The organism is Flavobacterium enshiense DK69 (assembly GCF_000498495.1).
GTDB classification, from domain to species: Bacteria; Bacteroidota; Bacteroidia; order Flavobacteriales; family Flavobacteriaceae; genus Flavobacterium; species Flavobacterium enshiense.
The window spans coordinates 115,343-173,013 of the sequence record NZ_AVCS01000006.1; the positions used below are offsets into that span (position 1 = coordinate 115,343).

At 40.0% G+C, this 57,671-nt stretch carries 55 protein-coding genes (2 of these 55 running past the window's edge); 17 read left to right on the top strand and 38 right to left on the bottom strand.

All coding sequences use genetic code 11. The annotated features are described in order from the left end of the window. The 6 genes from FEDK69T_RS03285 to FEDK69T_RS03310 all read left to right on the top strand — a co-directional run. A protein-coding gene (locus FEDK69T_RS03285) for a penicillin-binding protein 1A (RefSeq protein ID WP_023572720.1) crosses the window boundary here: on the top strand, nucleotides 1-1,824 show its 3' portion. Its footprint begins 477 nt before the window's first position; only the last 1,824 of its 2,301 coding nucleotides appear in the window; the start codon falls outside the window, past its left edge; its stop codon occupies nucleotides 1,822-1,824. 73 nt (nucleotides 1,825-1,897) lie between these two features. Then, entirely contained in the window at nucleotides 1,898-2,596 is a 699-nt protein-coding gene (locus FEDK69T_RS03290; protein ID WP_023572721.1) for a CoA transferase subunit A, read from the top strand. A 5-nt stretch (nucleotides 2,597-2,601) separates the two neighbouring features. Beyond that, the gene (locus FEDK69T_RS03295; RefSeq protein ID WP_023572722.1) at nucleotides 2,602-3,261 is read left to right on the top strand and encodes a CoA transferase subunit B; all 660 of its coding nucleotides are present in this window, start codon (nucleotides 2,602-2,604) and stop codon (nucleotides 3,259-3,261) included. A gap of 23 nt (nucleotides 3,262-3,284) precedes the next feature. Next, complete coding sequence (locus FEDK69T_RS03300) at nucleotides 3,285-4,328, top strand: polysaccharide pyruvyl transferase family protein (protein ID WP_023572723.1); 1,044 nt, start codon at nucleotides 3,285-3,287, stop codon at nucleotides 4,326-4,328. A gap of 3 nt (nucleotides 4,329-4,331) precedes the next feature. After that, the gene (locus FEDK69T_RS03305) at nucleotides 4,332-5,498 is read left to right on the top strand and encodes a class I SAM-dependent rRNA methyltransferase (protein WP_023572724.1); all 1,167 of its coding nucleotides are present in this window, start codon (nucleotides 4,332-4,334) and stop codon (nucleotides 5,496-5,498) included. A gap of 327 nt (nucleotides 5,499-5,825) precedes the next feature. Beyond that, a complete protein-coding gene (locus FEDK69T_RS03310; protein ID WP_023572725.1) occupies nucleotides 5,826-8,552 on the top strand; it encodes a M4 family metallopeptidase in 2,727 nt (908 codons plus the stop codon). A 372-nt stretch (nucleotides 8,553-8,924) separates the two neighbouring features. Here FEDK69T_RS03310 and FEDK69T_RS03315 read toward each other — a convergent pair whose 3' ends face one another. The 16 genes from FEDK69T_RS03315 to hemA all read right to left on the bottom strand — a co-directional run bounded on the left by FEDK69T_RS03315 (nucleotide 8,925) and on the right by hemA (nucleotide 23,622). Then, complete coding sequence (locus tag FEDK69T_RS03315; protein ID WP_023572726.1) at nucleotides 8,925-9,638, bottom strand: hypothetical protein; 714 nt, start codon at nucleotides 9,636-9,638, stop codon at nucleotides 8,925-8,927. A 358-nt stretch (nucleotides 9,639-9,996) separates the two neighbouring features. Further along, the gene (locus tag FEDK69T_RS03320; protein WP_023572727.1) at nucleotides 9,997-11,598 is read right to left on the bottom strand and encodes a fumarate hydratase; all 1,602 of its coding nucleotides are present in this window, start codon (nucleotides 11,596-11,598) and stop codon (nucleotides 9,997-9,999) included. A 98-nt stretch (nucleotides 11,599-11,696) separates the two neighbouring features. Further along, the gene (locus FEDK69T_RS03325; protein WP_023572728.1) at nucleotides 11,697-13,136 is read right to left on the bottom strand and encodes a nucleoside recognition domain-containing protein; all 1,440 of its coding nucleotides are present in this window, start codon (nucleotides 13,134-13,136) and stop codon (nucleotides 11,697-11,699) included. A gap of 217 nt (nucleotides 13,137-13,353) precedes the next feature. Continuing rightward, nucleotides 13,354-14,067 (bottom strand): 3'-5' exonuclease, encoded by a 714-nt coding sequence (locus FEDK69T_RS03330; RefSeq protein WP_023572729.1) that lies wholly within the window; start codon nucleotides 14,065-14,067, stop codon nucleotides 13,354-13,356. A 60-nt stretch (nucleotides 14,068-14,127) separates the two neighbouring features. Beyond that, entirely contained in the window at nucleotides 14,128-15,285 is a 1,158-nt protein-coding gene (locus FEDK69T_RS03335; protein WP_023572731.1) for a serine hydrolase domain-containing protein, read from the bottom strand. Nucleotides 15,286-15,559: 274 nt separating this feature from the next. Next, entirely contained in the window at nucleotides 15,560-16,030 is a 471-nt protein-coding gene (locus FEDK69T_RS03340) for a methylated-DNA--[protein]-cysteine S-methyltransferase (protein ID WP_023572732.1), read from the bottom strand. A gap of 17 nt (nucleotides 16,031-16,047) precedes the next feature. Further along, nucleotides 16,048-16,248 carry a helix-turn-helix transcriptional regulator gene (locus tag FEDK69T_RS03345; protein ID WP_023572733.1) on the bottom strand — a complete coding sequence of 67 codons (201 nt, stop codon included), beginning with the start codon at nucleotides 16,246-16,248 and terminating at the stop codon, nucleotides 16,048-16,050. Beyond that, on the bottom strand, nucleotides 16,238-16,717 hold the full coding sequence (locus FEDK69T_RS03350) for a hypothetical protein (protein WP_035630644.1): 480 nt from the start codon (nucleotides 16,715-16,717) through the stop codon (nucleotides 16,238-16,240). Before FEDK69T_RS03350 ends, FEDK69T_RS03345 begins: the two co-directional genes overlap by 11 nt. A gap of 114 nt (nucleotides 16,718-16,831) precedes the next feature. Beyond that, a complete protein-coding gene (locus tag FEDK69T_RS03355) occupies nucleotides 16,832-17,251 on the bottom strand; it encodes a c-type cytochrome (protein WP_023572734.1) in 420 nt (139 codons plus the stop codon). A gap of 78 nt (nucleotides 17,252-17,329) precedes the next feature. Further along, nucleotides 17,330-18,325, bottom strand: a complete 996-nt coding sequence (hemB, locus tag FEDK69T_RS03360; protein WP_023572735.1) for a porphobilinogen synthase — start codon at nucleotides 18,323-18,325, stop codon at nucleotides 17,330-17,332. A 5-nt stretch (nucleotides 18,326-18,330) separates the two neighbouring features. After that, nucleotides 18,331-18,714, bottom strand: a complete 384-nt coding sequence (locus tag FEDK69T_RS03365; protein WP_023572736.1) for a four helix bundle protein — start codon at nucleotides 18,712-18,714, stop codon at nucleotides 18,331-18,333. A 41-nt stretch (nucleotides 18,715-18,755) separates the two neighbouring features. Next, entirely contained in the window at nucleotides 18,756-19,661 is a 906-nt protein-coding gene (gene hemF, locus FEDK69T_RS03370; protein ID WP_023572737.1) for an oxygen-dependent coproporphyrinogen oxidase, read from the bottom strand. Nucleotides 19,662-19,696: 35 nt separating this feature from the next. After that, nucleotides 19,697-20,722, bottom strand: a complete 1,026-nt coding sequence (gene hemE / locus FEDK69T_RS03375) for a uroporphyrinogen decarboxylase (RefSeq protein ID WP_023572738.1) — start codon at nucleotides 20,720-20,722, stop codon at nucleotides 19,697-19,699. 56 nt (nucleotides 20,723-20,778) lie between these two features. Next, nucleotides 20,779-21,447: a uroporphyrinogen-III synthase gene (locus tag FEDK69T_RS03380; protein ID WP_035630643.1), complete on the bottom strand. Its 669-nt coding sequence runs from the start codon at nucleotides 21,445-21,447 to the stop codon at nucleotides 20,779-20,781. Next, entirely contained in the window at nucleotides 21,447-22,370 is a 924-nt protein-coding gene (gene hemC / locus FEDK69T_RS03385; RefSeq protein WP_035630642.1) for a hydroxymethylbilane synthase, read from the bottom strand. The genes FEDK69T_RS03380 and hemC overlap by 1 nt, the downstream gene beginning before the upstream one ends. After that, complete coding sequence (gene hemA / locus FEDK69T_RS03390; RefSeq protein WP_023572741.1) at nucleotides 22,363-23,622, bottom strand: glutamyl-tRNA reductase; 1,260 nt, start codon at nucleotides 23,620-23,622, stop codon at nucleotides 22,363-22,365. Before hemA ends, hemC begins: the two co-directional genes overlap by 8 nt. Nucleotides 23,623-23,851: 229 nt before the next feature. Between hemA and FEDK69T_RS03395 the strand changes: the two genes are divergently transcribed. Continuing rightward, nucleotides 23,852-24,718: a helix-turn-helix transcriptional regulator gene (locus FEDK69T_RS03395; protein WP_023572742.1), complete on the top strand. Its 867-nt coding sequence runs from the start codon at nucleotides 23,852-23,854 to the stop codon at nucleotides 24,716-24,718. Nucleotides 24,719-24,752: 34 nt separating this feature from the next. Here FEDK69T_RS03395 and FEDK69T_RS03400 read toward each other — a convergent pair whose 3' ends face one another. From FEDK69T_RS03400 to FEDK69T_RS03410, 3 genes are read right to left on the bottom strand one after another with little or no spacing between them, the layout of a single operon-like run. Continuing rightward, on the bottom strand, nucleotides 24,753-25,571 hold the full coding sequence (locus tag FEDK69T_RS03400; protein ID WP_023572743.1) for a hypothetical protein: 819 nt from the start codon (nucleotides 25,569-25,571) through the stop codon (nucleotides 24,753-24,755). An 11-nt stretch (nucleotides 25,572-25,582) separates the two neighbouring features. Further along, nucleotides 25,583-26,350, bottom strand: coding sequence for a hypothetical protein (locus FEDK69T_RS03405; RefSeq protein ID WP_023572744.1), 768 nt, complete (start codon nucleotides 26,348-26,350; stop codon nucleotides 25,583-25,585). A 14-nt stretch (nucleotides 26,351-26,364) separates the two neighbouring features. Then, the gene (locus tag FEDK69T_RS03410) at nucleotides 26,365-27,120 is read right to left on the bottom strand and encodes a hypothetical protein (protein ID WP_023572745.1); all 756 of its coding nucleotides are present in this window, start codon (nucleotides 27,118-27,120) and stop codon (nucleotides 26,365-26,367) included. An 803-nt stretch (nucleotides 27,121-27,923) separates the two neighbouring features. On the opposite strand from FEDK69T_RS03410, the gene hemH reads away from it, so the two are divergent. From hemH to gdhA, 5 genes are all read left to right on the top strand, one after another. Further along, complete coding sequence (hemH, locus tag FEDK69T_RS03415; RefSeq protein WP_035630640.1) at nucleotides 27,924-28,946, top strand: ferrochelatase; 1,023 nt, start codon at nucleotides 27,924-27,926, stop codon at nucleotides 28,944-28,946. A 2-nt stretch (nucleotides 28,947-28,948) separates the two neighbouring features. Next, nucleotides 28,949-29,506, top strand: coding sequence for a CopD family protein (locus FEDK69T_RS03420; RefSeq protein WP_023572747.1), 558 nt, complete (start codon nucleotides 28,949-28,951; stop codon nucleotides 29,504-29,506). 60 nt (nucleotides 29,507-29,566) lie between these two features. Continuing rightward, nucleotides 29,567-30,982, top strand: a complete 1,416-nt coding sequence (locus FEDK69T_RS03425) for a sensor histidine kinase (RefSeq protein WP_023572748.1) — start codon at nucleotides 29,567-29,569, stop codon at nucleotides 30,980-30,982. Nucleotides 30,983-30,986: 4 nt separating this feature from the next. After that, nucleotides 30,987-31,769, top strand: coding sequence for an enoyl-CoA hydratase/isomerase family protein (locus tag FEDK69T_RS03430; RefSeq protein WP_023572749.1), 783 nt, complete (start codon nucleotides 30,987-30,989; stop codon nucleotides 31,767-31,769). Between the two features lie 70 nt (nucleotides 31,770-31,839). Beyond that, nucleotides 31,840-33,183, top strand: coding sequence for an NADP-specific glutamate dehydrogenase (gene gdhA / locus FEDK69T_RS03435; protein WP_023572750.1), 1,344 nt, complete (start codon nucleotides 31,840-31,842; stop codon nucleotides 33,181-33,183). A gap of 114 nt (nucleotides 33,184-33,297) precedes the next feature. Here the strand turns inward: gdhA and FEDK69T_RS03440 are convergent, their stop codons facing one another. The 6 genes from FEDK69T_RS03440 to FEDK69T_RS03465 all read right to left on the bottom strand — a co-directional run bounded on the left by FEDK69T_RS03440 (nucleotide 33,298) and on the right by FEDK69T_RS03465 (nucleotide 39,020). Beyond that, a complete protein-coding gene (locus tag FEDK69T_RS03440) occupies nucleotides 33,298-33,942 on the bottom strand; it encodes an HD domain-containing protein (protein WP_023572751.1) in 645 nt (214 codons plus the stop codon). Nucleotides 33,943-34,022: 80 nt separating this feature from the next. Beyond that, entirely contained in the window at nucleotides 34,023-35,021 is a 999-nt protein-coding gene (locus tag FEDK69T_RS03445; protein WP_023572752.1) for an acyl-ACP desaturase, read from the bottom strand. A gap of 4 nt (nucleotides 35,022-35,025) precedes the next feature. After that, on the bottom strand, nucleotides 35,026-35,760 hold the full coding sequence (locus FEDK69T_RS03450) for a lysophospholipid acyltransferase family protein (RefSeq protein ID WP_023572753.1): 735 nt from the start codon (nucleotides 35,758-35,760) through the stop codon (nucleotides 35,026-35,028). 84 nt (nucleotides 35,761-35,844) lie between these two features. Further along, complete coding sequence (locus FEDK69T_RS03455; protein ID WP_023572754.1) at nucleotides 35,845-36,255, bottom strand: BrxA/BrxB family bacilliredoxin; 411 nt, start codon at nucleotides 36,253-36,255, stop codon at nucleotides 35,845-35,847. A gap of 68 nt (nucleotides 36,256-36,323) precedes the next feature. Further along, nucleotides 36,324-36,797: a thioredoxin family protein gene (locus FEDK69T_RS03460; RefSeq protein WP_023572755.1), complete on the bottom strand. Its 474-nt coding sequence runs from the start codon at nucleotides 36,795-36,797 to the stop codon at nucleotides 36,324-36,326. Beyond that, on the bottom strand, nucleotides 36,798-39,020 hold the full coding sequence (locus FEDK69T_RS03465; RefSeq protein WP_023572756.1) for a TonB-dependent receptor: 2,223 nt from the start codon (nucleotides 39,018-39,020) through the stop codon (nucleotides 36,798-36,800). A gap of 100 nt (nucleotides 39,021-39,120) precedes the next feature. Here FEDK69T_RS03465 and FEDK69T_RS03470 point away from each other — a divergent pair, with 100 nt between their 5' ends. The 3 genes from FEDK69T_RS03470 to FEDK69T_RS03480 are packed head-to-tail and all read left to right on the top strand — an operon-like array spanning nucleotide 39,121 to nucleotide 42,073. Beyond that, entirely contained in the window at nucleotides 39,121-39,777 is a 657-nt protein-coding gene (locus tag FEDK69T_RS03470; protein ID WP_023572757.1) for a metal-dependent transcriptional regulator, read from the top strand. Nucleotides 39,778-39,782: 5 nt separating this feature from the next. Beyond that, on the top strand, nucleotides 39,783-41,666 hold the full coding sequence (locus FEDK69T_RS03475; protein WP_023572758.1) for an Nramp family divalent metal transporter: 1,884 nt from the start codon (nucleotides 39,783-39,785) through the stop codon (nucleotides 41,664-41,666). 11 nt (nucleotides 41,667-41,677) lie between these two features. Then, nucleotides 41,678-42,073 (top strand): hypothetical protein, encoded by a 396-nt coding sequence (locus FEDK69T_RS03480; protein WP_023572759.1) that lies wholly within the window; start codon nucleotides 41,678-41,680, stop codon nucleotides 42,071-42,073. 129 nt (nucleotides 42,074-42,202) lie between these two features. On the opposite strand, the gene feoB is transcribed toward FEDK69T_RS03480, so the two are convergent. From feoB to FEDK69T_RS03495, 3 genes are all read right to left on the bottom strand, one after another. Beyond that, a complete protein-coding gene (gene feoB / locus FEDK69T_RS03485; RefSeq protein WP_023572761.1) occupies nucleotides 42,203-44,305 on the bottom strand; it encodes a ferrous iron transport protein B in 2,103 nt (700 codons plus the stop codon). A 3-nt stretch (nucleotides 44,306-44,308) separates the two neighbouring features. Then, the gene (locus FEDK69T_RS03490) at nucleotides 44,309-44,545 is read right to left on the bottom strand and encodes a FeoA family protein (RefSeq protein ID WP_023572762.1); all 237 of its coding nucleotides are present in this window, start codon (nucleotides 44,543-44,545) and stop codon (nucleotides 44,309-44,311) included. A gap of 99 nt (nucleotides 44,546-44,644) precedes the next feature. Continuing rightward, nucleotides 44,645-45,319 (bottom strand): SCO family protein, encoded by a 675-nt coding sequence (locus tag FEDK69T_RS03495; protein WP_023572763.1) that lies wholly within the window; start codon nucleotides 45,317-45,319, stop codon nucleotides 44,645-44,647. Between the two features lie 225 nt (nucleotides 45,320-45,544). Between FEDK69T_RS03495 and FEDK69T_RS03500 the strand changes: the two genes are divergently transcribed. Continuing rightward, complete coding sequence (locus FEDK69T_RS03500) at nucleotides 45,545-47,602, top strand: M13 family metallopeptidase (RefSeq protein ID WP_023572764.1); 2,058 nt, start codon at nucleotides 45,545-45,547, stop codon at nucleotides 47,600-47,602. 61 nt (nucleotides 47,603-47,663) lie between these two features. Here the strand turns inward: FEDK69T_RS03500 and FEDK69T_RS03505 are convergent, their stop codons facing one another. The 6 genes from FEDK69T_RS03505 to FEDK69T_RS03530 form a co-directional block, all read right to left on the bottom strand. Next, nucleotides 47,664-49,607 carry a S9 family peptidase gene (locus tag FEDK69T_RS03505; RefSeq protein ID WP_023572765.1) on the bottom strand — a complete coding sequence of 648 codons (1,944 nt, stop codon included), beginning with the start codon at nucleotides 49,605-49,607 and terminating at the stop codon, nucleotides 47,664-47,666. A 110-nt stretch (nucleotides 49,608-49,717) separates the two neighbouring features. Further along, nucleotides 49,718-50,578, bottom strand: coding sequence for a DMT family transporter (locus tag FEDK69T_RS03510; RefSeq protein WP_051385069.1), 861 nt, complete (start codon nucleotides 50,576-50,578; stop codon nucleotides 49,718-49,720). 64 nt (nucleotides 50,579-50,642) lie between these two features. Next, nucleotides 50,643-51,470, bottom strand: coding sequence for a Rossmann-fold NAD(P)-binding domain-containing protein (locus FEDK69T_RS03515; protein WP_023572767.1), 828 nt, complete (start codon nucleotides 51,468-51,470; stop codon nucleotides 50,643-50,645). Then, nucleotides 51,457-52,086: an NUMOD4 domain-containing protein gene (locus FEDK69T_RS03520; protein ID WP_035630639.1), complete on the bottom strand. Its 630-nt coding sequence runs from the start codon at nucleotides 52,084-52,086 to the stop codon at nucleotides 51,457-51,459. The genes FEDK69T_RS03515 and FEDK69T_RS03520 overlap by 14 nt, the downstream gene beginning before the upstream one ends. Further along, nucleotides 52,064-52,444, bottom strand: a complete 381-nt coding sequence (locus FEDK69T_RS16075; protein WP_051385061.1) for a hypothetical protein — start codon at nucleotides 52,442-52,444, stop codon at nucleotides 52,064-52,066. Before FEDK69T_RS16075 ends, FEDK69T_RS03520 begins: the two co-directional genes overlap by 23 nt. A gap of 3 nt (nucleotides 52,445-52,447) precedes the next feature. Then, nucleotides 52,448-53,002, bottom strand: coding sequence for a YfiT family bacillithiol transferase (locus FEDK69T_RS03530; RefSeq protein ID WP_023572769.1), 555 nt, complete (start codon nucleotides 53,000-53,002; stop codon nucleotides 52,448-52,450). 395 nt (nucleotides 53,003-53,397) lie between these two features. On the opposite strand from FEDK69T_RS03530, the gene FEDK69T_RS03535 reads away from it, so the two are divergent. Further along, nucleotides 53,398-53,724: a single-stranded DNA-binding protein gene (locus tag FEDK69T_RS03535; RefSeq protein ID WP_023572771.1), complete on the top strand. Its 327-nt coding sequence runs from the start codon at nucleotides 53,398-53,400 to the stop codon at nucleotides 53,722-53,724. 452 nt (nucleotides 53,725-54,176) lie between these two features. On the opposite strand, the gene FEDK69T_RS03540 is transcribed toward FEDK69T_RS03535, so the two are convergent. The 4 genes in view from FEDK69T_RS03540 to metG are tightly spaced (at most 60 nt apart) and all read right to left on the bottom strand, a layout consistent with a single transcriptional unit that may run on beyond the window. Beyond that, nucleotides 54,177-55,076, bottom strand: a complete 900-nt coding sequence (locus FEDK69T_RS03540) for a histone deacetylase family protein (protein ID WP_023572772.1) — start codon at nucleotides 55,074-55,076, stop codon at nucleotides 54,177-54,179. Continuing rightward, nucleotides 55,077-55,706 carry a chloramphenicol acetyltransferase gene (locus tag FEDK69T_RS03545; RefSeq protein WP_035630638.1) on the bottom strand — a complete coding sequence of 210 codons (630 nt, stop codon included), beginning with the start codon at nucleotides 55,704-55,706 and terminating at the stop codon, nucleotides 55,077-55,079. Then, nucleotides 55,706-56,392, bottom strand: coding sequence for an HAD family hydrolase (locus tag FEDK69T_RS03550; protein ID WP_023572774.1), 687 nt, complete (start codon nucleotides 56,390-56,392; stop codon nucleotides 55,706-55,708). Before FEDK69T_RS03550 ends, FEDK69T_RS03545 begins: the two co-directional genes overlap by 1 nt. A 60-nt stretch (nucleotides 56,393-56,452) precedes the next feature. Continuing rightward, nucleotides 56,453-57,671 carry the 3' portion of a methionine--tRNA ligase gene (gene metG / locus FEDK69T_RS03555; RefSeq protein WP_023572775.1) on the bottom strand. 842 nt of this gene lie beyond the right edge of the window, so only the last 1,219 of its 2,061 coding nucleotides appear in the window; its start codon lies beyond the right edge, outside the window — the gene reads right to left on this strand; it ends in the stop codon at nucleotides 56,453-56,455.

Here is a 57,671-nt window from a genome sequence, read left to right on the forward strand (position 1 = left end):
ACCAAATTGGAAAGACAATATACCAAACAGGAAATTATTGCCCACTATTTAAATACAGTGGATTTCGTAAATACGGCAGTAGGAATCCGTTCGGCATCTAAAGTTTATTTTGGAAAAGAACCGAAAGACCTAACCGTAGATGAAGCGGCTATGTTTGTGGGGATGTTGAAAAACCCATCATTGTTCAATCCGGTACGTCGCCTTCAGAAAGTGACTGACAGACGTAATGTGGTATTGCACCAGATGGAGAAGAACAAATTCCTGACTAAAGAAAAAAAAGAATTTTACCAGTCGAAGCCAATCGTTTTAAAATTCACACCGGAAAGTCATATCGAAGGAAGTGCTACTTATTTCAGAGAGTATTTGCGTGATTTCATGAAAAAATGGGTGAAAGACAATCCGAAAAAAGACGGTGATGGCGAATATGATATTTACCGTGACGGATTGAAAATTTACACAACTATTGATTCCAGAATGCAGCAGTATGCCGAGGAAGCTGCTTCAGAGCACTTGGCAAATCTGCAACAGGAATTCAACAAAAGACAGAAGGACAATCCGAATGCTCCTTTTACGGGTATTACGCCGGATGAAACAAAAAAGATCATGGAGCGTTCCATGAAAAATTCAGAACGTTGGCGTATTATGAGCGAGAAAGGTTTCGATGAAAACAAAATTATGAAATCATTCGATGTTCCGACCAAAATGCAGGTGTTTACCTGGAAAGGAGAGAAAGACACTTTGCTGACGCCTCGTGATTCCATCTTATATTACAAACACTTCCTTCAGACAGGTATGATGGCGATGGAGCCTCAAACCGGCCATGTTAAGGCTTGGGTGGGAGGAATTAATTACAAACATTTTCAATACGATCACGTAGGGCAGGGAGCAAGACAGGTTGGATCTACTTTCAAACCGTTTTTGTACGCCACGGCTATAGAACAATTGAAAATGTCACCATGTGATTCCATACTTGATTCTCCTTTCACAATGCCAAAAGGACGTTACAATATCGATGCTGATTGGACACCTAAAAACTCAACAGGCAATTACCGAGGAATGGTGAATCTGAAATCCGCGTTGGCCAATTCCATCAACACGGTTTCTGCCAAACTGATTGACAAAGTGGGGCCGGAAGCGGTGGTAGACATGACCAAGAAATTAGGAGTTAGCTCTGAAATCCCTGTTCAGCCTTCCATTGCTTTAGGAGCTGTGGATATTACTGTAGAGGAGATGGTGGCTGCTTTCAGTACATTCGCTAATCAGGGTGTGTACATGAAGCCGCAGGTGATAGCGAAAATCGTAGATAAAAACGGCGTAGTTTTATACGAACCGGTTCCCGAATCCCGTGACGTAATGAGTAAAGACGTCGCTTATACCGTGATTAAACTGATGGAAGGGGTTACTGAATACGGGACAGGTTCACGATTACGTTGGGGAAGCGCACCGGAATCGGCGCGAGTTACAGGGGTTCCTTATAATTTAAGAAACCCGATAGCCGGTAAAACAGGGACATCGCAAAACAATTCCGACGGATGGTTCATCGGTATGGTGCCGAATCTGGCGGTGGGAGTATGGGTCGGAAATGAAGACCGATCCGCGCATTTCGAACAAACCAATATGGGGCAGGGAGCCACAATGGCTTTGCCTATTTGGGGGATATTCATGAAAAAATGCTACGAGGATTCGAGTCTGGATGTTTCGCAGAAACCGTTCGAAAAACCTGAAAACTTCGCCATCAAAGTAGATTGTTACACGCCTAGGAAAGTGGTTGTAGACAGTCTTGCCACCGAGGAAGATACGCAAACCGAAGAATTCGATTTCTAAATAGGAAACGCCTTTTTTAAAAGGCGTTTTTTTTATACTTTTAAGGCCAAAATAAAACAAACGCAATCGCCATATGATTAATAAGAAAGTAGGTAATGTTCAGGAGGCATTACAGGATATAAAAGACGGGCAAACCATCATGCTGGGTGGTTTCGGACTTTGCGGAATCCCCGAAAACAGTATTGCCGAACTTGTCCGAAAAGATGTAAAAGAATTGACTTGTATTTCCAATAATGCAGGAGTAGATGATTTCGGATTGGGATTGTTATTGCAAAAACGTCAAATTAAAAAAATGATTTCTTCCTATGTAGGGGAAAATGCTGAATTCGAACGTCAGATGTTAAGTGGCGAATTGGATGTGGAATTGACTCCGCAAGGAACTTTAGCCGAAAAATGCCGTGCGGCTCAGGCTGGAATCCCTGCATTTTTTACGCCTGCCGGTTATGGTACCGAAGTAGCCGAAGGGAAAGAGGTACGTGAGTTTAACGGAAAAATGCACATAATGGAATTGGCTTATAAAGCCGATTTCTCCATCGTAAAAGCATGGAAAGGCGACGAAGCCGGAAACCTTATTTTTAAAGGAACAGCCCGAAATTTCAATGCTTGTATGGCGGGTGCAGCCAAAGTTACTATTGCTGAGGTAGAAGAATTAGTGCCTGCGGGAACTTTGGATCCTAATCAGATTCACATTCCGGGAATTATGGTGCAGCGCATCTTCCAAGGTGAGAAATTTGAAAAACGAATTGAGCAACGTACAACCCGTAAAAGATAATAGTGATGGCTTTAGATAAAAATCAGATTGCAAAGCGTATAGCTAAAGAAGTAAAAGACCGTTACTTTGTAAACTTGGGAATTGGTATACCGACCTTGGTTGCGAATTATGTCCGTCATGATATTTCTGTGGAATTCCAGAGTGAAAACGGAGTGTTAGGAATGGGGCCGTTCCCTTTTGAAGGCGAAGAAGATGCCGACATCATCAATGCCGGAAAACAAACCATCACCACATTACCGGGAGCAAGTTTCTTTGATTCGGCTTTCAGTTTTGGGATGATCCGCGCGCAAAAAGTCGATTTAACCATTTTAGGAGCGATGGAAGTTTCTGAAAATGGAGATATTGCTAACTGGAAAATCCCGGGTAAAATGGTGAAAGGAATGGGAGGTGCTATGGATTTGGTGGCTTCTGCCGATAATATAATCGTTGCCATGATGCACGTAAATAAAGCGGGGGAATCGAAAATACTTAAAAAGTGTACACTACCGTTAACAGGTGTTGGCTGCGTGAAAAAAGTAGTAACCGAATTAGCTGTGATGGAAGTTACGCCAAAAGGGTTTAAACTTTTGGAAAGAGCTCCCGGCGTTTCTGTTGAAGAGATTATTAAGGCTACCGAAGCCGAATTAATCATTGATGGCGACATCCCCGAAATGATAATTGATTAAGAACCTGATAAAAAAGAAATAGAATGAAAGACGGATTAATGACGTATGAATTTGCTGCTGGGCACCTGAATATTGGAGATTATGTCCAGAGTATTGCTGCAAAACAATTTTTGAACGATAAAACTAATTTTACTTATGTAGATAGGGAACACCTGAACAGCTATGAAGGTGAAGATATTAAACTGATCATGAATGGTTGGTTTCTGATGACTCCGGAAAATTTCCCACCATCTCAGAAAATTAAACCTGTCATAGTATCGCATCATATTAATGTTACGGTTCAGGAAGTTTTTGCTAAAAACCAGGCAGTAATTGATTTCTATAAAGCCAATGAGCCGGTTGGATGCCGTGATTTTTTTACGATGGATTTCTTAAAGGGATTGGGTGTTGAAGCTTTCTATACAGGATGTCTGACCTTAACGATAGGGGATACCTTTTCATCAGAAGAAAAATCCAATAAAATCTATTTTGTAGACCCTAGGTACAAAAAACACCGAGGTAAAGTAAACAGGCTTAAAAATATTGGCCTTTTACTAACTAAATTTTCTGTTATCAATTCCATCCGAAAAAAATTCAAAAAGAACAGCGATTGGGAAAGTTGGTACAAAACTTTGGAATTTTATAAGTCATATTCCCAGATTTTCGATGACAATGTTCTTGTAAATGCGGAGTACGTGAAGCATTTCGTTCCGGCAGATCAGTTCAAGAACGAAGATGAGATTTTTGCTTTTGGTGAAGACCTGCTTAGACAATATGCTAAGGCAAATTTTGTGGTCACTTCAAGAATCCATTGTGCTTTGCCAAGTTTATCCATGGGTACGCCTACTTTATATGTTGATATTCCTGATGATGGCGAGGTAAGTTATTGTCGTTTGAACGGTATCAAGGAATATTTCCATGTGGTGGAAAATCACAAAGGAATTTTAAGCACTGATTTACTTAAGAAAGGCGAAAAATTCAAATGGGATTCAAAGTTCGAGAATAAAAAAGATTTCATACCGGTAAAGGAAAAAATATCCAAACTGGTAAAGGAAAAAATGAATCAGGTAAAAACAGAGCAAGCGTAAATCATGAGCTATCCGAAAGTAATATTAAAACCGGGTAAGGAAAAATCCGTGCAACGCCGTCACCCATGGGTATTCAGCGGTGCTGTTTATGGCGTTAGCCAGGAATTGAATGACGGGGAAATGGTGGATGTGGTGGATTCCAATAACAAACACCTGGCAACCGGTTATTTCAGCGATCGTGGCAGTATAGTTGTACGCATGCTGACTTTCGGAAAAGAGGTTTTTGATAAAAATTTCTGGGCAGATAAACTGAAGTCGGCTTGGGAATTACGTTTGAAATTATTGAAATTGGATGAAACTAATGCCTTTCGTCTGATTCATGGTGAAGGCGATGGTATTCCCGGATTGATAATTGATTATTACGATAAAAACTGGGTATTGCAAGCGCATTCGTCTGGGATTTATTTTCAGCTGGAGCAAATTGCCGAAGCCATAAAGACAAACTTCGCCGATTACTGTGAAACCATCTATTGCAAAAGCAGCGGTACTTTGCCTAATACGGGAAAAGATTTCTTCTTATACGGCGATAAACCTGAAACGGTTGCCAAGGAAAACAATATTTTATTTGCCGTTAACTGGGTGGAAGGACAGAAAACTGGTTTCTTTTTGGATCAGCGTGATAACAGAAAATTGTTGGCTCATTACGCACACGAGAAACGCGTTTTGAATACGTTTTGTTACACGGGAGGTTTTTCCATTTATGCGATGAGCGCCGGTGCGCAATTGGTTACTTCGGTTGATATTTCGGAAAAAGCCGTTGCGCTTGCCGAAAGAAATATGGAATTAAATTACGACGACTGCAATCACGAAGCGGTTGCTTCTGATGTGTTTGATTTCCTGAAAGAACACAACCAGCAATACGATTTGATTGTGCTTGACCCGCCTGCCTTCGCCAAGAGCATTAAGAGCAAACATACGGCCACACAGGCCTACAAACGTTTGAATATTGCAGGATTGAAAGCTTTGGCGCCAAAAGGGATTTTATTCACTTTCTCCTGTTCTCAGGTAATTGATGACGTGTTGTTTTACAATACTGTCGCAGCAGCAGCCATCGAAACAGGAAGAAATATCCGTGTATTGCACAAATTATCACAAGGACCAGATCATCCAACAAATATTTACCATCCTGAAGGGCATTACCTGAAAGGATTGGTATTGTATGTAGAGTAGACATTTTTCAGTTATAATTTCAAAGACCATCCATACCGATGGTCTTTTTTTTTTGATATAATTTGATCTTCTTTGTTTTAATGGTGAACAATAATCAATTTTTGGGATGTATAGTTTCGCTTTTAGATGTTTTTTACTAAAAATGATGCCTCAGTAAGTTTATTTAATTAACAAGAATGATGTCTATAAACCAAAATAAATGTAAGGATTGGTTAATTGTCTCAGATTGGCAGGTTAATATTTTTTTGAATGCGTAATAATCTAATATACAACATTTTAATTAGGGTCTAAGTTTTAATTTTGCAATCGGAATAAAATAAAAATTACATGAGTAAAAAACTACTTCAAGCGGTTACATTGACTGGTTTCCTGTTTTCGGTTATCTCTTCTTCAAATGCTCAGGAAGGAGATAAGTACGTAAAACAGCAAATCAGAGACGGAAAGGGAAATGTGTCTTTAATCACTTTTAATGAACGAGCTATCTACAAGACAAGCGATTTTAAACAAGTATTTAAAGATCAGTTGGGAGCAAAGGAAGATGCTCATTTTCAAAAAATGACTTCAGAGACAGACAAAGAAGGGTTTGTACACGAGAAATATCAACTTTTTCATAAAGGGGTAAAAGTAGAATTTGCAACTTATTCTCTGCATTCTAAACAGGAAAAATTGGTTTCATTAAGCGGAGAGTTTTATTCTTTGGAAAATATTGAAATGAATCCGGTTCTGACAGGCTCTCAGGCTTTTGATATAGCATTGCGCCAAATCGGAGCAACTGCATATCTTTGGGAAAATGATTTGGAAGCTGGGAAAATGGGTTATGCCAAACCTGAAGGAGAATTGGTTTTACTTCCTTCTGTCGATGATGAAAATGAGGGAGTCACTTCTTTCAAATTGGCATATAAATTTGATATTTATGCTACAAATCCGGTAAGTAGAGGGGATGTTTATATCGATGCGTTTACAGGAAATACGTTGTTCTACAATGCCACTATTAAACATATTGGAGAATTCACGCATGGAGCCAAAGGAAATGCCTTGTTCAAAAAAGGTACAATGGTGGATTCTGCGAATTCAGCTACCAGATATTCAGGAGATCAAAATATTGAGACTTCATTAAACGGTTCGAATTACGTTTTGGCCGATAATACCAGAGGATTGGGAGTTTTTACTTATAATATGCAAAAAGGGACCAATTATAGTGCTGCGGTAAATTTTACAGATGCTGATAACAATTGGACAGCCGCGGAATTCAATAACGCCAATAAAGACAATGGTGCTTTGGATGCTCACTGGGGTGCCGGTAAAACTTATGATTACTTGTTAAATGCTCACGGAAGAAACGGTTATAATAACGACGGTGCAGCAATTAAAAACTATGTTCACTATAGCAATGCTTACAATAATGCGTACTGGAACGGTAGTGTGATGACTTACGGGGATGGCAGTGGAGTCGGGGGATTCAATATGCTAACATCATTGGACGTTGCAGCTCACGAAATTGGACATGCATTATGCAGCAGTACTGCTAATTTGGCTTATCAAAAAGAATCTGGCGCACTAAATGAGGCTCTTTCTGATATTTGGGCAGCGTGTGTTGAATATTTCGCAGCGCCATCTAAGCAAATATGGTTAATAGGTGAAGATATTGAGATGAGAACCGGACACGTGTCACTACGTTCTATGAGTAATCCTAAAGCTGAAGGTCAACCGGATACTTATGGCGGTACAAATTGGAAAAGCCAAAAATGTGTTCCGACTTCCAATAACGATTACTGTGGTGTTCATACCAACAGCGGTGTCTTGAATCACTGGTTCTATATTTTGACAGAAGGTAAAACAGGGACTAATGATTTAGGAAATGCATATAGCGTTACCGGAATAGGAATAAACAAAGCGGCTAATATAGTTTACCGATTGGAGACTGTATACCTGACATCAAATGCAACTTATGCAAGTGCGAGAACTTACGGGATTCAGGCAGCTACCGATCTTTTTGGAGCAAACTCACCTGAAGTTATAGCTACAACAAATGCTTTTTATGCTGTGGGTGTAGGCGCTGCTTACGTTAGCAACATTGATACTACAGCTCCAAGTGCTCCTATAAATTTGATTGCTGCTGGAACTACACAAACAAGTACAAATTTGACTTGGTCAGCTTCTACAGACAATATCAGTGTTACGGGCTACAATGTTTATCAGGACGGATTGCTTATCGGGACTTCACCTACGGCTTCCTTCGCTGTTACAAGTCTTGCTCCTGCTACAAATTATTTGTTTACTGTAAAAGCGTATGATGCGGCAGGTAACCTTTCAAGTGTGAGCAATACGGCTACAGCAACGACTTTGGCCATCGGAACTTATTGTAATTCAAAAGGAAATGATGCTTCTAAGGATAATATCGCAAAAGTTGTTTTCAATGCGATTTCCAACAATTCGACATCAACAAATGGCTATGAGAATTTTACGGGCATTTCAACGGATGTTTTATCAGGTTCGAGCTATACAGTTACGATAACGCCAAACAGATCAAGTAAAGCGGCAAAAGAAGGTTATGCAGTATTTATTGATTTGAATGCTGATGGTGATTTTGTTGATTCTGGTGAGACTGTATGGTCATTGGCCGCTACAAATGCTTCGGTTGTTTCGGGTACGATTAGAATTCCTGGCAATGCAGTTTTGGGGAATACAAGAATGCGTGTATCAATGAAATTGAATGGTATACCAACTGCTTGCGAAACATTAGCGTCAGGTCAGGTTGAAGATTATACTGTGAATGTGATTTCCACAAATCCTGTAGCTACAAATTACGAGGTTTCTGCCGTAGATGACTTTGATGTAATAATTTATCCGAACCCGGTTGAAAACTATTTGCAAGTTATAATTTTAAACAATATAGAAACTTCTTATTCGATTGTTAACCAAATCGGACAGGAAGTGAAAAGTGGAAAAGTAAACGGAGGAAATATTGACGTTTCAGATTTGACTGTCGGAATTTATTTCCTTAGAATTAATGGCTTAAATTCATCTGTTTCTAAGAAATTCATCAAGAAATAGAAGCATTTGTTTTCTGAAAAAGCAACCACAATAAATGGGAGGCTGTCCAAATGTGTGGCCTCCTTTTTTATTGATACCAAAATAAATCCTGAGGCAAAATATCGTACAAGATTATAAGCCGATTTTACATATAGTCTATTTGTGTTGCGAGTATGGTTAATCAGGGTTCTCATAGTATAATTCGAAAAGGATTGGTATTATGCAGAGTAATAATAAGTTGGTGGTTTTCAGAAAGCAGTTGTTAATGGATTAGTAATAGAAAACCCGTCTCAAAATAAGAAGACGGGTTTTCTTTTTTTGTTGCTCTTTGTTCTATTTTCCCTAATAAAGCAAATATTTAAATTTTCAAGAATGGTGTTTCGGGAATAATCCTTAAGGGTTGTTGTTTTGTTCTGAGTTGGTTTCGTCTAGTTTGGCAACATTCTTTTTTGTCGGGAATTCTACTTTTAATCCTAACGATATCATATCCCATTCCTGGTAATTCTCGTAGAAATATTGGTCTCCTAAATTATAACTGAGTGTATATTGAAGTTGTAATTTAACTTTCTCAAGTCCACCTTGCAGGGTTATGGCCGGTTCTGCAACCCATTGCGAATTATTATCTTTTAAGTAATCTGCTTCGGTAATATAGGTATAAGTATTTTCTGCGCTATAGAAAGGATAATTTCCTGAAATGTTGTTGTAATTCACATTTGCAAGGCGGGTAGATAAAGAGGCATTAAAGTATTTACTGCTAAAACTTATGCTGGGTTGAGCTCCAAAACGGGTAAAGTGAGTCTTAACGTACGCATATTCGCCGGTTCCTTCAGATGTTTGTTCATATTGTGTTTTCCCAAAAGCAATCAGGCCATAAGTTTCAAAAACGAATGATTTGGAAATTTTTTTATAATAGCCTCCGCCGAATTCTATAATATTTCCTTTTCCGCTTGAGTTATATTCCATGTCGTCTGCAGAATTTACCCAATCGGCATTTAATTGCAAGGCAATTTTATCGGTTAATCCGTAGGCGCCCTGAAGTTCGAAACCGTTCGTGTATTCAGTGGCATTAATGCCAATTGAAAGGTTTGTTTGTCCTTTTTCTTTCATTACCGGTATGTTTTGAGTGTTTGGGGCATAGTAAAGAGGAAAACAGCCGGACAGAGAGAGGCAAACTAAAAGTATAGTTGTATTTTTCATAAGCACCAATTTTATATTAAATAAAATCTCTCCGAACTAAATTGATTGCCTGCCGCGATTTAGAAACAGACAATGAGCATAATCAAAAATTCATCGGTGTTGGAAAAATGTAAAGTGCTTAAAATCAATTTGATTACAGCCTGTATAAAGTTACAATTTTTCTGAATAAATGGTTTTGAAAAGTTTCAAAAAGATGAAGGTGTTTTTCTATACTAAAAAAGACCGCTGTTGAGGCGGTCTTTTTGTTTTATCTAAAAAACGGTCTTTCTTACAAATTTTCAAAAAAATCATTCCCTTTATCATCCGTAATGATGAACGCAGGGAAATCTTTAATAGTGATTTTACGAACCGCTTCCATGCCCAATTCTTCAAAATCAACCACTTCTACGGAAAGGATGTTTTCTTTGGCTAAAATCGCGGCAGGTCCGCCAATCGAGCCTAAATAAAATCCTCCGTATTTGTTGCATGCATTGGTGACATCTTTGGAACGGTTTCCTTTGGCCAGCATGATCATGCTTCCGCCATTTTTCTGGAATTCGTCCACATAAACGTCCATACGTCCGGCAGTAGTTGGTCCGAAACTTCCTGATGGCATTCCTTCCGGAGTTTTCGCCGGTCCGGCATAATAAATCGGATGGTTTTTGAAGTAGTCCGGCATAGGTTTTCCGGCGTCTAACAATTCTTTGATTTTCGCATGGGCGATATCACGGGCCACAATCAGGGTTCCATTTAGTTTCAAACGGGTTTTGATCGGGTATTTTGACAATTCTGCCAATACTTCCGACATCGGTCTGTTCAAGTCGATTTCTACTGGATCTTCCAAATGCGGAGCCGTTTCTGGTAAGAACTGTTTTGGATTTACTTCTAATTGCTCAACGAAGATACCTTCTTTGGTAATTTTTCCTTTGATATTTCTGTCGGCCGAACAGGAAACACCCATTCCAACCGGACAAGAAGCAGCGTGACGCGGTAAACGGATCACACGAACATCATGCGTTAGATATTTCCCCCCAAATTGTGCTCCAATGTGGCTTTCCTCACAAATTTTCTGCACGCGTTTTTCCCATTCCAAATCACGGAATGCCTGGCCTGCCATGTTCCCGCTGGTTGGTAAGTTGTCGAAATATCCGGCAGAGGCTTTTTTCACGGCAGCTAAATTCGCTTCCGCAGAGGTACCGCCAATAACGATAGCCAAGTGATACGGAGGACAAGCCGAAGTTCCTAGATCCATGATGCGTTCGCGAACGAACTCGTCTAAGGATTTTTCGTTTAGTAATGATTTTGTCTTTTGATACAAGAAGGTTTTGTTGGCCGAACCGCCTCCCTTGGCTAAGAACAGGAATTCATATGAGCTTCCTTTTTTAGCATAAATATCGATTTGCGCCGGAAGATTTGAACCGGAGTTCTTTTCTTCAAACATCGAAATCGGAACAATCTGTGAGTAACGCAGGTTTCTTTTTTCGTAGGTGTTGAAAATTCCTTTCGACAACCATTCGCCGTCATCGGCACCAGTATATACATTCTCACCTTTTTTAGCCATTACGATAGCCGTTCCGGTGTCTTGGCAGGAAGGCAATTGCCCGTCTACAGCCACTACGGCATTTTGTAATAGGTTATAGGCAACGAAACGATCGTTGTCGGTAGCTTCCGGATCGTCGATGATGTTTTTTAATTTTTGTAAATGCGAAGAACGAAGCATGAACGATACGTCTGTCATTGCTTCTTCAGCCAATAATTCCAATCCTTTCGGATCAACTGTTAAGATTTCACGGTCGCCCAATTGTTCTACTTTTACGTAGTCGGATGTAATTTTTCGGTATTGTGTATCGTCTTTTGTAATTGGATACGGGTCTTGGTATATAAAGTCCATTGTAACAGTAATTTTAGGAGCGTAAATTTACGCATTCTTCCACTAAATCAGAAGTCTAGTTTTTTTAAAAGATTGTTAAACCGACTAATTTAGAATTATTAAAAAAACCAACTAGCCACCATTATAGCTGTAATTACGCAGATTAGATCTACCAAAAGCATCATCCCTAAAGTATAGCGAGTATTTCGGATGTTAACAGAACCGAAGTAAACGGCAATAACATAAAAAGTCGTTTCGGCGCTACACTGGAAAATACAGCTTAGTCTTCCCGTGAAGGAATCCGGACCGAAGCTGCGCATCGCATCAATCATAAAGCCTCTTGAACCACCGGAGCTAAAAGGGCGCAACATGGCCACTGGTAAGGAATCCGTGATTTCTTTGGCGACTCCGATTTGAGAAAACGTAAATGAAATCCCGTTGCTGATGATTTCAAACAAACCGCTGTTTCGGAAGAATGAAATCGCCACCAGCATTCCCATTACATAAGGGAAAATTTTGACACCCGTGTTTAAGCCATTTTTAGCACCATCCACAAAGGTGTCAAAAATGGTAGTGTCTTTCTGGGTAAATTTCTTTTCGTTAACGAATGAGAAGACAAGTGTGAAGCCAATAATAGCCACCAACATCAAACCAGATAAATTCCCAGTGAAGAAATTTTTGCCGATTAAGTCCAACCCGTTGATATAGAAAAGCAATCCTGCAATCGCGGCTAAAATAGTGGTTAACGCTAAAATCAGCGAAGCGCTTTTGAAGTTGATTCGCTGTTTGATTCCCACTAATAAAAATGCAGCGATAGTACCCACAAAAGAAGTAATAATGCACGGTAACATTACATCGGCGGGGTTGGCGGCATTCTCTGCTGCACGGTATCCAATGATAGATGTTGGAATCAAAGTCAGGCCCGCCGCATGCAGGCACATGAACATAATCTGGGCATCACTGGCTTTTTCTTTTTCGGGATTGATTGTCTGCAGACTCTCCATGGCTTTTAATCCGAATGGCGTGGCGGCAGAATCCAGTCCTAAAAAGTTGGCCGCGAAATTCAGCGTCATATAGGAAATCGATTCGTGGTTTTTAGGGATAGTAGGGAACACTTTTGCAAAAACCGGACTCAATTTTGTAGCCAGTCGCTCGGCAGCTCCTGATATGATAAGCAATTCCATCAGTCCGCAGAAAAAAGCCAGATAAGCAATCAACGGAAGAATCAGGTCCAGTAAACTGTTTTTACAGGTAGGCAATAATCCGTCTGATTTTTGTATGCCACTGTAAATTTTAACCGTTTGATTTTTATACACGTACGTGGTATCCAAATCGGTTTCAATTTTATTGATGACAATGGTGTTGTCCGGAGCTTTTTCAATGCTGTCTTTGATAAAAGCAGGGACTTGTTTCAGGTATTTTTCTGAGATTAACAGCGGTTCGTCTTTTTTACCGTTCAGCACATAATCAATCGAATAACTGCTTCCGGAGAATAAACCGATAACCACAAAGGCGATGGAGGAGATAAAAATTGCTAGCCAGAATCTGCTTAATACCATATTTAATATTTTTCGTAAATGTACTTATTTACGGCAAAAGAACACAATCAATGACGAAAGTTTGCAAAGGGCCTAGCCCTGGATAGTAATGGCGCCCTTTTTTGTTTTAGCGGTAATTTAGCTGTACTGGATAAGCAAAAAAGATTCCTTCGTCAGATCGCTTTGCTCGTGTGAATAGATTGCGGGAAATCAAGGATTCAACGTAGTTAAAGCGCTCCTAAATATGAATGACCTCCTCGTCAATGAGCAAGTCTTCCCTTCTGAATTTCAGGAGGATCTGGGCCACGGCCACCACGTCTTTTTCGCAATAGGTTATAATGCGGTCGATGTCTTTTTCAACATAAAAGGTGTGTGCCACTTCGCTGCCGTCGATATCGTCTTTTGGTGACGGAATCCCCAAAACATTGGTGAGCAGTTTCAATGAAGTAAATGTTTTGTAGTCGCCGAATTTCCAGAGTTCCATAGTGTCCAGATGCGGTACTTCCCATGGTTTTTTACCGAACAGATTTAATTTCAGCGGAATTGCAATCTGATGGATGATCATTCGTCGAGCAATAAAAGGGAAATCGAATTCCTTAGCATTGTGTCCACATAAAATATGTTGCGGTTGCGAAAAATGATTGTTCAACAAATTTGAAAAGTCTTTCAGGATTTTTACTTCGTCTCCAAAAAAGGATGTTACTCTAAAATGACGGATGTCGCCTTTGAAGGTAAAATAGCCTACTGAAATACAGACGATTTTCCCGAATTCGGCCCAGATACCGGCGCGTTCGTAAAATTCTTCGGCGGTGAAATCATCTTTGCGCTGGTATTTAGTCTTTAAGTCAAAAAGGCTTTGTTTGGTTTCGTCCAGGCTACTGAAATGTTCTTCTTCAGGAACCGTTTCAATGTCTAAAAAGAGAATGTTCTCCAGATTAATTTTCTCGATCATTTTGAATGGATTGTACTAATGCGTTTGGATTGTATATGAAAATTATTACAAATAAAAGAATTATTTTCTTCTTTCCAACATTTTGTACGCCTCATTGAAGTAAACATACAAATCGTTGCTGTGCGGGTCTTCCTCCGTCTGCAGTCCTTTGACGTGTCCCAAGCGCACGATGATGACGTTGTCTTCCGGAACCACAATTACGAATTGACCCAGGTGGCCGCGCATGTAAAACAATTGTTTGCCGTTGATTTTATGCAGCCAGAATCCGTAGCCGTATTGCGGACTTTTCGGAAATCTTGGAGTTATCGACTTGGCAACAAAAGTACTGTCTAAAAGCTGTTTGCCGTTCCATTTTCCAAAGTCGCGGTAGAGTTTTCCGAAACGGGCAAAATCACGCGCGTTGCTGGCAATACAGCAATAGGCTTTTTCAATGCCGTCCGGATTATGGTCAAGTTGCCATAATGCTTCGTTTTCTGCTCCCATTGGTTGCCAGAATTTTTCGGAAACATAATCGGCAACGTGTTCTCCGGTCGCTTTTTCGACACACATGGCTAATAATTCGGTTGCACCGCTTAAGTATTTAAAGGATTGTCCCGGTTTTTCAGAAACATCTAATCCTAAAATCACTTTCTTCAAATCGTTGTCGAAATAGGCGCGGGTCACGATGGAAAACGGACTATAATATTTTTCGTCCCAGTTCAAGCCGGATGCCATTGAAGACAAATCGCCCACGGTGACTTCTTTCGCATATTGTCCCTTCAGTTCCGGGAAAAAGTCGGTTACCTTCTGGTCTAAACTCTTGATTTTTCCTTCCATAATAGCTTTTCCCATTGCTGCAGAAATAACGCTCTTCGCCATTGAAAACGAATTAGATTTTGAGTTCTTGCCGTAACCATCGTAATAGCTTTCGTGCCAGATACTGTCGTTTTTAATGATCAGATAGGCCACGGTTCCCAGTTCTTTATGTTCTTTGTTCAATTCTTCGGTGGCGGGAACTGAATTATAATCTTTGGCAATCGCCCAAGGTTGTCCCACACCTTTTTTGATTTCACGATTCGGGAAATGGGTATAATCATCTAAAAATGCTGTGGTGTAACCTCTGAAGTAGATGGTGCGTACTGCGCGGAGCAGGTAGTCCACATCGAAAATATACATTAGAATAACAATGGAAGCTACAATGATGCAAAACCATTTCAGGAAACTTTTCAGAAATTTCATAGGTTGGGTTTTAAGTGGTATTTTAACGAATTTACGCAAATTCGGAATATGTTTTTATTTTTTTGGAGCGAATGTTTTGGGCTTTTTTGCAATCCGTGTTCCCGCTGTCCGCACTACACGGTAGTTGCTCCCATCGGGGCTAGGGGATAAGCCATAGTGTTTTTGGAAACTAAGTTAATTACGAATTACTCCTAAAGACTATCGGATCGTTTAGTCAAGTGCTTATTTACTTTTCCACTTTGTAATAGGGTTTAAATTGCTTGTAATTTGTAATTTAAAAAAGGCTTTGCTGTTTCTCCGGATTTTCATGGTCCAAAAGCCATTTCTTGCGCCACAATCCTCCTGCGTAGCCTGTCATTGAGCCGTCAGAACCAATTACACGATGACACGGAACGACTATCCATATCGGGTTTTTTCCATTGGCGGAAGCAACGGCGCGTATGGCTTTCACATCGCCCAACCTTTTAGAAAGTTCCAGATAGGATGTGGTTTTTCCGTATGGGATTTCTAAAAGTGCTTTCCAGACTTTTTTTTGAAAATCGGTGCCTTTTGGATTGAGTTGAAATGAGAATTTGGTTCGTTTTCCTTCAAAGTATTCCTGAAGTTGTTTTACGGCATCTTTTAGTTCCACTGGTATCACTTTTGAAATTTCACCTTCCTGAAGAATCGAAATGACCGAAATACCGTTTTCATCGCCTTTAATTTTGGCGGTTCCAAGCGGCGTATTGATAAAGACTGTTTGCATTTGCTAAAGATAACGAATTAGTCGGCGGCTTCCAATTCAAATATCTCGTTAACAGACCTTTCAAAGAGTTTGGCTAGCTTTAACGCCAATACAGTGGAAGGGACGAATTTACCGGCTTCAATGGCATTGATAGTCTGCCGGCTTACGCCAATTTTTTCAGCCAGTTCCGCCTGTGTCATGTTGGCAATGGCGCGCTGTACCTTTAAGTTATTCTTCATCGGTTTCAAGTTTAGTGGATTTGTACAACATCCAGTGAAAGCGGACGATAAAAAAGATTAGTAACGAAGCGATGTTAACAAGCAAGGCTGTAAAAAAGGAATTTCCGTAAATGAAAATGATGGAAATTAAAAGCAGGGCATAATTGAAATAGGTGGCCCAAACCAAACTTTCCAGCCTGATTTTTTCAACCATTTCATCTTCGATTTTTTCTTTTGAAAAGGCAGTGAATAAACCACCTATGATTAATGCGGTCATTAAAATTTCATCGGTAATGTTATTTTCAACAAAGTCAAAATACGTTGTTCCGCTCCGAGAAAAAGTATTATAGATGAAATAAAATACATTAACATTTAAGAAATCTAATTCCCAATCAATGCAAAGCCTTATGAGTGAGGCTATTGTAAAAGGGATAAAAATTAACCATCCGATTCTTTTAAAAAAATGCGGAAATAAATACTTTGTTTTCATATTTTCCTAGTATTTAGAGTTATATACTTCAAATGTAAAACATATTTTCCAAAAAGACAAGTAAACTTTACATTTTGTAAAATAAAAATGTCCTCAGTAGAGGACAAGTAGTTTTTATTTTCCGAAGCTCAGTATGTAGGTTTCCAAGGCTTTACGTTCTTCGTCGGTGAGCGCTTTGGTAATCTTGAAATTAGCCTTCATCGTATTGTACTCTGCAGGAACTACAATAGGTCCGCTTTTCTCAGTTAAGAAATCGGGTATGCTTGCTCCTTTTTCCTTATACGTTTTAGCTATCAGGGCTAAAGGTGGCCCTACTAATTTCTCGTTAGGTTTGTGACAGGTGTGACACGTACCTCTTCCGTTAAATATTTCTTTTCCTAATTCGAAAGAAACTTCTTCTGCTGATTTTTTTACCTCAGGGTATAAAGGTTCTTCTTCTTTCTCTTTTTTTTCTTTACCACAAGATACCAATGCGAGTGAACCGATCAGGAAAACCATTATCAGCACGGGAAAAATGAATGTATACTTTTTCATTTTCTTAAACTTTTAACGTTAGCATCGTCTCTCAAAGTTAAGAAAAAGCATCGAGAATCTCCCTTAAAGTAAAGAATCTTATTTGTTCAATAAGATTGCCGCTTCTTTGGCGAAGTACGTAGAGATTAAACTCGCACCTGCACGTTTGATACACATCAACTGTTCCATCATGATTTTGTCGTGATCCAACCAGCCTCTTTCAGAAGCTGCTTTAATCATCGCATATTCTCCTGATACATGGAAGACAGTTACAGGAACATTCACTGCATTTTTCACTTCACGAACAATATCAAGGTAAGCGATTCCCGGTTTTACCATGACCATATCGGCACCTTCTTCCACATCCATAAGTGCTTCTTTAACGGCCTCAATACGGTTGGCATAGTCCATTTGGTAGGTTTTCTTGTCTTTCGGAACTTCGATTTCGGCTTCTTTTGGAGCACTGTCCAACGCATCTCGGAACGGACCGTAAAACGCTGAAGCATATTTCGCTGAATAGCTCATGATACCCACATTATGAAATCCAGCTTGATCCAAACCTTCGCGCAAACGCAGTACGCGTCCGTCCATCATGTCGCTTGGCGCTACGAAATCGGCTCCTGCCTGAGCATGGGAAACCGCCATTCTCACTAAGGCTTCCGTGGTTTTGTCATTTTCGATATCGCCGTTTTCAATGATGCCGTCGTGTCCGTAAATGGAATACGGGTCTAAGGCCACATCAGGCATAACAATCATTTCCGGACAAGCTGTTTTGATGGCTTTGATGGCCCGCTGCATTAGTCCGTTAGGATTCCAGGCTTCTTTACCTGTATTGTCTTTTAAATCGTCATTGGCTTTCACATAAATATTCACAGCACGGATGCCTAAAGCAAATAACTCTTTTACTTCTTCAATGGTCAAATCTATCGAACGACGATAAATTCCCGGCATAGAAGGGATTTCCACTTTTACGTTTTCGCCTTCAGCTATAAACATCGGGAACATAAAATCTGCCGGACTTAAACTGGTTTCGCGAACTAAACTTCTTATCGATTCGTTGACTCTTAGTCTTCTGCCTCTGTGTAATGGGAACATATATTTTAGCTTTTAGCTGTCAGCGTTAAGCTGTTAGCATGATTTAACTTATTTATTAATCCGTTCAGCATTTTTTTGATTTCTTCAATTTGAAGTAAAAGTTGTTGCCCTTTTTCAGCTTCAATAAATTTCAAATCGATGCTTAATATAATTTGATATTCTAATTCATTGGCTGAACCAAATGAAATATAAAGAAATCTACAAAAGTCTTTTTCTGTATTTCTGCCGCAACCTTCAGCAATGTTCATTGGTATGGAACTGGCGGCTCTTTTAATTTGACTTGTCAATCCAAATAATTCTTCTTTTGGAAAGGTGGAAGTGATTTTATAAACATCCAGTGTTAATTGATGTGATTTTTGCCAAACTAAGAACTTTTTGTAATCCTTCATATTTTATACAATTCTGAAAGCTGATTGCTAAAAGCTGGCAGCTATGCAATCCAATCAACTGGATTTGCTAATACTTTAATCAATTTTTCTTCTTCGCTTCCTGCTTCCGGATGATGATCGTACACCCATTGCACATGTGGCGGTAAACTCATCAGGATGGATTCGATTCTTCCGTTGGTTTTTAATCCGAACAAGGTGCCTTTGTCGTGAACTAAATTAAATTCAACATAGCGACCCCGACGGATTTCCTGCCAGGTACGGTTGGCTTCGGTATAGGCTAGATCTTTTCTTCTTTCTACAATCGGTAAATAGGCAGATAAGAAACTGTTGCCGACTTCGGTCACGAAATTGAACCAGTTTTCCATTGACATATTTTCCGTAGCTTTTAAATGGTCGAAAAATAGTCCGCCAATACCTCTGGCTTCATCACGGTGTGCGTTCCAGAAATACTCGTCGCATTGTTTTTTGAATTTCGGATAGAATTCCGGATTGTGTTTGTCACAAGCGGTTTTACAGGTTTGATGGAAGTGTTTTGCATCTTCCTCAAACAGATAATACGGCGTTAAATCCTGTCCGCCTCCAAACCATTGGTTTATGGTATTTCCTTCTTTGTCATACATTTCAAAATAACGCCAGTTGGCATGAACCGTCGGTACCATCGGGTTTTTAGGATGGATTACCAAGCTCAGTCCGCAGGCAAAAAAGTCGACTTCGCCCACACCAAAATAGGTTTGCATGGCTACCGGCAACGCTCCGTGCACGGCTGAAATATTTACGCCGCCTTTTTCAAAAACGTTTCCGTTTTCAATCACGCGGGTTCTTCCGCCGCCACCTTCGGGACGTTCCCACAAGTCCTGACGGAATTTTGCTTTCCCATCTAAGTCTTCCAAACCTTTACAGATTTGGTCTTGAAGGATTTGAATGTATTTATAGAATTGTTCTTTCATTTTAAGATAGCAGCTAACAGCTAAGGGCTATTAGTTTATTTTTGATATTCCTTAACCGCTTCCACAAAAGCCTTTGCATGATCAACTGGGATATTTGGTAAAATTCCGTGGCCAAGGTTTACGATGTATTTGTCTTTTCCGAATTCGTCAATCATTTCATGAACCATTTTCTTGATGGTCGGGATCGGTGATAATAATCTTGAAGGGTCAAAGTTTCCTTGAAGTGTAATGTTTCCGCCTGTTAAATAACGTGCGTTTTTAGGAGAACACGTCCAATCAACACCTAAAGCAGAAGCTTTGGATTTTGACATTTCGTTCAATGCAAACCAACAACCTTTTCCGAATACGATTACTTCCGTTTCTTCGGCTAAAGCTTCTACAATCTGATTGATGTATTTCCATGAAAATTCCTGATAGTCGGTCGGCGATAACATTCCGCCCCAAGAATCAAAAATCTGAACAGCATTTACGCCCGATTTTACTTTTTCCTTTAAATATAAGATGGTTGTATCGGTAATTTTCTGCAATAAAGTATGCGCTGCTACCGGATTTGAAAAGCAGAATCCTTTTGCGGTGTCATAACTCTTAGATCCTTTTCCTTCTACGGCATAACAGAAGATTGTCCAAGGTGAACCGGCAAAACCAATCAACGGCACTTCGTCGTTCAGCATTTCTTTGGTCAGTTTGATGGCATCCATTACATAACCTAAGCTTTCTTCTATATTCGGAATGAAAACTTTCTCAACCTGCTCCATTGAACGGATAGGATCGGGGATAATCGGACCCAAATTATCTTTCAGTTCCACGTGGATTCCCATCGCTCTTGGCACAACCAGAATATCCGAGAATAAAATAGCAGCATCCGGTTTAACGATTCGGATTGGTTGCACGGTGATTTCGGCAGCCAGTTCCGGGGTTTCACAACGGGTGAAAAAATCGTATTTGTCGCGCAATGCACGGAATTCCGGCAAATATCTTCCCGCCTGACGCATCATCCATACTGGTGGGCGTTCTACGGTTTCTCCTTTTAAAGCTCTTAGAAATAGATCGTTTTTTAACATAGTATACAGTTTGCAGTTTATGGTTTACGGTTTTTGAAAAGAGTAAAACAGAAACGCTATTTAAATTCGTTAATACATTGTATAATCGTGTTTTCAATGGTCGGTTGATTGGCGATTATAATATTTTTTATTCCCAAACGGCTTGCTGCTTCTGCAGTCGTGTTTCCGATGCAGAAGGCGATCTCCTTTGTGATTTTATTTTCTTTCAGGTAACTTTCCAGGCCGGATGGGCTGAAAAACAAAATTCCGTCTGGTTTGGTATTTATTTTTTGTGGTGTCAGTACCGTTTCGTACACGGTGATTTCATTAAAGGAAACTCCGGCTTCCTTCATCATTTCCGGCAAAGTGTCGCGACGCAGGTTTCCGCTGAAAAACGTATATTGGTTGTTTGGATACACCAAGGTGATGATTTCCGCCAGGTCTTCGGCATAACCGGTATAGGCTACGACTTTGAAACCGTTTTCTTCCAATAATGTTTTGGTTTTTAGTCCGACACAGAATACGTCCTTCGATTTCAGTTCAGCAACTTTTGGATGTTCTAAGATACTTTGTACTCCGTTCTGGCTGCTGAAAATCAGCGAGTCATGAATATTTTTTAATTCGAATGCTACGGGTTTGGTGGTGATGAAATCGGCTTCAACCACTAAAAAACCAGCATTCAATAAATATTGTTTCTGGTTGGGTAACAATTTTTTCGTGGACAGTATGCGGATAGAATCACTCATTACTTTTTCAGTTTCGATTTGATTTCGGCCATTAAAGCTGTTCCGCCGTTATCCAATATTTCTTTGGCACAATTGAATCCGAGTTTTTTCCATTCAGAAATATCAAAAGAACGGTCGATTTCGATTTTCTCTTGACCGTCAATCGAGAATAGAACACCTTTAAAATGAATGGTGTCATCGATTTCGTTGTATCGGGCAATGGCTCCTATTGGCGCGGTACAGCCTCCTTCAAGGGTTCTTAAAAACTGGCGCTCTATATAGGTGCAGATTTCGGTTTCGATATGGTTAAGTTGAGCTAAAGCGTCTAAAGAGAATTCGTCGTTTTCCATAGCTACAACCAACATGGCACCTTGAGCTGGTGCTGGAATCATCCAATCCAAGTCGATATAGGTTTCGGGCTTTAAGTTAATTCTCTCCAGACCGGCCGCGGCAAAAATCGCTCCATCCCAATCACTTTCGTTTAATTTCTGCATGCGAGTGTTTACGTTTCCGCGCAAATCCTCTGTTTTGTGATTAGGGTATTTATTAAGCCATTGTGCTTGACGTCGTAAGCTTCCGGTGGCTACAGTTCCTGATCCGTTTAAAAAATCCACATTGCCTCTATGTACTAAAATGTCCAATACGTTGGCTCTTTCCAAGACTGCTGCCTGAACGATGCCTTGCGGCAAAGCAGTCGGAACGTCTTTCATCGAATGAACTGCAATGTCGATTTGACCTGAAATCATGGCAACGTCCAGGGTTTTGGTGAAAATTCCGGTAATGCCCAATTCGTATAAAGGCTTGTCCAGAATGATGTCGCCGGTTGATTTTACGGCTACTATTTCTGTGGAATACCCAAGTTCCTGTAATAGGTGCTGAACGGTGTGTGCCTGCCATAAGGCCAGTTCACTGTCACGGGTTCCTATGCGTATGGTTTTAGTCATTTTTTACGGTTTCTATCTGAAAGATTTTTTCGATCCACTCGATGCTTTCATCGACCATGGTATTATCATCTTTGAGATGATTGGCAAAATGGTTTGTGATTTTCTGGATGATACGGCTGCTTATCAATTCTGCCTGTTCTTCATCAAAATTGTTGATTTTTTTGCGGTGAAGTGTCAACTCTTTGTCCTTGATAGTGTTCAGCTTTTCTTTTAAAGCGTGAATAGTAGGTGCAAATTTTCGGGCTTTGGTCCAACTGATGAATTCGTCTTTGATTTCTTCGATGATAGCTTCGGCTGCAGGGATGTGTTTTCTACGATTTTCCAGGGTTTCGTCGGTCATTTGCGATAAATGATCCATATGAATTAACGTAACATCGTCTAGTTCCTGAACATTTTCGTTTACGTTTTTCGGAACAGATAAATCCAGAATCAGTAACGGTTTTTTAAGGTTCAGGATTGCTTTGTCGATGGTTGGGTTCTGTGCGCCGGTGGCTACCACCAAAACATCGGCCTTTTGAATTTCTGCTTCTAAATTAGCGTAGTCTTTAACGATAACATTTAGTTTACGGGCTAATTTTTCCGCTTTATCTTTAGTTCTGTTTATAAGGGTAATTTGCTCGTGCTTGGTGTGTTTTACCAGGTTTTCGCAAGTATTTCTTCCTATTTTTCCAGTCCCGAAAAGTAGTATGTTTTTATTGGAAATGTCTTCTACGTTGTTGAAAATGTATCGAACAGCGGCAAAGGAAACCGAAGTGGCACCCGAGGAAATTTCAGTTTCGTTTTTAATGCGCTTGCTGGTTTGGATTACCGCATTGCACAGGCGTTCCAAGTAATTATTAACAAGGTTGTGGCCTTTACTGGCTACGAAACTGTTTTTTATCTGACTGATGATTTCAAAGTCGCCCAAGATTTGACTATCCAAACCGGTTCCTACACGAAACATGTGGCCAATCGCTTCAGTGTTTTTGTGTACATAAGCTACTTTCTGAAAATCTTCTATAGTTCCCTGGCTGTTCTCGCACAACAGTTTAATTAACTGAAACGGGTGTTGTGCAAAGCCATATATTTCGGTTCTGTTGCAGGTGGAAGTGACAATTAAACTTTCTATCCCATCATTTTTAGCTTGTAGCAATAATGCTTCTTTAGCAGCATTGTCCAAACTGAATTTTCCCCTGATCTCTGCATCCGCTTTCTTGTAACTCAATCCGACAACATAGAAAGAAGTAGGTTTTGATATAGTAGTGTTTTCCATGTTTTTCACTTTTTACTAAAAGTAGAACAAATGTACTGCTAACCGTTTTATAAAAATAACGCTGTAAGGACTATTTGTGTCGCTGAGAGATTTTTTGTCTCCGAAAAGGTTCATTTGTGTTATTTCTTGTAAATTTGTATAAAAATCAACCTTTCAGAAAGATTTTATTTAGAGTGATTCTAAATAAATTTTAATAGTCTTTCAAATAAAGTTACAAAAAAATATCGCTATGGGTTCTATGGAAGAGATAAAAATTGAAGAGGACTTTATTTTACTTCGTTTTCAGAATGATTCGGAGGAGATTGTTCGGTTTGAACGTCCCGTAAATATGGGGCTTATACAATTTCATTTTGGATTGAAAGGAAATGCGAAGTTTATTTTTAATCAAGGTGCCTATGTATTAGCCTTGAATGAAGAGAAATCGCTTTTGCTGTATAATCCACAGAAAGAGTTGCCGCTTCAGATGGAAATTGCGCCTAAATCGTGGGTAATAACGGTTTTGGTTTCTATTAGGAAATTTCACGGTTTGTTGTCGGATCAGGCGGAACACATACCGTTTTTAAGTGATCAGAATCAGGGTAAAAAATATTATGGTGAGGAAAATATCAGCCCCTCGATGGCTATTGTGCTTAATCAAATGTTTCATTATACGCTGAATCCTTCGATTAAAAACATGTACTATAAAGGGAAAGGATATGAGTTACTGAGTTTGTTTTTTAACAGGAATGAAGATCCCGATGCCGAACAATGTCCTTTTTTGATTGACGAGGAAAATGTGTTAAGGCTGAAGAAAGCCAAGGAAATCATAATCGCCAATATGGGAGAACCGCCTGGATTGCAGGAATTGGCAGATCAGGTGGGCTTAAACCTGAAAAAGTTAAAAATGGGCTTCAAGCAGATTTATGGCGATACGGTTTACGGTTTTTTGTTTGATTATAAAATGGAATATGCTCGCCGTTTGCTGGATTCGGGTTCGTATAACGTGAACGAGGTGGGTCTGAAAATTGGCTACAGTACGGCTAGTCATTTTATTGCCGGGTTTAAAAAGAAATTCGGAACTACACCTAAAAAGTACTTGCTTGAGAAAGCGGTATAATAAAAAAAACACCCATTTGGGTGTTTTTTTATTTTTATTGATAATAATGTGCGACTATTTGAACTTCGTCGTTTCCTGTGCCGAGATACATTTTCATTGCACCGGATCCACCGGCAGCTGATACTGCAAGTTGTGCAGAAAACATTGGGCAATAGGTTCCGGGGGGTAATTTTACATAGTCTGTTCCACAGTTGTGATAGTTGTTGGTTTCTCCCCTGTCGTCGTTATGATTGGTGTAGTATTGGCCGCTTAGTCCCAATCCTCCACCAATTGTAGATGTGCCGTTGTCTATTTCAAAGGCGCCTCCGATTAAGTTTCCGTCAATATCCGTGGTTACTACTGGTCCTAGATAATTGTCCTTCCTGAAATACATCATTGTTTGCACGGCTCTTGCGTGACCGTCATTTACCCGTGTTGTTGCGTTTTTTTCAATATCCCAGGATACCGAATAATTGATTTCAATAATGGCTGGTTCTGTGAGCGTAAAGGTTGAATTTGGAATATCCCTTGGGATTGCTGAATATTCAAAGCCATCACCATAACCGTGTTGAATGATCTGATTAATGGAGGGGTCTCGTTCGTCTCTAAGGTAATTCTCAGCATCAAATAAAATGGCGATGTTGTTTTGCGCAGTTCCTAATATTAAATCACCGTTAGCATTAACAAAAACTCTAGAAGTAGTTCCTGGGCCCAAGTTGTTTGGGTTGGCAGGATAGGCTAGTCCGTCTATTTTTACAGTAGAGACTGCACCGCCAACATGGAGTCCTTGTTGCGGAGTGGTGGTTTTAATTCCAACCTGGCTAAAAACGCAAAGTGGAGTCAATAATAGAATTGGGTATATATATTTTTTCATAGCCTATTTTGTTAGTTGTAAACTCTTACTTTTATTGTGTCTTCAGCACCGCCAAATCCTATACTGGTTACTTTGGTAGGGCCATCAAAAATTTCTGCGAAAAAGTGGATGGAGTGTGTTCCGGGCGGGACAGTGGTGTATCCGTGGCCATTTGTAAATGAATAACCTAAAATTCCCTGATTTGCGGATGCGTATGACTGGGCATTCAAGCCAAATCTTTTAGAAGCTTCCACTGCATCTAAGCCGTCGTTATTAATATCGATGCAAAAGTAGATTTTGAATACCCTTGAAGAAATATCATAAAAAGGAATAAGGTTTGCTAAGCCTAAGTTTAAATCTCCCATAGAAATCAGAGAGGAGATGCAATATTTTACTTCAACTAAAGCGCTTCCGGGAGCTGTAAAGTTTACCTTTTTAATTAATCCGGTGCTGTATGTGTCGAGAGCAGGACTTGTTACAATATTACCAAAATTTAAAGGGCCGTTAGGGATAAAATCAGGTAACGTAAGTAAAAAATTGATTGGAGCCACTGCTCCTCCTGATGTAGTGCCATTATTAATGGAAGGATTTAAGGTTACATCACCAAGCGCGTTTACATAGGCTAATGCTGGTTTTATGCCGTCATTATGCGCTGGGTTGTTGACAGCACTAAGGCTTTCAATTCTAATTGTTGAAGTGTTTCCAGCGACATGTAGGTCGGCTAGAGGATTGGCTGTTCCTATTCCTACTTGTGAATACATCACGGCAGGAATGATTGCTAAAAGTAATAGTATTTTCATGGTTAATTGGGGTTTTAATATAATCTCATGAATACTGAATCTGTATCTATGGCCATTTTAACATAGGTATACATGGCAGGCAAGTTTGAAGATACTTCGGCTTTTAATTGAAGCGTGTGCGTTCCTGGTGTAAGCTGAACATAGGTGGTGCTTGAATTGTAGAGGTTTCCAACGGCTCCCAGTCGGTCTATTGCTGTATATGGCAATGGGTTTTTGGTGTTGTTGTTCATGTAGTTTCTTGAAGCCTGACCGTATTTTCTCGGAAGGTTGTCTACTGTGTAGTAGGTAGATACACGTCTGGCGCCACCATCTCGAATCATGGTAAGAACTCCTGATGCTTCCTTTTCATATACTTGAAAGCTAACGCTGTATTTTACCTCAAGAATGGCAGCTCTTGGAACGGTAAGCGTATAGGTGAAGATAGTTGCATCGACTTTTCCGTCGGCATCGGCTGGAAACATCCTGATGTTACATGCTGGAATTATTGCATGATCAATGGCGTCCACTCCATCACTATTGATGGTGCTGCCTAACTTTAAGGTCAGGATGCCGTTGTGGTCTACATAAAGCGGATAAGTAGCGGTAGGGGTTACGTTTCCACCATTGGTTGTGTTGTTGTCTTTGTCAAGACTTTCAACACGAAGCGTTCCAACGGTTTTGTCTAAGTGAAGTTTTTGTTGAGGGTTTGTTGTTCCTATCCCAACAGCGTTGCTTTGGGCTTGTGAGGAAAAACAAAGGAGCAATGTGGTAATCAAGTAGGCGTTTCTCATGCTCTTCAGGTTTTTAGGGGTTAATAATTGGGGGTGTTTTTATTAGATGCAAATTAATCCATGTGGTTGCGTTATGTTTTAAATAAATATTAATTTTCCTTTAATTGTGAGTTGTATTATAGCTTTTTGCTTAAAAATAACAATAAATTATTTTATTTATTGACAATATAAAAAATATAACTTTTTTACTACAATTTGTTGTGATTAAGAGTGAAAACACAAAAGAGCTTTTGTTTTTTTAACAAAAAACTGTAATACAAATATGAATAAAAAATCAGAGTAGATCCTAGTGTTTGTAGTGTTTTATTGTCACAAATCGCATTTATTTTTTTAAATTATTTGCAATAGTTTAATGAGTTTTTTAAAAAATGATGTTTTTCCGCTATCTTGCTTTTATGTGATAAATATGTGTGAATAAAAAAGCAATCTCGAAGGATTGCTTTTTTATTGAGTAAAATTTTGTTTAGTCGTAGTATTGTGAAATAATCAGCACTTAAATTTGTTAATCATGCAAAATTGTTCGAAATGTTAGTTGCTGTTACTTTAAGCCTGCTAAGTAAAGTGGAAGGGTGCTATATAAGATTCATGGCTTTTATGTACAATTTCTTTTCTGAAGGATGTTGTAAAGCACGCTTCAAATATCTCTTTTGATGAGTTATAATGTGTTAAATTGTTGCAAGTAAGGTTGGTGCAAATGTGTGCGTAGAAAATTTGTGCTTGTTGTGAAGCGTGAAGCTTAAAAAAGAACATGTTTTATAATTTTCAATGTTATTAATTAATAGTATTTTTGAAAAAAAATTATGATGAAGGGAGTATTACTGGTAAATCTCGGTTCGCCTGAAAGTCCGGAGCCAAAAGATGTCAAGCCGTATTTAGATGAGTTTTTAATGGACAAATACGTAATAGATGTGCCTTATTTATTACGTGCTTTTTTGGTTCGCGGAATCATTTTGAGGAAACGCCCTGAAAGTGCTGCAGAAGCCTATCGGAAAATATGGTGGAAAGAAGGCTCCCCGCTCATTGTCCTTTCCAAAAGAATGCATGAAAAAGTAATGGAAAAAAGCGAATTGCCTGTTTCTTTGGCCATGCGCTATGGAAAACCGTCAATTGAAGCCGGATTACAGGAATTGTATGATCAAGGTGTGAGGGATGTGTTGCTTTTGCCATTATACCCACAGTATGCCATGGCTTCGACCTTAACCATTTTGGTTTTGACGGAAGAAATCCGAAAAGAGAAGTTTCCGGATATGAAAATTACGGATGTACCGGCTTTTTACAATAAACCCGATTACATTAAGGCGCTTTCTGATTCCATAAAAAATTATTTAGGAGATTTCGATTACGATAAACTTGTGTTTTCTTACCACGGGATTCCCGAAAGACATGTCCGCAAAACGGATCCTACTAAAAAGCATAAAAAATTTGTGACGGATGAAATGTGTTGTGAAGTGGGAACCCCGGAAGCAGAATTCTGTTACCGTACTCATTGTTACGAAACGACACGTTTGGTGGTGGAGCAGCTCCAGATTCCAAAAGACAAATATTATGTTACTTTCCAATCCCGTCTGGCTGGCGATAAGTGGCTTGAACCATATACCGATGTTGTTTTAAACGATTATCCAAAGCATGGAATTAAAAAAGTAGCGGTAGTGACTCCTGCTTTTGTAACCGACTGTCTGGAGACACTGGAGGAAATCGCCATGCGTGCCAATGAAGAATTTATCGAAAACGGAGGAGAATCTTTCTTGACGATTCCGTGTCTGAACGATGACGAACAGTGGTGTCAGGTGGTGGCCACATGGATTAACGACTGGGCTAAAAATTAATCATGGACGCATACTATGACTACATAAAATCCCTGCATCTGATCTTTGTGATCTCTTGGTTTGCAGGGCTTTTTTACATCGTAAGGCTGTTTGTTTATCATGCCGAGGCTAAGGCAAAATCGCAACCGGAACAGGACATTCTGATAAAACAATACCAGCTAATGTCTTATCGTTTATGGTACATCATCACCTGGCCATCCGCAATCCTGGCGAGTATTTTTGCGTTTTTGATGTTGTTCGGGACCACTCCCGGAGATACTTGGCTGCATACGTCATGGATGCACGTGAAATTAGGATTCGTTTTCTTATTATATTTATATCACCTGAAATGCCATCAGATTTTCCTGCAATTGCAGCGGAACGAAGTGAAACATTCTTCCGGTTTTTTCCGATTGTGGAATGAAGGTGCAACCCTGATTCTTTTTGCAGTGGTTTTTCTGGTGATATTAAAAGATGCTTTCAATTGGGTGTATGGCGTAATTGGGATTTTTCTTTTTTCGTTTATACTTATGCTTGGATACAAATTCTATAAGAAAGTGAGAGAAAAAAACGAGTCTTAGGCTATGGCGAAACCGATTAAAATAACGCAGTTGTCCCTTCGATTACGAATCTTTCTGTCGATGGTATTTCTAACTTTGATTGCGTCGGTTTTGATTGCTGCGGTTTCGATTTATCAGTTTAAGAAGGAAGCCCTCGATTACCATCAGGACCGTCTGGAGCGTAAGGAAGATGCTATTACAGAGCATATTAATTACATTCTTTCCACTACAACTTATCCGCTTACCACCAAAAACCTCCCGCTGATTTTTAAGGAAAAGATCTATGAATTGGCCAATATTCACAGTCTTGAAATCAATATTTACGATTTAAACGGGAAGCTTCTTATTTCTTCAAAAGGGGCTTTTTCAATCGATAAAGTGGCCAAACCTATTCAGCCCATTGTTCTTAAAATAATGCAATCGTCCACCAATAAGCGTTTTGTGGATTTGCAGATGATCAACGACCAAAAATACCGTTCTGCCTACAGCTATTTAAAAGATACCAAATTCAAGCCGCTGGGAATCTTAAACCTCCCGTATGTGGAGGAGACTACTTTTTATCAGAACGAGCTCCGGAATTTCCTTATGCGCTTCGGACAGGTATATTTGTTCATGTTGCTGATTTCTTTCGTAATTGCTTATTTCCTTTCGAGTTACATTACCAAATCCCTGCAAACCATCAGTGATAAAATCCGTGAAACGCAACTGAATAAAAAGAACGAGAAAATCCAATTACTGTCTACCAGTCATGAAATTAAATCATTGGTCGATGCTTATAACGGCATGGTGGACAAACTGGAAGAAAGTGCGGTCTTGTTAGCGCAAAGCGAAAGGGAGGAAGCCTGGCGTGAAATGGCTAAACAGGTGGCGCACGAAATCAAAAATCCGTTGACACCGATGCGTCTGACGGTGCAGAGTTTTCAGCGAAAATTCGATCCGAACGATCCGAATGTCTACCAGAAAATGGACGATTATTCGAAGACACTGATTCAGCAAATCGACACGATGAGTTCGGTGGCATCGGCGTTTTCCAATTTTGCATCGCTTCCGGCACAGCAGAATGAAACGTTGAATATTGTGTATGTCGTTCAGTTGGCATTGGATATTTTCAACGAACATTTTATCCATTTCTCAGCTGAGGAAGAGGAAATCATCACGAAAGTTGATCGTACGCAGGTAATCAGGATCATCACGAATCTGGTTAAGAACGCCATAGAGGCCATTCCCGAAGAAGAGACCAATCCGTTTGTTTTGGTTAAGGTCTTCCGTGAAAATGATACAGCAAAAATTGTGGTAAAAGACAACGGAAAAGGCATCAGTATTGAAAATAAAAATCGTATTTTCGAACCTAAATTCACGACCAAAACCAGCGGTATGGGATTGGGTCTTGGAATCATAAAAAACATCGTGGAAAGTTACCACGGAACCATTATATTAGAGAGTGAATTAGGCGTTGGAACCGAATTTACGGTAACACTTCCCATAATAAACATTTAAAAGAATGAACTACGAAAACATTTTAATCGAAAGAGAAAATGGAATTGCGGTTATCACTATTAACCGTCCTACAAAGTTAAATGCGTTAAATAAAGCGACTATCGAAGAATTGCATGCTGCCTTTAAGGCAGAAAATGAAGAGGCATCGACTAAAGTAATTATCGTAACCGGAAGCGGTGAAAAAGCGTTTGTTGCCGGAGCTGATATTTCCGAGTTTGCCAGTTTTTCGGTAGAACAGGGTTCACAATTAGCAGCAAATGGTCAGGAATTATTGTTCGATTTCGTTCAGAATTTATCAACTCCAGTAATTGCAGCCGTAAACGGATTTGCTTTGGGAGGCGGATTGGAACTGGCCATGGCGGCACACTTTAGGGTAGCTTCCGATAACGCTAAGATGGGATTGCCGGAAGTGACTTTAGGAGTAATCCCGGGTTACGGAGGGACACAGCGTTTACCACAATTAGTAGGTAAAGGTCGTGCCATGGAAATGATTATGACTGCCGGTATGATCGACGCTCCGGCTGCATTGAACTACGGATTGGTAAACCATGTGGTTGCGCAGGCAGAATTGCTTGATTTTGCAAAAGGGATCGCTGCGAAAATTGCCAAAAATTCAAGCGTGGCTATCGCAAAAGCGATCAAAGTAATAAATGATAATTATGTTGACGGTGTTAACGGTTTCCAATCGGAAATCAGAGCATTCGGAGAAAGTTTCGGAACTGAGGACTTCAGAGAGGGGACAACAGCATTTTTAGAAAAAAGAAAAGCTGAATTCCCCGGAAAATAATTGTCTAAGCGAACCTATATGTGTTCGCTTTTTTATTTTATTGAACATCAACTAAACCCATTGTTATATTATGTCACAGAAAGTAAATGATTTTCTTGAGGCAGTTGCCCAAAGAAACCCAAATGAGCCAGAGTTTTTGCAAGCAGTAAGGGAAGTAGCCGAAACGGTAATCCCGTTTATCGAGGAAAACAAGAAATACCAGAACAAGATGCTTTTGGAGCGCATGGTAGAGCCAGAGAGGGTTTTGATGTTCCGAATCGCGTGGATTGACGATGCCGGACAAACTCATGTTAACAGAGGGTACCGTATTCAGATGAACTCGGCTATCGGACCATATAAAGGAGGATTGCGTTTTCACCCTTCTGTGAATTTGAGTATTTTGAAATTCCTTGCGTTCGAGCAGGTTTTCAAAAACAGTTTGACTACGTTGCCGATGGGTGGCGGAAAAGGAGGTTCTGATTTCGATCCTAAAGGAAAATCAGACATTGAAATCATGCGTTTCTGTCAGGCTTTCATGACCGAGTTAGCGCGTCACATCGGCGCAGATACGGATGTGCCTGCAGGTGATATAGGAGTTGGAGGAAGAGAAGTAGGTTATATGTATGGTCAGTACAAGAAACTGCGCAACGAATTCACTGGCGTATTGACCGGTAAGGGAATTACTTTCGGAGGATCGTTAATCCGTCCAGAGGCAACCGGTTATGGCGATGTGTATTTTGCACAGAGCATGCTGGCTACCCGCGGCGAAAGTTTTGCAGGGAAGACTGTTGTGGTTTCAGGTTCCGGAAACGTGGCGCAATATGCTATCGAGAAAGCGACGCAATTAGGAGGGAAAGTGGTTACGGCTTCGGATTCTTCCGGATATATTTATGATGCCGATGGTATCGATGCTGAGAAATTGGCTTACATCATGGAAATCAAAAACGAGCGTTATGGACGTATCAATGAGTATGTTGCTAAATATCCGAACGCAAAATTCGTTGAAGGAAAACGTCCTTGGGAAGTAAAATGTGAAATAGCATTACCATGTGCTACACAAAACGAATTGAACGGGGAAGAAGCGAAAATGTTAATTGCAAACGGATGTTTCTGTGTGGCGGAAGGGGCCAACATGCCTTGTACACCGGAAGCGGTTTATGCATTCCACGATGCTAAAATATTGTTTGCTCCAGGAAAAGCGTCTAATGCAGGAGGTGTGGCGACATCTGGATTGGAAATGTCACAAAACTCGTTGCGTTTGACTTGGACAAGGGAAGAAGTAGATGAAAGACTAAAAGCGATTATGGATGACATCCACGAGGCTTGCGTATTATACGGAACAAATCCGGATGGTTATATAGACTACGTGAAAGGTGCCAATATTGCCGGTTTTGTAAAAGTGGCCGATGCTATGTTAGCGCAGGGTGTGGTGTAGTTAGTTTACAATCATATTAATAAAAAAACGGTCATCAGTTATAGAATTGATGACCGTTTTTATTTTCTGTCCGCTGCAATTAAATACTAAATACTGAACGCTGAATATTGGTGACTATCTCTCCCCTTCCCACTCCGCATAAAACTCTGCTAAAAAACCTTGCATATACGCATGTCTTTGTTCAGCGAGTCTCTTTCCGGTTTCGGTGTTCATTTTGTCTTTTAACAACAGTAGTTTTTCGTAAAAATGGTTTAGTGTTGGCGCTTCGCTGTTTTTGTATTCGTCCTTACTCATTCCAAGTTTAGGTTGAATGTTTGGGTTGTATAAAGGTCGGTTTTTGAATCCACCATAATTGAAGGTACGCGCAATGCCAATAGCACCCAACGCGTCCAATCGGTCGGCATCTTGAACGATATCCAATTCTTTGGAATGAAATTCCTTTTCAAAATTGCCGCCTTTAAACGAAATGTTGTCAATAATGTGAATCACATGTACGATAACGGCTTTCTCCGCATTTTGACTTTCTAAAAATGCACGGGCAGTTTTAGGGCCAATACTTTCATCGCCGTCGTGAAATTTACTGTCAGCAATATCATGGAGCAATGCGCCTAATTTTACCACGGTCAAATCACAATCTTCGTCTTGGGCTATCAGAAGCGCGTTTTTGTAAACACGTTGGGTATGAAACCAGTCGTGGCCTCCTTCGGCATTTTCGAGTTGCTGTTTTACAAATTGGATGGTGCTGTCTATCAGTGTCATTGCTTTAAGGATTAAAAAAATCCTTTCGGTTGGGAAAGGATTTTTTGTTCTATTTTCTTTATTCTATACTGTCAAAGAGATTATTTTACCAAAGCCGGTGTTACCCATTTGAAGATTTTCTCTTCGGTAGGAACTACCATACGTTCTGCGATTCGGGTCATTCTTGCAGGCAATTTCAACAGATAATCACGTGCTTTTTCGGCTTCATCCGTAAGGTTGGTGATTTTGTCGATTTGCCATTTCTCGTTTAATTTTTCAAGGATTTCAATATAATCCATTGCAGTATAAACCCCGATGCGCTGTGCGGATTCTGAGAATTTCTCAAACGCCGTTCCAATGCTTTCTCCGGATTCACGGATCAAGTTGGCCGGCATAGTGATTTTTTGTCTCATCATATATTCGAAGGCCAGCATCATCTGACTCGGATCCACTTTGAAGATGCGATCCACGAATTCGCTGTATGCTAAATGGTGGCGCATTTCGTCTCCGGCAATAATCTTACAGATTTTAGACAGTTTTTTATCACCGTATTTTTTAGCCAATTGTGCTACGCGATTGTGGGAAATGTAGGTTGCCAATTCCTGAAAACTGGTAAACACGAAGTTTTTATATGGATCACGGTCGGTTCCCGGATCGAAACCGTCGTTAATCAAATGCTGTGTAGTCATTTCTACTTCACGCATGTTCACGCGGCCTGATAAATACAGGTATTTGTTCAGTAAGTCACCATGGCGGTTTTCTTCACCGGTCCAGTGACGTAACCATTTTGCCCAGCCGTTATCTCCGTGTGGCGTTTTTTGATTTACGCCTTCAACATCCATTAACCAGGATTCATAGGTAGGGAGGGCTTCTTCCGTGATGGTATCGCCAACAAGAACTACCCAGAAATCATAGGGTAAATCTTTGGCTAACTCACGTAATTCGGTAACTTCGTCCAGGAAAGTATCTTTTTCTGAATTCGGCAATAAATCGGTCGGCTGCCAAATTTGTTCAACCGGGATAAGATAGTTTTCTACGAAAGTGTCTATATCCTTTTCCAGAAATTGCATCACTTCCAGACGCACATTTTGTACTGACATAACTTTATTTTTTTATTCCTTGAACCACTGCATTTTCTGTCTTCTCCATTAGTTCTGCAAAAGGATGGTCTTTAACAGCTATAGGTTCATGAATGGTGAATTGTAATCGGTTGCCCAATCCCATCGGAAATTTTCCGTAGCGGAGCATTTTCCAGGAATGGTTTATTGTTACAGGTACGATATACGCTGATGGCGCATAGCGACACAAAATTTTTATTCCATTTTCCGAAAAACGTTTCGGAACCCCGTTTCTGCTTCGTGTCCCTTCTGGGAAAATTACGGCAGAACGACGGTGTTTTTCTATATATTCGCCTAAACCTTTAATTACGGGTAAGGCTTGTTTAGGGTCTTTTCTGTCGATTAAGACAGAACCTCCGTGACGCAGGTTGTATGATACGCTTGGTATTCCTTTGCCCAGTTCTTTTTTGCTGACAAATTTCGGATGTGAACGGCGTAAATACCAGATCATCCCGATAATATCATACAAACTCTGATGGTTGGCTACAAAGATAACCGGAGCGTTTTTCGGAATCAAATCTATATTCTTAACATGATAAGTGGTTCCCAAAATATTGGTACACTTTACAAGTAAAAAGTTCAGATAATCGACACTTTTCTTGTGTGCCTGATAACCAAATAAATTTAAACATATCCATTGTATAGGGTGAAAAATCACCAGGCATAACACAAAAGCCACATAGAAAACAACAGATATTGGATACGATATTAATTTTTGCATTTATCGTGGTATTTGCTACAAAGATAAGGCATTAAATAAAAAAACCACGTTAAAACGTGGCTTCAATTGTGATTTTTTTACGTATTAACAGTGCTCGTTGAATGCGTCTTTAAGGTTTTCCGCGATTAATTCCGCAGGACGGCCTTCAATATGATGGCGTTCTAACATGTGAACCAACTCTCCGTTTTTAAATAAAGCCATACTTGGTGATGAAGGAGGGAACGGGAACATGTGCTGACGGGCAGCATCAACCGCTTCTTTATCCACACCTGCAAAAACCGTAATCAAATTGTCTGGTTTTTTACTGTTGTCTAAACTCATTTTTGCTCCCGGACGTGCATTTCTTGCCGCACAACCGCAAACCGAGTTTACTACTACCAATGTGGTTCCTTCTTTAGCTAAAGCGTTTTCAACTTCTTCAGCGGTATATAAATCCTGAAAACCGGCTTCTGTCAATTCAGCACGCATCGGTCTTACCATTTCTTCTGGATACATAATTTAAATTTCTAAGTTAATGTGCCGCAAAGTTACAAAGTAAAATTGTAATTTTTGTTAGAATGTTGTTAATGAAAATCAGCGGCTTCTTTCAGTAAAACAATCATGGTTTTGGCATCGGTAAATTCACTGATCTGTAACAAAATCGCGTTGTTTTGATCCAGGATTGAAAACGTAGGATAACTTATATTGCCATCAACTGTGGCGAGTTCCTCGGCCAATTCGTGTATGCCTGTGTTTTTGCCTTTCGGTTTATAGGAGAATGTCCGGTCTTTGATTACAATGGGTTCCTTACTTTCGGCATCCAGGGAAACAAAATAGAAATTATCATTGAGCAACTGAATGACCTCCGGATTTTTAAACGTGGAGTTTTCCATCATTTTACAGTACTTGCACCATGACGTATGAACAAATACAAAAATGGGTTTGGGCTGCTGTTGCTCTAATTTTTCGGCTTCTTCAAACGAATATGTTTTCAATTGGGCAAAACTGTTCAGCGTTGCCCAAAAGAAAAAGAAAAGTACGAGATTGAGTTGTTTCATTTATTTTAACGTATAGCGCAATCCGAAAAAGCCTCTGATTCCCTGATTCGGACCATACACATAACCGGTATCGAAGGTTAGATTGTACGGATTGTTCTGATCTAGGTGCTGGTCAAACGGATCTTCCGCCCTTGCAATGATAAACGGATTGCCTTTGTTCGGGGTCCAATTTAATAAATTTTTGATTCCGCCATACAATTCAAAGTTTTTTAACTTATTGAAAGTGAATTGGATGTTCTGGATGCTCCAGGTTGGCGAGTATTCTTTCCTTGGATCCAAATCACCAGCTAACGGCAAGCGCATCGGACCGTAAAGATTTCCCGTGTAATCGATGTCGAGGTATAATTTTCTAAGGCGATAAGAAACAGCCCATGTTCCAGAGAAGTTTTCCGTGAGTATCTGGTCGGTTGTTATGCCATGTTCCGTTTTAGTTACATCCATGAAAGTGACTCCTAAAATGATTTTCAGCCCGTTTTGGAAAACGGCATCGGCATTTACACTGATTCCTTTGGTAACGGCATATCCGTTAAGGTTTTTATAAATAATCTTGTTGGGATCTGTATCGTAATCCGGAGTGATCTGGTTGGTAAAATGGGTATACCAGGCAGAGGTTTCCAAAGCGATATAATCCCCGTCTTTGGAATAAAATTTCTTTAAATAGTTAATGTTCAGGTTGTAGGAACGTTCCGGCTCTAAATCCTCGAGGATCTCTACGTCCCTTGAACCCGTTAACGCCGAATGCTCTTCGGTAAACAGATTTACGATTCGGAATCCGGTACCGGCATTAAATCGTAAAATCGAACTGTCATCCGGCGCCCATTTGTAGGCCAGACGCGGCGTGAAAATGTTTCCGTGATTATCATTGTAATCGTAACGGATACCTAGCATCGCAGTGTGTTTTGCTGCCAAACGGATTTCATCCTGAGCAAAAAGGCTGGGGATCCAGTTTTCATCAGAAGTTGCGGTAGCCGGGGTATTGTCGTTATAGAACTGATAGCGGATGGCCGTTCCGAAAAGCAAATCATGACGGTTGATTTTTTTATCCCAGGTAAGCTGACCAAAACCAATTTTCTGTTGCGCCAAAAAAGGAACATCACCATAGACTGAATTCTGATCGTGGTCCGTGTATGAATAGGTCAACAGCATTTTTTCGGAAACAGGAAGTTCATAAGCGCCTAATAACTCCCAGCGTTTGGTGTATATGCTTTCACCGTAGACTTCATTGCCGCCTCTATATTTTTTCTCCCACTGCATTTCGCCTCCCCAACGATCTTCATAGAAGTAACGTCCGGCCATGGAAAAGAGTTTGTTGCTTTTGCGCTTGAAATTCCATTTTTGGAAAACGGAAATACGATCCTGTAAAGTTACATCGGTAAAATTATCGTGGTTGTTGTCGATGGGATTGCTATAGTTGAAGTAGTTTATACCGGTCAATATCGAAGCAGTGTTGTTAATATTCGCTTTAAAACCTATATCCGCGTTGACTTCGCCCCAAGTTGAGGCAAAAGCGTCGGCAAATACAAGGGGTGCGTTTTTTGGATTTTTTGTGATGATGTTGATCAATCCGCCCACGGCTTCACTTCCGTAGAGCGATGAGGCAGGCCCTTTTACGATTTCAACACGTTCCAAAAGCGAATTCGGAATTCCTGAAAGTCCGTATACCGTTGATAATCCGCTCACAATCGGCATTCCGTCGATAAGAACCAAAGTATAAGGCCCTTCCAAACCGTTGATGTGAATATCCCCTGTATTGCAGACATTACAATTCAATTGCGGGCGCACGCCGTTCACGTTTTGCAGGGCTTCAAAAATGGAAGCCGTTGGATTTTTTTTGAAAAAAGTGGGTTTGTAGACCTCTACCGGTACGGGGCTTTCCAAACGATTTACCGCTTTCAGGGTTCCGGTTACCACGACTTCGTCCAGCGAATTGGTTTCTTTCAGATCAAAATCCATGATGATTTCTGTCGTGTCTGAAAGCATTATTTTTTTTCTGACCGGTCGAAATCCGGAGTGAGATACCACGATTTCATAATTGCCTTTGGGTATATTGTTTATGCTGTAATTACCCAGACTGTCGGTGGCGGTCCTCATATTGGTTTTGTGTAATGAGACGTTGGCCAGTTCAATCGGAAGACCTAAGGACGTAACTTTTCCTTTAAGAGTTGTTTGTCCGAAGGTTGCGATAGTCAATAAAAGGAAACTTATGTAAATTAGATTTTTCACAATTATATTTTAGTCGGTGTGTAAATAAAAATTTAGGCAAAACTAAAAATATATTTTGAATTAAAAAAATTTGTATTTTTGGAAACGTAAAAAAAATGTAATGACATATTCTGAAGAAAATTACCTGAAAGCGATATATCATCTTTCGTTAACCCAAAAACAGGGCGTGAGTACCAATGCTATTGCAGGCATGGTAGAAAGTAAGGCTTCGTCTGTGACTGATATGATAAAAAAATTGGCGGAGAAGGAATTGGTAATTTATCAGAAATATCAAGGTGTCATGTTAACCGATAAAGGATTGCTGGCAGCCAAAATGATTGTGAGAAAGCACCGCTTATGGGAAGTCTTTCTGGTGGAAAAGTTGGATTTCGCTTGGGATGAGGTGCATGATGTAGCTGAAGAGCTGGAACACATTAAATCGGAAAAACTGATAAACAAACTGGACGCTTTTTTAGGTTTTCCGACTGAAGATCCGCACGGCGATCCAATCCCTGATCGAAATGGGAATATCGTTAAAGTTGAAAAACAGTTGTTGTCGGAGTTTGAAGTTGGACAAACCGGAATTTGTGTTGGCGTAAAAGATTCGTCATCGAGTTTTTTACAATATTTGGATAAACAGCAGATTGCCTTAGGCTCTAAAATAAAAATAATTGCAAAAGAAAGTTTCGATATGTCGCTGACCATTGAAGTGGAAAAGAAACATATGATTATTTCGAATAAAATTGCAAGTAATCTTTTTGCAAAAATCGTTTCATAAACAAGATGACAACAAAAACAAAATCTTTAGAAGAAGTACACGAATCGGTATCGGTTGTTCATCATACTTCGATCTGGAAAAAAATACTAGCCTTCTTCGGGCCGGCCTACATGGTGAGCGTTGGTTATATGGATCCGGGGAACTGGGCGACCGATATCGCCGGGGGAAGTCAGTTCGGCTATACTCTGATTTGGGTTTTGCTGATGTCGAACATCATGGCCTTATTGCTTCAGAGTCTGAGTGCTCGTTTGGGGATTGTCCGCCAGCGTGATTTGGCACAGGCTTCCCGTGATACGTATTCCCGACCGGTGAATTTCGTATTGTATTTTTTAGCCGAAATCGCAATTGCTGCCTGTGATTTGGCTGAAGTTTTAGGAATGGCCATCGGTTTGCAGCTACTTTTTGAAATCCCATTGCTTTGGGGCGTGAGCATCACCATGTTGGATACGTTCCTGCTTCTTTTCCTTATGAACAAGGGAATTAAGAAAATGGAAGCGTTTATTATAGTGCTGGTGGCGATTATCGGACTTTCGTTTCTGGTGGAAATGTTTCTGGCCAAACCGGAAATTACAGAAATCGCCAAAGGAATGGTTCCTTCTATTCCGAACAGCACCGCTTTGTATATTGCTATCGGAATTATTGGAGCGACGGTTATGCCACACAATCTCTATCTGCATTCGTCTTTAGTTCAGACCCGAAAATTCGACCGAACCGCAAGTGGGGTTAAGCAGGCTATCCGATATAATTTCTTTGACTCGCTAATTGCGCTGAATCTGGCGTTTTTGGTAAATGCCGCGATTTTAATTTTGGCTGCGGCTACCTTTTATAAGAGCGGAATGTTTGATGTGGCCGAAATTCAGGATGCCTATAAATTTTTGGAACCGCTATTGGGAAGTCATTGGGCACCTACGTTATTCGCAGTTGCTTTGATTGCGGCAGGGCAGAGTTCGACAATTACAGGAACGTTGGCGGGTCAGATTGTGATGGAAGGGTATCTGAATCTGAGGATTCAGCCTTGGGTACGCCGAATCATTACACGTTTGATTGCTATTGTTCCGGCTTTTATCGCGATAGTGTATTTTGGAGAATCCGCAACGGGAAAATTACTAATTTTAAGTCAGGTAATTTTGAGTCTGCAATTGGGATTTGCTATTATCCCTTTAATCCATTTTGTAAGTGATGATAAAAAAATGAGAGGTTTCGCCATTGGTAAATATACTAAAATTGCAGCGTGGTTAATCGCTTTGGTAATAGTTTCGCTTAATGCCCGTTTGGTTTTTGACGAAATCAAAGGTTGGATTGAAACCTCCGAGAATCCTGTTTATATCTGGGTTTTTGTGGTTCCGTTAGCTGTTGCGGCTGCATTGCTTTTAATCTATATTATTGTCAAACCTTTTATTGAAAAGAGTATGGCAACACCAACTTTGGTGCCGCATATAAAAGAGATTGTAGTGAAGGAAGCCGAAAAACCTATCGTTTATTCGAAAATAGCCATCGCATTGGATTTTTCGAAAACCGATCAGAAAAGTATTGAAAGTGCTTTGCAGTTGGGAGGCAAGGAAGCCCAGTACACGATTATGCACGTAGTGGAATCGGTTGGGGCAATGGTGTATGGTGATGAAATCGCGGATTTTGAGACGACAAGCGATCTTGGCTATCTGGAAAAATACAAGGCCGCTTTGGAAGAAAAAGGATATAAGGTAAATGTGCAATTGGATTTCGGAGTTCCGAAGGTCAGCATTCCGAAAATGGTTAACGAAGGCGATTTTGATATTCTGATTCTTGGTGCGCACGGTCATAACTGGTTTAAAGATATGTTGTTCGGAACTACTGTGAATGCAGTTCGTCATAGTATTCGTATTCCGCTGTTGATTATTCAGCATCAATAAATAGTTTAGCAATGAAAAATAAAATATTAGTTTACAGTATTGGACTTTTGATGGCAACGTGCGGCACAACCAAAATTAAGGGTGATATCATCAACCAGAAACTGGATGTAAAATCCGGAAAGGAAATCGTTTTGGTAAAAGTTATTAATGATTCCCGTTGTCCCGAGGGTGTGGAATGTGTTTGGGCCGGAGAAGTTATGTTTGAAGTAGCAGCGTACGAAAATGGGAAAGTGGCGGAACAGGTACAATTCACACTGAACAAGAATACTTCCGAAGCCATTAAAGATTGGTTTGTTCTCCATCTCCCTGAAAGCAAGAAGGGGCTTAAAACAATAGAAGTTTTGCCTTATCCTAAAGACGGTGTAAAAATACGTCCGGAAGAGTATTACATCAAACTGGTTTATTAGTTACAACAGGTGTTGTCACTTCCGCAATTTTTACTGTTCTTCTTCTTTTTTCCGACGAATTTCTTCCATAGAAACGCAAGGGAAAATCCCAATAGTAAGTAAACGACTATTTCCTGAAAATCAATCATCTTATTTTAGTATTTGATATGCAATTAGCGAGACAGTATAAGCAAAACCGCTCATAAAAAGCAACTGTACCATTGGCCATTTCCACGAATTTGTTTCTCTTTTGGTGATTGCCAATGTTGAAATACACTGCATGGCGAAGGCATAGAAAAACAGTAACGAAACGCCGGTGGCCAGATTGAAAATTTTCGTTCCGGTTATCGGATGTATTTCGGCGGCCATTCGGTTTTTAATAGTCGTTTCTTCGTCAGAATGGCTTCCCACGCTGTAAATGGTGGCCAGCGATCCCACGAAAACCTCACGCGCGGCAAAAGAACTTACCACAGCGATTCCGATTTTCCAGTCGTAACCCAAAGGCTTGATAATAGGTTCAATGGATTTTCCGACAATTCCTATATAAGAGTTTTCTAACTTATAAGAAGCTACCAAATCGTCTTTATCCCCGGAAACCTCCTTGTTCTGCAATTGTGTGGTGATGATTTTTTCAGCGTCATGGAAGGTTTCATCCGGACCATGAGAACCCAAAAACCATAAGATAACCGACAGTGCTAAAATGATTTTTCCGGCACCTGTAACAAACGATTTTGTCTTTTCAACTACGTTAATGGCTACGTTTTTGAACATCGGCACTTTGTAACTTGGCATTTCCACCACAAAGTAGGAGTGCGATTTTATTTTAAGGATTTTGTTTAAAATATAGGCTGAAAATATAGCCATTCCAAAGCCTAGCAGGTACAAGGTCATTAAGGTTAATCCCTGCATATTAAATATTCCGAAAAGTCTTTTTTCTGGTACAATTAATGAGATCAGGATGGCATAAACTGGTAAACGTGCCGAACAGGTGGTGAAAGGCGTGACCAAAATTGTTATCAGTCGTTCTTTCCAGTTTTCAATATTACGGGCTGCCATAATAGCCGGAATAGCGCAGGCAGTTCCTGAAATTAACGGGACAACGCTTTTTCCGCTCAAACCAAATTTTCGCATGATTTTATCCATAAGGAAAACCACACGGCTCATATACCCGCTTTCTTCCAAGACCGAAATGAACAGGAATAGGAAGGCAATCTGCGGAATGAAAATAATGATACCACCCAAGCCTGGGATAATTCCTTCGGAAATCAGGTCGGTTAAAACGCCGGCTGGGAGATGAATTTTGGCATACGTGCTTAAACTCGCAAAGCTACTGTCAATAAAATCCATCGGGATACTGGACCAATCAAAAATCGATTGGAAAATCAGCATCATTATGGCGAAGAAAATGACGTAGCCGAAAACTTTATGGGTGAGCACTCTGTCTATCCGTTCTCTGATATCGGTTGCTTTCGATTTATCTACGGTGTAACCAATTTTCAGCGTATCATTTATAAACTGATAGCGTTTAACAGTCTCTTTTTGCTGAAGCCTTTTTAATTCGGCCTGCGGTTTGGCAAACGAATTGGCTTCGATGGTATTACGGTGAAGATTCGCGAAATTTACATCCTGCGTGATAACAAGCCATAATTTATATAGTAACTGATTCGGGAACGCACGGCGAAGATTGTCGAAATATTCGGGATCAATGCTGGATGCGTTCAAACACGGTTCCGTAGGAAGCTCGTGATGGTTGATAATCAGTTTTTTTAACTCTTCGATCCCGGTTTTTTTTCGGGAACTTACCAGTGCAATCTTGGTTTTAAGTTGTTCCTCCAAAAACGGAATGTCTAAGGAAATACCCTTCGCAGTCATCCTGTCGGACATATTGATCACCAAAATTGTCGGGATTTCCAGATCTTTAATCTGTGTGAAAAGCAACAGGTTTCGCTTTAAGTTTTCCACTTCGGAAACCACGACCGCCACATCTGGGAAATTGGCGTCATTTTTATTCATAAGCAACTCGATTACCACGCTTTCATCCATCGAACTTGCGTTCAGGCTGTAGGTGCCGGGTAAATCAAGAATTGTTGCTTTGCTGTATTCGGATAGTTTTGCGAAACCTACTTTTTTATCAACGGTAATTCCTGGGTAGTTACCTACCTGCTGGTTTAGTCCTGTCAATTCATTGAAGACGGAAGTTTTTCCAACATTCGGATTTCCAATTAAGGCTACTTTTATGGTATTACGGTTCATAAATCAGGGCTCCTCTATGATTTCAATACAAATCTCTTTTGCAGTTTCCAATCGAATAGCCACATGACTGTCGTTAACAGTAACGTACAACGGATCACCAAACGGAGCCACTTGTAAAAGCGTAACCTCGTTTCCGGGTAAGCAGCCCATTTCGATTAATTTCAACGGAATCTCATCGACGTTAAAATCTCGAATGACGGCTTTTTGTTTGCGTTGCAGTTGTGCTAAGGTAAGAGTCAAACTTTATTTAGATTGAATTTAGATTGCAAAAATAAGGATTATAACGTTTGAAAAGGTGATAAAAGTCAATTTTGCTTAAATTTAAGATATGTTTAGCTGTTATTCTTCTTCGCTAAGGAAATTGATGTCGGCCAATAAGCGTTCCACTTCTTCTTTTTTGGTGCCGTCGTAAAATCCGCGTACGCGTTGTTTACTGTCTACCAACACGAAATTTTCGGTGTGGACCATATCATACAATTCTTCCGGTCTTCCGGTTTTTACTGCCAGATAAGATTTTCGGGCGATGTAGTAAATATCTTTTTTATTTCCGGTAACCAGATTCCATTTGCTGTCGATAACGCCTTTGTTTATAGCATATTCCTTTAAAACAGATACACTGTCAATATCCGGGGTAACCGAATGCGAAAGCAGCATTACTTTCGGATTGTCTTTGATTTGTTGCTGTAACCAGGACATGTTATCGGTCATCATCGGGCAGATGGTCTGGCAGGTGGTAAAGAAAAAATCGGCCACATAAATCTTGCCTTCATAATTTTTCTGCGTAATGGTTTCCCCGTTCTGATTGGTAAAAGCAAAATCGGCAATATGGTGTTCGTTTTTATTGGCAATGTGCTGAATGGTAGAATCGACCAATTCCGGATTCACCATGGAAGGCGTGTAGATGGGTAAAGTTTTCTTAGGCTTTAGTGCAGTATAAAATAAACCAATGATGATAACGGATATGATTCCGAGTATGATGAAAAAAGGGATGTATTTTTTAAAAAAAGAAAGCATGCGTATTTTTTTTTGCAAATGTACAATTTGTAACAAAAAATAAGGCAAAACGTTTTATTACAATGTGTTAAATATTTTTAACGTATGTTATAATTCATAAATTTGACTTCTGGTGTAACAAATTGAGAAGATGTGATACCTATTTGACTGTGAGTGATTTATGATTTGAAATCTCAATGATGAAATTGCTTCGGTTTCCAAAAAACAAAAACAAATTATTGACTTATGAAAAAAAACATTGTAGCTGCAGGTTCGCTTGCCGTTTTTTCAATGCTTTGCCTGGATGCATCTGCGCAAGCTCCGAAAATTAAAAATCCGGGAATCGACTTAGATTTGATGGATAAATCCGTAAAACCGGGAGATGATTTCTTTCGTTATGTAAACGGAGCATGGTATGACAAAACGGAAATCCCGGCAGACAAAACGCGTTGGGGAAGTTTTGATGAACTGCGCCAGAATACAGATAACGATGCTTTGGCTATTTTAAAGGCTGCGGCAGCCAACAAAAAGCTTGATCCGAAATCCGATCAGGCAAAAGCGGTTAACGTGTACAAAACCTATATGGATACCGTTAGCAGAAACAAATTGGGCATCACACCTTTGAAGCCTTATTTGGCTAAGATCAATGCGGTGAAAAACATCTCTGATGTAAACAAGTTGCTGATTGAAATGGAACCTCAGGGAGGTTTAGGTTTCTACGGAGTCGGAATCAGTGCTGATGCAAAGAACAGTAACCGCAATGTCGTATACCTTGGAACAGGAAGCATCGGTTTGCCTGACAGGGATTATTACGTTTCTGATGATAAAGACTCTAAAGAAAAACGTGAAAAGTATGTGGCTCACGTAGCCAGAATGCTTCAGTTTTTAGGAGTAAAGCCGGTTGATGCTAAAGTTCAGGCGGAAAAAGTTTTGGCTTTGGAAACGGAAATGGCTCGTCCGCGTTTAGATCGTGTTGAGCGTCGTGACCGAAGAAAAACTTATAACCCAATGTCTGTAGCCGATTTGCAGAAATTAACGCCTTCAGTAAACTGGAATAACTATTTGACTGGTGTTGGAATCGGAAAAATTGATTCTTTGATCGTTTCCCAACCAAAGTATATGACGGCATTGGAAGGTATTTTCAAAGCAAACAAAGTAGAGGACTGGAAAGCTTACATGCGTTGGATGTTAATCAACAAATCTACCGGTGTATTGACAACCGATATTGAAACGGCAAACTGGGAGTTTTACAGCAAGACTTTGACTGGGGCCATAAAGCAGCGTCCTCGTGAGGAAAGAGCTTTACAGGTGGTTAACGGAACAGTGGGTGAGGCTTTAGGAAAATTGTATGTGGAGCAAAAATTCCCGGCTGAGGCAAAAGCGAAAGCAAAAGAGATGATCGATAATGTATTCCTTGCTTTTGAAAACCGCATCAACAACCTGCCTTGGATGACACCGGCTACACGTAAGGGGGCTATCGACAAGTTACATAAGGTAAACATCAAAATTGGTTATCCTGACAAATGGAAAGATTATTCCAGTTTGGAAATCAAAGGAGTTGAACAAGGCGGATCGTACTTTGATAACATGAAAAATGTTGCTAAATGGGGCTTCGCAGAAAATATCGCCGATTTGAAAAAACCGGTAGACAAAACCAAATGGGGTATGTCGCCGCAAACGGTAAATGCATATTACAATCCATCTTATAATGAAATCGTTTTCCCTGCCGCTATCTTACAGCCGCCATTCTACGACTATAAAGCAGATGATGCTGTAAATTACGGTGGAATCGGAGCTGTGATCGGTCACGAAATCTCACACGGTTTCGATGATTCAGGAGCGCGTTACAATGCTGAAGGTAATTTGGTAAATTGGTGGACTGAAGACGATTTAAAACAATTCACAGGTCTTGGTGGGGCTTTAGCTGCTCAGTACAGCGCTTTAGAGCCGCTTCCTGGTACTTTTGTTGACGGTAAATTTACCTTAGGTGAAAACATTGGTGACTTAGGAGGTGTAAACGCTGCTTATGACGGTTTACAAATCGCCTTGAAGAAAAAAGGAAATCCGGGCTTGATTGACGGATATACTCCGGAACAACGTTTCTACATTTCTTGGGGAACTATTTGGCGTTCAAAAATGAGAGATGAAGCAATCAAGAATCAGGTGAAAACCGATCCGCATACACCAGGTATGTTCCGCGCGTATGTCCCGTTGCAGAATGTTGATTCATTCTATCAGGCTTTCGATATTAAAGAAGGTCAGAAGTTATACGTAAAACCGGAAAACCGAGTGAAAATTTGGTAATCCTTTCATAGTAGATATAAAAAATCCCAAGCTTATAAACTTGGGATTTTTTATTGAAATATTACTTTATCAAATATTCTTCCATAAAGCGAATTACTGCTAAACGCTGGTAATCAACGTTAGCTTTTTTCGAGAAACCATGTCCTTCATCTTTTGCTTCCAGATACCAAACCGTATTTCCCTGCGCTTTTAGTTTGTCCCGCATTTGAGTCGCTTCGGTAACCGGCACGCGGGGATCGTTTGTTCCCTGAATGATAAACATAGGTTTTTTGATTTTATCGGTATTGTTAAGGGGTGAGATTTTATCGAAAAAGGCACGCATCTTTTCATCTCGTTCATCGCCATATTCTACTCTGCGCAAATCACGGCGGTATTCTTCAGTGTTTTTTAAGAAAGTATTGAAATTGGAGATCCCAACGATATCTACAGAACAACGGATTTTATCCGCATAATGAAAAGCAGTGGCCAAGGTCATGTAGCCGCCATAACTACCTCCCATAATCATGATTCGGTCTTTGTCCAATTCCGGTTGTTGCGCTATCCAATCTAAAAGAGCACCTATATCTTTCACTGAATTTTCTCTTAAATACCAATTGTCTGCTGCAATATACGTTTTGCCAAAACCGGAAGATCCACGAACATTCGGGTTGATTACAGCAACGCCCATTTCGTTTGTGTAATAGTTATTCGCGCCTAAAAATGAAGCTTTGGATTGTCCTTCCGGTCCTCCGTGAATGTTGATTAAAACAGGTCTTTTTCCGGTAAATTTTGATGAAGCGGGGTAATAGAAACCCGAAATTTTCAAATTATCAAAACTATTCCATTCAATGAATTTCGGTGAGGACATGTCTTCTTTTTGCATTTCTCCCAGTTCACTTTCTGTCCAACGTTCTGTTTTATTGGTTTTCAAGGTAAGTTTATATACATCCGATGAGGAATCGGCGGTAGACTGTGTGATGAATAAATTCTGTCCGTCTTTTGAGAACGCCATTCCGCCAATTAACCCTGTTGGAATATTCTTTACTTCCTTATAGGTTTTTGATATGGGATTCATAAAAAATAATTTGGATAATCCTCCTTCGTTGGTGGTAAAAGCCATCTGTTTTTTGTCTTCGGACAGCGAATAACTTTCAACATTCCACGGAATAGCTGTAGTGTGGTACGTTGTTTTTTTTGTATTCAGATTGAATGTTGCCAAGCGCTGAAATTCATTGTCCTTATCGGTAAGATACCAGATTTCGTCAGCCTTGTTTGAGAAGTTGGCTGTTGTCTGAACGATGCTTTTATCGGCTCTGTTGGACACTTCGGTTAATTTTCCGGTTTCAGTATTAAGCATCCAGATATGCGATTCATTTGCCGAAACATATTCGCCGATTAATAAATTTTTACCGTCCGTTGAAATGTCCTGAATGCCCCAGCCACCACCTTTTACTTGCAAAACCAATTTGACCGATTTCGGATCGTTGGGATTCATGTAGTAGATGTCCCTGTCGCCACCGTTTCTTTTTGTGGATAAAAAATAAAATCCAGAGCCGTCTTTTTTCCAGGTTATACCGCCATTTTGGGAACGGCCGCCATCAGTAAGCAATGTGGATTGTAATGTTTTTAAATCCAATTTGTAAAGCTGTCCGAATTCGTTTCCGCCACTGTCTTTGGAATAAATCAGATAGTCGCCTTTGGTCGGTTCATAACTGGCATTGCCTACAGGTTCATCAAAAAAGGTTATTTGTTTTCTTGCTCCCATTGGTTGGCTCACTTTGTGCAACTGGTTGACAGATCCGAAGCGGGTCGCAATAATGATTTCATTTTTTAAAGGATGGACTTGTACCAATGCGGCCCCTCTGGCTTCAGAATATTTTTTTACCTGATTCGCTAACTCTTTTGGGATATCAGCAATGTTTTCAGTAATTAAATTTTCGTTGGGTAAAATCAAATTCTTTTTGTCCTGCGCCTGCACTGAAAGTACGAGGAGTAATGCAAGCAAACTGATCCTTGGTTTTTTCATGATTTACTGAATGTTTTTTATTCTACAATGTAATGAATAAATTCTAAAGAAAAGAAGATAATTAGGGTATAAGGATTTCTCGATGAATATTGCCAGTTGATTGAGATTTTTTATTTCCGACGTATCGAACGGTTTACGAGATAAAGGCCAAAAAGTGTGACGCTTCCGCCGATGCCAATCATTAATGTTAGTGGTTCGTCAAAAATAAGGGAGCCTAATAAAACAGCCACAATCGGGTTGATATAGGCATATACACTGCTTATCTCGGCTGGCAAATGTTGCAGCGCATAAATAAAAGCGATGAACGTAAAGACTGAACCAAATACGACTAGATAACCGATGGACCACCAGGAAGCGGCCGGAATTTCGGTTAAGCTTACTGAGGTTCCCGTAGCGCCTGTATAAGCGAAAAGCAAAATACTGGAGATTAACATTTGTAATCCCAAACTGAAATAAGGGTTAAAGCTGGCGGCTTTCTTTTTGGTGTACAAACTTCCGAAAGCCCAGGTAAATGTTGCTAACACCGAAAGGAAGATCCCGAATTGAAAATCCGGTTTCAGGAAATCGGCCAGATAATCATAGAAAATTAAGCATACCCCACCAAAACTGATAACCATTCCTAGGATGGCCCATTTAGATAATCGTTCGCCTCTGAAAAGGCTTATAATTACAATCCACAACGGAAACATGGCACCGATGATAGCGCCCAATCCGCTGGAAATGTATTTCACGCCCCATGTGCTCAAGCCATTGCTGAGCGTAAAGTTTAATATGCTTAAGATAACGATAGTTTTCCACTGTTTTCCTTTAGGCCAAGGTGTTCTTTTGATTAGAAAATAGCAGATGTAAATGCTTGCTCCTAAAAACTGACGAATCGCTGCCAGTTGTAATGCCGGCATGTGCTTTACGCCTTCCTTGGAAGCCAACCATGTCGTTCCCCAAAAGAAGCTTACCCAAATCAGCGCTGCCATTGGCAATCCGATTGATTGCAGTTTGTTTTTGGCAGTCAGATGAAGGTTAAAGATTTTGAGCACGTTACAGGTTGTTTTTCCGGAATGAATACTTTAAAACCTTCTCGATTTTCTCACTTGAGATATATTTTCCTATGGAAGGTTTATCGTTTACAAATGTAGGAATTAACAGCTTCATTTCGTTGGCTTTTTTACTGTAATACTCTTGTCGCGTCGGATGGAAAGGCGTCACGGCATTAAAGGTTTCGTCCCATACATCTTCTTCGATAATTTTCATAATAATGCCAATGCAGTCTTCCTGGTGGATCAAATTGATAACGGCACCAGGATTGCTGAGGTCCTGTTTTCCGGCCAGCATTTTTATTGGATGTCGGTCGGAACCAATGAGTCCGCCGAAACGAATTACGGTTGTTTTAAAACTGGGATTCTGTTGCAGAATTTTTTCAACTGCAACCAATTGTTTCCCGCTTTCACTATCGGGATCCGGAACAGTTTCTTCCGTTATGGTTTTATTGGTATCAGGATAAACCGATGTGGAACTAATGAAAATCACTTTTTGTACTGACGATTTTTCAATATAGGGAAGCATTCTTTCGATTTTGGAAACAAAAATTTTGACTGAGCCTTCAGTAGTTGCATGACGCAGACCTGGCGGTATATCGATAATCAGGATTTCTGAATCTTCCAAAAAAGCATAAACAGCGCCTTGTGTTTCGTTTTCGGTTAAAATTATCTGAAACGGGATTATTCCGTTTTCTTTTAATAAGGTGATTTTTTTCTCGGAAGTAGTCGATCCGTTTACGGGAAATCCTTCTGAAAATAATTTTTTGGCTAGCGGGAAACCTAACCATCCGCAACCCAGTACAGCTATTTTCGGTTTATTGGTTTTCATTCTTAGGTTTGATGTTGACCTTTATGTGTCCCCAGTTTTCTCCTGACTTGATGCGGTATAGTTGCATTTCACTCACGCCAAACTGCTTGGCAAGGATTTTTATTCGGGTTTTTCGATTGGGGTCCAGCAGTATTTTTTTAAGACGAATTACAGTTGTTTCCGTTAATTTCGATCCGTTGGCTTTGATGTTGTGTTCGATCAGTTTCTTTTTAGCGGCAATCACTTTGGGGCTGCTTCTGTAGTGTTCCATTTTGCCTTCGTAGTTAACCCACTTCAGGTTTTTAACGTGGTCATTGTCTTTCTTACGATCGACATGAATCACATACAGCTGGTCTTCGGAAGTTTTTGGTATGAAAAGTTCGGCAACCAGTTTGTAGAGCAGTACGGCTTTTTGTATCCTCTTGCCTTTGTTCGAGTAGTATAAACGGAGCGTGCGATAGCCATCCGTTAAAGTGCCTTTCAACAATTTTCCGTGTTTCATGTTGTCGGTAAAACTCATTAAACGACCATAATTGGAAAGCGCATACCGGAATTCAAATTTTTTTTCTACATCAGGATGTTTGAATACTTCTTCAGGAATTTCTTTGAACACTTCATCGGGATAAAATCGTATCATAATCACACAAATTATTGTCTTTTTTCACCAATATAAACCCCTCATTTTCTATCGCCCTGTAGCCTTGGTCATATAAAAAATAATAAGTGTGGCCATTTTTTGTATGGTACACTGATGTGAAAAAGGAAAAATCAAAATTTTTGGCGATCAATTTTGACCGTGTGGTTTTTGATTTTTCACCGGGGTTTAATTCAGACAAAATACGGTAATTTTTTCGTAACTTATTGTTAATATTCCGCATCAAATTCGTAGAATCCTTATTTATTTTATTATTGTAAGAATTCCTGCATCCGTCTCCGCAAAATTTCTTGTCTTCCCTTCCAAAAAAGGAATCACCACATTCTAAACACTTTTTCATTTCTTAAAAATTAAATGCCCCTTTGTAAGAAAAAGCCTGTTCGATGTGTGCTAAATGATGTTTGCAATGCCAATGATAGATACCTAATCCCTCTTTGACAGAAAACAAGCGCTGATGCTGGGGATGATAGTACATACGATTCCAATCGTTTTCCTTGAGATTTTCCAGTATTGCCGACCAGCGTTCGTGAACGCCTTCTATGATTTTTAGGGAAGATTGAAGGTCGTCCTGGTCACCGTCTGTCAGTTCCGCCCAAAGTGCTTCTTCATAAGGCCGGATTACCGGAGTGTCTTCCGTGAGAGTGAGTTTCAGACGAATGAGGGCATTTATGTGGCTATCGGCTAAATGATGAATAACCTGTTTAATGCTCCAGCCATCCGGGCGGTATTTCCAGTTCTTTTCGGTTGCTGAAAGATTTTCAGTTGTATTTTTTAATTCCTTCGGAAATTCTCTAATGGTTTTTTTCCAGATTTCAAGATGATCCTTTGTAATCTCCTCAGGACAGGCGAATCGGCCTATAGGAAATTTGAGTTTTTCTATTTTGGGGATAGAATTCATGGCGTTTATATTTTGTTTTCAATTTGACGGCAGACTACCAACGTACTTTTTGTGGATTTTATTTTCCAACTCTGTACTGTGAGTGTTTTTGTAGGTCTTCTTTTTAAGAAGAACGTTTGTAAATGAATCTATTGTTCTTGTTTAAACCTCTCTATTGTGATATGGCTGTCAGGAAAGTAAATAGAATAAGTAACTTTTATCCGTAATAATGATGAATTTTATTAATGCAAAAATAAGAAAATTCCTGAAAATAAACGACAGCAAATGGTTACAAACAACAGTAAACGACTTACAACCGAATAATTTTCGTACAATTTTACAATTTTGCCCCGTTGAAATCATACAATCATAAATCGAACAGAATTTTTCACAGAAACATTTAAATTTTATACGCCATGAAAAACAGAGTACAATTAATCGGAAACGTGGGTCAGGATCCGGAAGTGAAAACCATCAACGGAGATCGTAAAGTAGCCAACGTTACTATTGCCACCCATGATTTTTACTACAATGAAAAGGGGGATAAGGTTGAACAAACCGAATGGCACCGGGTTACTGCCTGGGGCAAGACAGCTGAGATCATCGAGAAATTCGTTTCCAAAGGAAAGGAAATAGGTATCGAAGGCAAACTGACCCATCGAAGCTATGACGATAAAGAGGGTAATAAAAAATACATAACTGAGATCGTTGCCAGCGAAGTATTGCTTTTGGGAAATAAATAAGCCATGCTGATTTGGTTATTAACTGCCGGTGTTGTTCCGTCTTATTTTCTGTAACAGGTCAAGTTTCTAAAATCAGTAAGCCATTTTGTGGGTCCGACAGAGGAATCGCACAGGTCTGTTTTACACCATTAAGAATATCAAACGAAAGTGAAAGAAACCTCAAAGGCTGTAGAGGAATCAGGACCTGACTCCAGTTAGTTTTTATGTGCTGGAATGCTTAAAAATAAAGGAGCGCTAAAAAGCAGAAGATTTTAATATGACTAAATTTATGATATGTTAAAATTCAGAGTTAATAAACATTGCTTTTAGTGTTCAATAAGATAAGGAAGCTTCTAAGAACATATTGGTTTTGGAGCAAAAAAAATTGAAAAATGTGGGAATGATTTTATGGAGGTTTTGAATGTAGTTTAAGTTGAACAGACCATCAGCAGTTGCTGGTGGTTTGTTTTTTTTTAATAGATTGAAACTGCCATGCGATACGTATTGGCATGGGCCTCGATAATGGTCTTAATATCCGGGGAATATCCACCTCCCATGCTCACTTGTACCGGAATTTGGTATTTGTTGCAAAGGGAAAAAACGATTTCATCTCTATTTTTGCATCCGTTCAGACTGCATCCTAGTTTTCCCAACTTATCAGAAGCCAGAATATCCACACCGCTCAGGTAAAAAATAAAATCCGGTTTTTGTTTTTCAATGAGATAAGGCAAAGTGTTCTGCAGGATTTCAATATATTTTTCGTCATCTGTATGGTCATGGAGCGCGATGTCCAAATCGGAAGTTTCTTTTTTAAAGGGATAATTGGACTTTCCGTGCATTGAAAAGGTAAACACACTGTCATTGTTCCGGAAGATTTCTGCAGTTCCATTTCCCTGATGTACGTCCAGATCTACAATTAAAATCTTTTTGGCTAGTTTTTTGTCTAATAGATATTGTGCGCCAATAGCCTGATCGTTCAGCAGGCAGAAAGCTTCTCCCCGGTTGGAATAGGCGTGGTGGGTTCCACCGGCTATGTTAAAAGCAATGCCAGTCTGAAGCGCTTTTTCAGCTCCGACTATGGTTCCCTGAGACAAGCGTAATTCTCGTTCCACCAATTCTGCAGAAAGCGGGAATCCTATTTTTCTAACGGCCCGTGGATCTAAAGTTAGGTTGATTAAATCGGTAACGTATTCTTTTTGGTGAACTGCAAGAATGTGTTCCATATCCGGTAAACCCGGTTCGAAAAAGGCGTTGGCAGAAACGGTTCCTTCGTGCAAAAGCTGTTGTGGCAACAACTCATACTTAATCATAGGGAAGCGATGTCCTTCCGGCAACGGATGTTTGTAAATAGGGTGAAATGCAATCGGGAACATTTAGGAATCCATTTGTTTCTGTAGTTCTTCCACAAAAAGCCCAACATGGTAACCGTCTATTAAAGCATGGTGTACGTGAACCGACATAGCCATGCTTCTTTTGCCGTTTTCCTCAATCATTTTCCCGAAAGAAATCTTCGGACAACTGTCGGGATACGAAAAACTTCTCGAATGAGAAATGGAAGTGAAATTCACCCAAGGAAGTGACGAAAAATGAATCAGGTTATAGTGGCTGCTAAAATCACGGGTTATAAGGCCATCGGTGGTGCGTACCCTTTCTATTTCAAGTTTGGCTTTTTCACTGAAAACGTACAAATCTTCAAAATGGTCTATCAGGGAGAATCCAAACGTAGTGTCATCGCGCATTATCGTTGTCGACGCATTGATCGTGTCATAAATAAACACTTCGTTGTCAATAATCCGGTAACGGAAGTTTTCAATCGCATTTATCGCCAATAATGTTTTATGCAGATAATAAATGAAAAATGAAATTTTGTTTTGTTTTGCCTTTTCATAGGCTTTGGTACAGTCTATGTTTACGGTAATGCCAAAAAAAGGTTCGTCGAATTTGCTGAAAAAATCAAAATGAGTCTTACGGTTCCAGCTCGAAAGGTCTAATTTGTGCTTCATTATATTAGTAATGGTAAAACATCCGTGATTTTTGAAACTGATTTGAATTTCGGATGCACGATTTCGTGGTCTATTTTCTCATGCGCCCAGGTAGTGTGAAAGGGTACATGAACGGCATAGCCACCAATATTTAATACTGGAAGTACATCTGATTTTAATGAATTTCCAATCATAAAAAACTCTTCCGGCTGGATTTCCAAGCGCTGCAATAATTTTTCATAATTGAGTTCCTGTTTGTCGGCCATCACTTCAATATGATGAAAATAAGGACCCAAACCCGAATCGTGCAGTTTGCGTTGCTGGTCTTTCAGGTCGCCTTTGGTCGCTACCACCAATTTGTATTTTCCGTGAAGGGCTTCGAGTGTTTCTTCTACACCGTCTAACAGTTCAATTGGTTTTTGAATCAGTTCTTTGCCCAGTTCGGTGATTTTCTGAATCCCTTTCGAACCAATAGTCCCATCAGAAACTTTTATGGCTGTTTCGATCATGGAAAGGATATAGCCTTTAATCCCATAGCCGTATAAAGGAAGATTATCCACCTGAGTTCTTAATAATTCCTGCGACAGCGTCTGATACGAATGATAATCACTCATCATGCCGCAAAATTTCCTTTCTGTTTCCTCGAAATAAGGTTCGTTAATGAATAAAGTGTCGTCGGCGTCGAAGGCGATTACTTTCACATCCATAGCTTATTGATATTAAAAAACCCTTTCAATGTTTATTTTGAAAGGGTTGTATGTTTGATTTTAGCTGATCATCGCTCCGTTAATCACGCCTTCTGCATCCGGATTCACGAAAACCAGTTTGCCTTCTGCTGTGTTGGACAATAAAAGCATACCTTCACTCTCCACGCCGCGTAGGGCTCTTGGCGCTAAGTTTACCAAAACAGTAACGCGTTTCCCGATTACTTCTTCCGGAGAGAAATGTTCTGCGATTCCGGAAACAATCGTACGCACATCAATTCCAGTATCTACTTTTAAAACCAATAACTTGTTGGCTTTCGGCATTTTTTCGGCTTCGATGATGGTTCCGATACGTAAATCCACTTTGGCAAAATCTTCAAAGGTGATGATGTCTTTTTGTGGCTCGGCTTTAGCGTTTTCTGCTTTGTTGGCTACTTTAGTTGCTTCCAATTTGTCAATTTGTTTTTGAATTTCGTCGTCTTCTATTTTAGCGAATAACAATTCCGCTTCTCCAATCTGATGTCCTGATGGAAGTAAATCGGATATGTTGGAAATATCGTTCCAGCTGAAAGTATTATTCAGTTTTAAGATGTTTTTTAATTTGTTTGCCGTAAACGGTAAGAACGGTTCTGCTAACACGCTTAAAGCAGCCGCAATTTGTAATGCTACATACATTTGCGTCTGTACGCGTTCCGGATTGTCCTTGATGATTTTCCACGGCTCTTCGTCGGCTAAATATTTATTGCCCAAACGCGCCACATTCATCAATTCGCTTAACGCTTCTCTGAAACGGTATCTTTCCACAGAAGAAGCAATTACCGCCGGATAAGCTTTCAGTTCCGTTAGCGTTGCTTCGTCTATTTCCGTCAGTGCATTCGGCTGAGGGATAACACCATTATAATATTTATTGGTCAATACCACAACTCGGTTGATAAAGTTTCCGAAGATGGCCACCAATTCGTTGTTATTTCTTGCCTGAAAGTCTTTCCAGGTAAAGTCGTTGTCTTTGGTTTCCGGAGCATTGGCCGTTAAGGCATAACGTAATACATCCTGTTTTTCAGGGAAGTCGGTCAAGTATTCATGTAGCCAAACCGCCCAGTTTTTGGAAGTAGACAATTTGTTTCCTTCCAGATTCAGGAATTCGTTAGCCGGTACATTATCAGGTAAGATGTAACTTCCTTCTGCTTTTAGCATCGCAGGGAAAATCACGCAATGGAATACGATATTGTCTTTTCCGATGAAATGAACCAGTTTCGTGTCCTTTGATTTCCAGTACGGTTCC

Bases quoted from the DNA above. Each gene is read 5' to 3' on its own strand.
- FEDK69T_RS03290 (WP_023572721.1), top strand. From the start codon at position 1,898: ATGATTAATAAGAAAGTAGGTAATGTTCAGGAGGCATTACAGGATATA.
- FEDK69T_RS03295 (WP_023572722.1), top strand. From the start codon at position 2,602: ATGGCTTTAGATAAAAATCAGATTGCAAAGCGTATAGCTAAAGAAGTA.
- FEDK69T_RS03300 (WP_023572723.1), top strand. From the start codon at position 3,285: ATGAAAGACGGATTAATGACGTATGAATTTGCTGCTGGGCACCTGAAT.
- FEDK69T_RS03305 (WP_023572724.1), top strand. From the start codon at position 4,332: ATGAGCTATCCGAAAGTAATATTAAAACCGGGTAAGGAAAAATCCGTG.
- FEDK69T_RS03310 (WP_023572725.1), top strand. From the start codon at position 5,826: ATGAGTAAAAAACTACTTCAAGCGGTTACATTGACTGGTTTCCTGTTT.
- FEDK69T_RS03315 (WP_023572726.1), bottom strand. From the start codon at position 9,638: ATGAAAGAAAAAGGACAAACAAACCTTTCAATTGGCATTAATGCCACT.
- FEDK69T_RS03320 (WP_023572727.1), bottom strand. From the start codon at position 11,598: ATGGACTTTATATACCAAGACCCGTATCCAATTACAAAAGACGATACA.
- FEDK69T_RS03325 (WP_023572728.1), bottom strand. From the start codon at position 13,136: ATGGTATTAAGCAGATTCTGGCTAGCAATTTTTATCTCCTCCATCGCC.
- FEDK69T_RS03330 (WP_023572729.1), bottom strand. From the start codon at position 14,067: ATGATCGAGAAAATTAATCTGGAGAACATTCTCTTTTTAGACATTGAA.
- FEDK69T_RS03335 (WP_023572731.1), bottom strand. From the start codon at position 15,285: ATGAAATTTCTGAAAAGTTTCCTGAAATGGTTTTGCATCATTGTAGCT.
- FEDK69T_RS03340 (WP_023572732.1), bottom strand. From the start codon at position 16,030: ATGCAAACAGTCTTTATCAATACGCCGCTTGGAACCGCCAAAATTAAA.
- FEDK69T_RS03345 (WP_023572733.1), bottom strand. From the start codon at position 16,248: ATGAAGAATAACTTAAAGGTACAGCGCGCCATTGCCAACATGACACAG.
- FEDK69T_RS03350 (WP_035630644.1), bottom strand. From the start codon at position 16,717: ATGAAAACAAAGTATTTATTTCCGCATTTTTTTAAAAGAATCGGATGG.
- FEDK69T_RS03355 (WP_023572734.1), bottom strand. From the start codon at position 17,251: ATGAAAAAGTATACATTCATTTTTCCCGTGCTGATAATGGTTTTCCTG.
- hemB (WP_023572735.1), bottom strand. From the start codon at position 18,325: ATGTTCCCATTACACAGAGGCAGAAGACTAAGAGTCAACGAATCGATA.
- FEDK69T_RS03365 (WP_023572736.1), bottom strand. From the start codon at position 18,714: ATGAAGGATTACAAAAAGTTCTTAGTTTGGCAAAAATCACATCAATTA.
- hemF (WP_023572737.1), bottom strand. From the start codon at position 19,661: ATGAAAGAACAATTCTATAAATACATTCAAATCCTTCAAGACCAAATC.
- hemE (WP_023572738.1), bottom strand. From the start codon at position 20,722: ATGTTAAAAAACGATCTATTTCTAAGAGCTTTAAAAGGAGAAACCGTA.
- FEDK69T_RS03380 (WP_035630643.1), bottom strand. From the start codon at position 21,447: ATGAGTGATTCTATCCGCATACTGTCCACGAAAAAATTGTTACCCAAC.
- hemC (WP_035630642.1), bottom strand. From the start codon at position 22,370: ATGACTAAAACCATACGCATAGGAACCCGTGACAGTGAACTGGCCTTA.
- hemA (WP_023572741.1), bottom strand. From the start codon at position 23,622: ATGGAAAACACTACTATATCAAAACCTACTTCTTTCTATGTTGTCGGA.
- FEDK69T_RS03395 (WP_023572742.1), top strand. From the start codon at position 23,852: ATGGGTTCTATGGAAGAGATAAAAATTGAAGAGGACTTTATTTTACTT.
- FEDK69T_RS03400 (WP_023572743.1), bottom strand. From the start codon at position 25,571: ATGAAAAAATATATATACCCAATTCTATTATTGACTCCACTTTGCGTT.
- FEDK69T_RS03405 (WP_023572744.1), bottom strand. From the start codon at position 26,350: ATGAAAATACTATTACTTTTAGCAATCATTCCTGCCGTGATGTATTCA.
- FEDK69T_RS03410 (WP_023572745.1), bottom strand. From the start codon at position 27,120: ATGAGAAACGCCTACTTGATTACCACATTGCTCCTTTGTTTTTCCTCA.
- hemH (WP_035630640.1), top strand. From the start codon at position 27,924: ATGAAGGGAGTATTACTGGTAAATCTCGGTTCGCCTGAAAGTCCGGAG.
- FEDK69T_RS03420 (WP_023572747.1), top strand. From the start codon at position 28,949: ATGGACGCATACTATGACTACATAAAATCCCTGCATCTGATCTTTGTG.
- FEDK69T_RS03425 (WP_023572748.1), top strand. From the start codon at position 29,567: ATGGTATTTCTAACTTTGATTGCGTCGGTTTTGATTGCTGCGGTTTCG.
- FEDK69T_RS03430 (WP_023572749.1), top strand. From the start codon at position 30,987: ATGAACTACGAAAACATTTTAATCGAAAGAGAAAATGGAATTGCGGTT.
- gdhA (WP_023572750.1), top strand. From the start codon at position 31,840: ATGTCACAGAAAGTAAATGATTTTCTTGAGGCAGTTGCCCAAAGAAAC.
- FEDK69T_RS03440 (WP_023572751.1), bottom strand. From the start codon at position 33,942: ATGACACTGATAGACAGCACCATCCAATTTGTAAAACAGCAACTCGAA.
- FEDK69T_RS03445 (WP_023572752.1), bottom strand. From the start codon at position 35,021: ATGTCAGTACAAAATGTGCGTCTGGAAGTGATGCAATTTCTGGAAAAG.
- FEDK69T_RS03450 (WP_023572753.1), bottom strand. From the start codon at position 35,760: ATGCAAAAATTAATATCGTATCCAATATCTGTTGTTTTCTATGTGGCT.
- FEDK69T_RS03455 (WP_023572754.1), bottom strand. From the start codon at position 36,255: ATGTATCCAGAAGAAATGGTAAGACCGATGCGTGCTGAATTGACAGAA.
- FEDK69T_RS03460 (WP_023572755.1), bottom strand. From the start codon at position 36,797: ATGAAACAACTCAATCTCGTACTTTTCTTTTTCTTTTGGGCAACGCTG.
- FEDK69T_RS03470 (WP_023572757.1), top strand. From the start codon at position 39,121: ATGACATATTCTGAAGAAAATTACCTGAAAGCGATATATCATCTTTCG.
- FEDK69T_RS03475 (WP_023572758.1), top strand. From the start codon at position 39,783: ATGACAACAAAAACAAAATCTTTAGAAGAAGTACACGAATCGGTATCG.
- FEDK69T_RS03480 (WP_023572759.1), top strand. From the start codon at position 41,678: ATGAAAAATAAAATATTAGTTTACAGTATTGGACTTTTGATGGCAACG.
- feoB (WP_023572761.1), bottom strand. From the start codon at position 44,305: ATGAACCGTAATACCATAAAAGTAGCCTTAATTGGAAATCCGAATGTT.
- FEDK69T_RS03495 (WP_023572763.1), bottom strand. From the start codon at position 45,319: ATGCTTTCTTTTTTTAAAAAATACATCCCTTTTTTCATCATACTCGGA.
- FEDK69T_RS03500 (WP_023572764.1), top strand. From the start codon at position 45,545: ATGAAAAAAAACATTGTAGCTGCAGGTTCGCTTGCCGTTTTTTCAATG.
- FEDK69T_RS03505 (WP_023572765.1), bottom strand. From the start codon at position 49,607: ATGAAAAAACCAAGGATCAGTTTGCTTGCATTACTCCTCGTACTTTCA.
- FEDK69T_RS03510 (WP_051385069.1), bottom strand. From the start codon at position 50,578: ATGGCAGCGCTGATTTGGGTAAGCTTCTTTTGGGGAACGACATGGTTG.
- FEDK69T_RS03515 (WP_023572767.1), bottom strand. From the start codon at position 51,470: ATGAAAACCAATAAACCGAAAATAGCTGTACTGGGTTGCGGATGGTTA.
- FEDK69T_RS03520 (WP_035630639.1), bottom strand. From the start codon at position 52,086: ATGATACGATTTTATCCCGATGAAGTGTTCAAAGAAATTCCTGAAGAA.
- FEDK69T_RS16075 (WP_051385061.1), bottom strand. From the start codon at position 52,444: ATGAAAAAGTGTTTAGAATGTGGTGATTCCTTTTTTGGAAGGGAAGAC.
- FEDK69T_RS03530 (WP_023572769.1), bottom strand. From the start codon at position 53,002: ATGAATTCTATCCCCAAAATAGAAAAACTCAAATTTCCTATAGGCCGA.
- FEDK69T_RS03535 (WP_023572771.1), top strand. From the start codon at position 53,398: ATGAAAAACAGAGTACAATTAATCGGAAACGTGGGTCAGGATCCGGAA.
- FEDK69T_RS03540 (WP_023572772.1), bottom strand. From the start codon at position 55,076: ATGTTCCCGATTGCATTTCACCCTATTTACAAACATCCGTTGCCGGAA.
- FEDK69T_RS03545 (WP_035630638.1), bottom strand. From the start codon at position 55,706: ATGAAGCACAAATTAGACCTTTCGAGCTGGAACCGTAAGACTCATTTT.
- FEDK69T_RS03550 (WP_023572774.1), bottom strand. From the start codon at position 56,392: ATGGATGTGAAAGTAATCGCCTTCGACGCCGACGACACTTTATTCATT.